Consider the following 54,249-nt stretch of genomic DNA (forward strand, 5'->3'; position numbering starts at 1 on the left):
CGTTCCCGCGCCTGGCTGAGGTTTTTCCCGGCCTGGCAATCGAAGTTGCCCAGCTGTTGGTAGCCGAGGACACACGGCTCGCCCGGACCATCCAGGATCTGCGGTTCTACGGTCGGTGCACCTGCACACCCACCTGTCCGGTCCTGTTGACCGCACCGTTCGGCTCGCCCAGCCCGGGAGTGATTGAGCTGGAACGCGATGGCGAACCTATCGCCTTGCTGAATTTCGACCCCGCAGGGAGATCGGTGACCGGGATCGAGGTGCTCGATGGCCGCGATCTGACCATTCCATCTGCTTGAAACGGGACACAGCCAGCCGAGCCGAGCCCTGCGCTCTGCGGGATAGGTCAGCGCAGCATGCGCGCGTGTTCGGGCTTCCTCGGATGGACACGGGCAGTTGATCTTCCGTCGCGGCGCGCTTGCCGGTTCGGTCAGCGCGGTATGCGGCAGAAGCGGATTTTCTGACGCTACTCGACAGGCATCGAGGACCGATGGTCCTCAATCGCCTCACAATGCCGCTCGGTCCACCGTGTCCACCAATGCCTGAGCCATTCGGGGTGCTGGGCGTGGTCGTAGTCCCGTTCCTGGACTACGCCGTCGGAGTCCGCATGGAAGACGAACGCGACGAATCCATCGACCGCATCCTCGAGTGCCGCTCCATAGTCGTAACCGGCTCCCTCCAAACCTTCACCAGAGACGGCGCAAAGGAAGCAATCCTGATCCGAGGCGGCAAAGCAGCCGGATCCGTCTCGAAAAAACAGCTTTCGTCGTAATCCGCGATTCCCCCGGCTCGAAGGCCGACAAGGCCGAAGAACTCGGCGTCCCCATCCTCGAATGAATCAGGCTTCGTGAAAACTCCTGGAAGGCGGCCCCGAAGCGGTAACGCCCCAGCGGCCGCCGCGCCCACCGCCGAGGAGTGAGGTAGGCACGCAACCCGCCACACCGATGGGTCCGGTTCGATGATCGTCCGCCGGATCGCTGCCGAGAGGTTTGGTGGTCAGCCGAGGCCGGACCGCCCGGTGGCATGAATAGGTATGCGTATCGGTCAGCGCCCCTTGCCGGGGTGTGTGCGTCGAGGGGAGTTCCTAGATTCTTCTGCGGCGTTGCAATGACGCCGAAGAAGAATGGAAGGGACTACCTCTCTTGAAGACCAATCGAATCCGTCGGGTGGGCTCGGCAATGGCCGGATTCGCAATCGCTGCGGCCGGGTGTGCGATCGGTGCGCCCGGCGCGTCCGCAGATATCACGGCGACCACATGGACGCCCGGGGTCGGCGGTGATCCGAACGTGTACACGCTCTCGGCCTCGGTGTCGGACCCGAGCGCGCTGGTCTATTTCTACGACTACCAGTTGGATGGGTCGAACTACTCGTCGTATGTCCTGGTCGGTGGTGGTCCGCAGACTGTCAGCGGCGGCACCGCGCAGGTCACCTACTATCCGGCGACCACGGGCCAGCACTTCATCAATGTCGTGGAGCGGTCGGCGACCGGTGAGTACATCACCCAGGGTGGTGGACCCGCGATTCAGGTTGCGGCCCTGCCGAAAACGGCCGCCCCCGCCGTGTGCGAGCCGACCGGCGGCAGTCTGGCCAATGGTGAGTTCACGATTCAGGGTCAGGTGCACCACCCGGGCACCGCCTACACGGTGACATTCACGCTGCCGGCCGACCAGATGTCGTCGTTCTCCGGGTCCACCGCCTACATCGAAGAGGGCGCGTTCCCGGGCACCATCGTGGGGACGACCACCTTCACCAATGGCGTGGCGACCATTCAGTACACACCCAAGAATCTCGGTGAGGTCGATCTGACCGCCCACGCTGGCTCGGCCGACGGTATCATGGTGGGCCACAAGCAGTTCCGACTTGAGTTCAGCAGCGCCCCCACCGGCCCCAGCGGCTGCAAGACTCCCGGCAGCTCCGGTAGCGGCACCGGCAGCGCGGACTCCATCCCGGTGATCGGCGGCCTGCTGAACGCGCTCGGCCTCTGACCAACCTGTTCGACTGCGGGTACGGACGCCCACAATCTCCGGACCCGCAGTCGGACAACCGCTCTCAGGCCGTCCGATTTCGGCACCTGCCAGATCGCAGATCCTCGGTCAACTCGCTCGTAGCCGAGAAGTTGGCGGTCATCGGCAGTTGCGGACGTTCCGCGGCAGTCGGACCGGTGCGGCCGGTCGATCTTCCGTTACGCCGCGGATCCGAGCAGCCCAATCCCGAAGGACAGCGGTCTCGGCGCCGTCGGTCTGCGCTGGTGTGGCGGATTTCCTCGGAATCGAGGCAAGATCGGAAGCGGCAACGACGGCTCGCTCGTTGAGACCCTGTGGACACTGTCGAAGGAGATCGTGATGGCGGAAGCGTTTGTGCTCGGTGGTGTTCGGACCCCCTTCGCCCGGTACGGTGGTTCGCTGTCGCACGTTCGGGCCGACGACCTGCTGGGGATGACCATGAAGGGTGCGTGCGAACGCGTCGGCGTGGGTCTCGATCAGATCGAGGACATTGTCGCGGGCTGCGTCAATCCGGCCCACGAAGGTATGGGCGATGTCGCGCGGTGGGCGGCGCTGGCGGCGGGATTCCCCGACACGGTGGCCGGGGCGACGATCAACCGGTTCTGCGGGTCGTCGCTGAGTGCAACCATCAATGTCGCGCACGCGATCAAAGCGGGGGACCTGGGCGTCGGGATCGCCTGTGGCGTCGAGTCGATGTCGCGGTCGGGATGGGCGTACATGAAGGGCGACAGCCCGTTCGGCCCCCGTGGCCCGGTCATCCTGCTCGACACCATGTGGGCGGGTGCGGGCGGTCCCGCCAATCCGGCGCTGCTGGCGCGCAATGCTTACATCGGAATGATCGAGACAGCACAGAACGTCGCCGACCGCTACGGGCTGACCAGAGAGGAAATCGACGCGTTCGCGCTGCGGACGCAGCGAAATGCCAAGGCGGCCAGGGATTCCGGGCGGCTGGCCAAGGAGATTATGCCGATAGAGATCGCCGCGACTAGGAAGAGCCCCGCCCGCCTGTTCGAGCACGACGAATTCATCCGCGACGACACCACCGCCGAAAGGCTCGCGGCGCTGCCCCCGCAGCCGGGGACGACGCAGATGACCGCAGCGAACTCGACTCCCCTGACCGACGGAGCCAGCGCACTGGTGCTGGCCTCGGGTGAACGAGCAGGCGAACTCGGCGTCGAACCGCTGGCGCGGGTGGTGTCGTCCGCGGTGTACGGGATCGATCCGCTCTACATGGGTCTGGCTCCGGCGTGGGCTCTGCCTCTGGCGATCCAACGTGCGGGCCTGACACCCGAGCAGATCGACGTGTGGGAAGTACACGAGGCATTCAGCGCCCAAGCCCTGGGCGTGCTGCGTGAACTGCCCAACCAGCTGGACGGTTTCATCATCCCCGACGAGAAGCTGACACCGAACGGCGGCGCGGTGGCAATCGGTCATCCGTTCGGCGCCACCGGCGCCCGCTACGTCCTGACCCTGGCCACCGAACTGCGGGAACGCAATGCCCGCTACGGCGCGATCGGAGTCTGCATCGGATCCGGTCAAGGAGTCGCAATCGTCCTCGAAAACCCGTCCGCCGCCTGAGAAATCTCACCGAAGGAACGACGTACGGGGTTCCCCCGGGAGGTCAGGAGACGACCTCGATGAGCTTGCCGGCGGCGTCGTCGAAGACGAAGCCGCTCGGCCGTTGTCGCTCTCGACGCATGTGTCACTACGGTCATCAGCAGTTGCGGACGTTCCGCCGGCCTCGGATCGGCACAGCCAGTTGATCTTCCGATGCCCCGCGTCGGCCGGTTCGGTCAGCGCCGTCAGCGGCAGTAGTGGATGTTCCTGCACAGTGGTCGGTTCCGTCGACGGCCAGCCCGCATCAGCCGATTATCGCGGTCGCTTGCGCAACCCAACAGATAAGTCTGGTTTATCGGTCGCTCCGAAGATCGATATTGATCCATCAGCCCTGACGGTGGGATCGTCTGGGAAGCAAGATCTTCCAGCATTGCCGAGAGGACATCGAACGCGATGACAGAGTCGTTGCCAGCAACTGCCGTCGTCCGCGTCGGGCGCGTCACCTTCGATCCAAGCCTGTACGACGCGGTCGTCGCTGCGGACAAGAAGACCTCGGAATACCTGATCCCGGCAATCCTGCGACTGCCGGGTCTTCTTCATTGGTACGCGGGCGTCTCCCCTGAAGGCTCGCTCTCCCAGGTGAGCATATGGGACTCCGAAGAGCATGCGGCGCAGATGGACGAGCTGAAGGAGATGCGGGTAAAGGCACGCGACGACTTCCGGGCAGTAGGCGTGACGTTCACGGCAGAGACCGCGACGTACACCAATTACCCGATCACCTGGACCATCTGACCAAAGTGCCGGAGGGAACACCAACCGCAACCAGTCGGTAACACCGGCCACGCACCACCCGCTTCTCGGCATTACTGGATATTCGTCAGCAAAGAGCAGGGGTCACAGGTGTGGAAGCATTTCGGGCTGTGCGAGTCGCTCGAGGGTTTCCGCGAGGCTGTTATCGGTGCGGCCGAAAACGGCGTCGAAGTAGGCCAGTAGGGACGAGCGTTGGAGGTCGATCGAGCGGCTTGGATCGATCGAGCCGATCGCGGCGTTCTTCGCGTCTTCGGGGAGAAGGCCCGCCGCGGCCAGTTCTGCCACGATCACTTGTTCGTCGGTGAAGGACATGTGGCGGGTGCCTGCGATGCGGAGGGGCAGCTTCAGTCCGGTGTTGGTTGTCCAATACGGTTCCCAGCCCGAGTGCCCGAACCACGGCGAGGTGTCGCTGGCGAGGAGCTACGGGCCGGGCGGAGATTGTCGAACAGAGATTGATTCCGAATGAGGCGAGGCCGCCCGAGGCTGCTGTCTACATGGTCGTCGGCGCACTGTCCGCCACCATTCGCTCCGGCAGTGGCGACTGGCGCCCGGTTGCTCACTCTGCTGTCCGACGGGCTGCGGGTTTAACCTGGGTGCGCATCACCGCTCCAGCGACAACCAGCCCGCGTCGATCAACTGCTGTGCCAGGCTGTCTGCCTGGCGAATGCCCGCTTGGAACGCTACCGGCCAGCTCGCGAGCACATCCGGGTCGGTCGCGAACGCGTTGAACACGTCGATCGTGGCCGCGTCGGGGCGGAACCGCACGACGGTATCGGCCGCCCTCGTCGCGAGTTCGGCCCGAACCTGTTCGGGCGGGAACATGTGCGCCAACGGTTCAACGACCAGAACGACGTCCGAGACCGCGGCGAGGTCCGCGTTGGTGGGCGACCAAACGCCGCCATCAATGTAGTAGCGGTCTCCGACAACGACAGGCGGGCGGAGTCCAGGAAAGGACTGGCTCGCGGCGACAGCGGTCGCCAGGGGCACACCGCTGCCGCTGTCCCAGACCTGGCGCTCACCACTGGCCGCGTCCACGACGACGATCCGCAGCCTGCGATCCGGCCAGTCGTTGCCGCCGACCAGCCACTCCATCGGTGCGATATGCGCCGGTTGCGCCGGCTCCTCGGCCATCGCCATTCGACCCACCTTGCGCCGTGCCACATCACGATCCAACGTCCGGTCAAATAGCACCGAGAAGACGGCGGCAACCAACTCGCGCTTCACCGCCGACGGTGGTTCCGTGCTGCCGGGGGGACGTGGATCGTCGGCTCTTGCTTCGGTCCGAGCGTTTGCAACCCCACCTCGCGCGCTGATCAACTGCGCGACAGAATGTCGTCCATGCATTTCCCGGGCCGTCTTCCGTTCCGTGGCCGGATCATCTGGCTCACGCCCGAACAGGGCGGACGCTCGTCGGGCCCACCAACCACACCGGTCGATCAAGACTATGCCTCAACGGCATTCGTACCGCCGCGCACCGTGAGCAATGGGTTGGCATCGTTCGTCCTGCGGGTTGACGATCGTACGGCGTGGAACTCGCCTGCCAACGCAGGATGGTTGATAGTCGAGAACACGGGCGTGTACAGGATCCAGGTCGGCTCGGTCGTTGTCGTCAACGAAGGATCGCGTGCGGTCGGTCACTTTCACGTGGATGAAGTGCTCGACGCTGAAGTCGCGATGGCTGCAGCAGGTGACCTGATCCTGGAACTGGAGCCGCTCACCTACTACTCCTACAACGACGAGGCGGCGTTCTTCGAATGGCTCGATAAGCTTCCCTGCGTCACCTCATATCGAGGTCGAGGTAGGGCACTGTTCATCGCCGTCAACGTCGCCGCGGTCGACGATGAAGCGTTCCGCGACCTACTCGCCCTGTACCAGCGCTACGGATTGAGCCGCGACCCGTTGCGCAGGCTAGCTCCCGAACGCTTCACGGCATTGTTCAAAACGGCAGCTCCGACCGATTAGATGAATCCTGCTGCGATATACGGAATTCGGCAGGATAGTGCGTTCCGTCAGCCTCGAATCGGCACGGCCGGTTGATCTTCCGTCGTGCCGGCGCCGGCCAGTTCGGTCAGCGTGGTCCGCGGAAACAGTGGATACTCCCACAGGCACGAACTACCACGATGACCCTGGTCTGTCTACCTTCGGACGCCTTTGCCCGCAGGATCATTCGCTAGGTGCTGCTTCGCCGCCATCTACCACCTCATGAGCAGTGTCTGGTGCCGAGGGCGGCGCTGGCTTGGCCGTCTCGTCACGATGGGCATCGATCGCGGCAAGAAAACGCTCCACCGATTCTATTGACGTGTCGGCCATCTGGATCCTGGTGCCGTCGGGTAGATCGACGAGAAGACCCTTGATCCGGTAGCGGGCAACCCAATCCCGCAGGATTTCCACCAGCATCTTGACCGCCCCGCCTGCCCCCAGGGTCCCGAGCACCAGCGCGGTGAGTTCCATGACCGGTTCCGGCGGTCCGGTCAGTCCCGTGTCATCATCGATGAACGCGCCATTGCCCAAACGCTTTGTGCGAGTAAGGAGGTCATCCCACAGGATGTCGCTCGTGCTGTCGTCCGCCCAATACCTGATTCGCAATGAATCCTGACGCACGACGAAGCTCACCTCGATAGCGTGCTTGGTCGGTTCTGACTGGGACCCGTTGACACCGTCCGGCATGCTCACCGCCACAGCCTGCCATCGCCGCGTCGATACCGCCCGGCGTCGGCAGGCGCCGAGTGCGCGAACCGGAAGTGACTGAAGCAGACAGCACGCTCATCGGTATTCGGCCGGCCTCGGATGGCCACGGCCAGTTGATCTTTCTGGTGGCCGCGTTGGCCGGTGCGATTGGTGCGTGTCGGGGTTCAGATGGCTGCGGATGCTCGGCGGAGGGCGTCGAGGGTGGTTTCGGGGGAAGTGTTGAAGCAGAATCGAATTCCCGGGGCCGCCTCGGCCAGGACGTTGATGATGCGCTCGAACAGCGGGGTGTGGTCGGGGAGAGCTCGTATCGCACCGCCGATCATGACGAGGTCGAACCGCTGGTGGGCGAGCAGGGTTCGTATTTCGGATTCGGCTTCCTCGGGTGATGCGCCGACAAGGTATGGGGTGATATCGAATTCGGTGTCGCGCAGGGCGTCGTTGGCGGCGTCGACCCTGGCGGTCAGCTGTGCCTCGTCCAGATCGGGGAAGCGGCTGTAGTCCATGGCTCGGGGGTGCAGCCCGATGGTCAGTGCCCTGGGCCGCGCAATCGGTTCGGACATTGGTTCTCCTCTGTGGAGGATGGGACCCGCGTGTTCGCATGGGACGATGGAGGTCCGGTTCGACAAGATTGCTTTGTATGCAAAGATATTTTGGAGAGAAAGGTATGTCAACGGAGCCTGGCCTGTCCTTGGACGACAGCGTTCGCGCCATGGTGCTGCTCATGCCACGGCTGATCGGGCGCGCGAAACGCCTGCCGGTCCCGGCAGCGTTGCGATCATTCGATCTGGCGCCTCGCCATCTGTCGATGCTGACCTATGTGCTGTTCGACGGGCCGCTGACGGTCAACGAGCTGGCGCAGCGGCTGGAGGTGGCGCCCACGACCGTGAGTCTGATGGTCGCGGACCTCAGCCGCCAGGGCGTCGTGGATCGACGGACCGACGACAATGACCGCAGACGAACCCTTGTCACCATCGCCGATTCCCATCGAACGGCGGTCGCGGCGTGGCTCGGTGGCGCGGATCGCGGCTGGCGTACAGCCCTGGGCCCGCTGACGGCCGAGCAGCGCGCCCTCGTGATAGCGACGCTTCGCGCCTACGAGGAAGCCGTCTCCGAACGCTGACAATCCCACTGCCGTGCCGCCAATTAACATGCGAAACACGTCGAAGACCGCCCGCAACTCGGCATATGCATGCACTGCCGACCGACGTAAGGCGCTCAGCCCGTTGATTTCCCGAGGACCGCGGTGAGCACTGTAGGTCAGCGCGGTATGCGGCAGAATTGGGCGTTGTCCGATGGGCGCACCATACCGGCTCGGCCGGAAGAAACGGCGTCAGCGCTCGCCTGACTATTTCAGGCCTTCTCGTTGCTCGTAATCGGCGTAGCCATCCTCGAGTGTCGGCAGCACCAGGTCCACCCGGAAAGACGGCGCCGACCACAGTAGCGAATCGCGCAGTCCTTCCATGAGATCCGACCACGAACGGAGATCGTCGGTGGAGGCCATCAGCACATCCGACGAACTGGCCGACAATGCCTCGGCGTCGAACCAGCGCAACGAGACATCGGCATGCTTCTCGAGCAGCGGCTGCACGTGCTGGCCGATCACCTGATGCCGTTGCTCCCTCGACAGCGCCAGCCACGCGGGCAACGCGGTGAGGTGAACGAAGATCGTGTACCTGGTTGTATTGCTCATGAAACCGGTTCTGCCGCAAGGGGTGCCGGATGCGCGGGGAACGACCTTCGCGCGACGACCCCAGCGAGAAACGGCTGGTACTCCGATCCGACAACGACCTTCGACACCCGTGCCGCGCCTACTCGGAGGAGGCGCGATGCGCCGGATGCTCGAGCCGCCGAGCACTGCACTCGGCAGTTGCGGACGTTCCGTCAGCCCCGGATCGATACGGCCAGTCGATCTTTGCCTGCCCCGCGCGGGCCGGATCGGTCAGCATGGGTAGGGGCATGTCAGGATGTTGAGCGGGGCGAGTATTCGCGCTGAACTTCAAAGTAGCCAGCAAGGAATTGTTCATGACCGACAGATCGGACGGTCTCGTGCGCGATGACCCGGGGCCTCGGAAGGATCTGGTGGAGCATTCTTCACCGTTCCTGCCTGCCGGGAGCGTTCAACAGAATCAGCGAGGTAATAACGACGACGCTAGGAATATCCGCATCCCAGGATGTCACCGACGAAATGGAGTTGCACTGGCTCACCCCGAAGGTCGTCTTTGACCTGGCGGCGTCGGGTTATGTGGTCCATCTAAAGCTCTATGATCCGGATTATTGGCGCTTCGTCGACGAAGTCAAACAACTCGAAGCCGAGGCGTACGAGGAAGATGACGACAATCGGGACGAAGACTGACCGCCCCAGAGGTCCCGGTGAACCGCCCGGGTTTGGCAGAACCGAATGCCACTGAGCCGCAGCAGCTCTCGCCGCTGGCCACCGCGCGCTGGCCGGTTCGGTCAGCGGGTACGCGGCAATACAGGACGTTGCATTCTGCAACGATTATCTTGTTCCGTGGCCGACGCCGGCCTGCGGCCCCGGGGTGATCGAGCGACCGAAACCCAGGACCGATGGCACCGCGCCTCAATCGCCGCCCACGATCTCGGGATAGAAGAGATCCTCATCCTCCTCGGGCCAGCCGAGCCAGGTTTCGTTTCCCGGATTCACAATATCGACGCTGACGCTCGTGTTGCTCACTGTCAGCATTAGAACTGCTGTTGGCAGATCCCATCGCAGTTCCGAGTTTCGGCCTACCTTCGCAGCAGTCGGCTTTCCCATTATTTCGGTCATTCGATGGCCAACCGTGGAGAAAGCGTCGACCAGAAACAGGCTTGCGCTGGGATCGTCCAATACAACGTCGATGACATAGAACGAGATAAGCTGCGGGACAGCCGAGGGATCGGGGGTGTCACCTTCGGAAACATGAACCTGCGCATCGGTGCGGTTGATGTCAGGTCACTGGTCAGAGCAAAATGCGTGCGACCGAGTTCGCTCAGTCGCCACCCAAGTCTGGTGCTGAAGGTTTCGAGGTCGTCGAGTCCCCATGTCCAGTTCAATCCGGCTGCTATCCGTATGACTCGGACAGCACCGTCGAGATCGGCACGCATGATCGAGAACTTACTTCCTGCCGCCGACACCAGCATGTGTACCAGGCACCGATCGTGCTCGCTCATCGGCAGTAGCGGACGTATTGCATCGCATCAGGTTCCGGCCGCCGGCGCCCCGCGCTGGCCGGTTCGGTCAGCGCGGTATGCGGCAATTGAGTGTGTTCGGCATAGGTGTCTAAAGGATCCGTGGACTACGCAGCGGACGACCGGCCAGCAGCGAGGAGCGGTGGTCCGATCGCGGCTGGTCGTTGGGGTCAACTTGTGGACCGTCCACGCGATATTCATCAGGCAGAATCTGGAGCAAGAATCGGCGGTTATTTCATGGTGCACTACCCATCGCCCACATCGCGGTCGCGGGCTCTGGCATCGAGACTGTGACAACGCGACCGTCAGAGTTGCGTGAAGCGCGAGATGGCGGTTACCTGCCATGGGCCTTTCCGGTTGTCATGCACGCGATCATGCCGCGCCCTCGATCCCCATCAGGGGAAGCCCGCGCCAGGGATCAACACCAACACGCGCACCCGCGCCTGTTCCCATATGCATAGTGCCCCACCGAGTGAACTCGGCGGGGCACTATCGTCTTGATATACAGCCGATTTCGGCGGTACGCCGCGAACACCGGGAGCAGCCTCCGCTCAGATGCTCTCGGGGAGAAGGTGGTCGCGGAGCAGGTTCTTCTGGACCTTTCCCGTGGCGGTCGTCGGCAGTGCATCGAGGAAGACGACCCGGGTCGGCGTTTTGAAGCCCGCCAGTCGTTGCCGGGCGAAGGCGATGACCTCGTCGACGGTTACCTTCGCGCCATCGTCCAGCACGATGCACGCGACGGGCGTCTCACCCCATTTCTCGTGGGGCATGCCGACGACCGCCACGTCGCGGATGCCCGGCATCGCGGAGATCGCGAGTTCGACTTCCCTGGAGTAGACATTCTCACCGCCACTGATGAGCATGTCTTTCTTCCGGTCGACGAGCGTGATGAACCCCTCCTGGTCGGCGAAACCCAGGTCGCCGCTGTGGAACCAGCCGTCGCGAAGCGCACGGGCCGAGTCCTCCGGGCGCATCCAGTAGCCGGCGAATACGTTGTCGGCGCGCACGAGCAGCTCACCGACCGTGCCCACCGGAACGTCGCGGTCCGCGTCGTCGACAAGTCTGGTTTCGATGCCGAACAACGGTCGCCCGATCGAACCGGCCTTCTCGCGGACGTGTTCGGAATCGAGCAGTGCCACCGAGGGCGAGCATTCCGTCATCCCGAATCCTTCGCGGAACGGAATACCGCTGCGCGCAAGGAAGTCCAGGACCGGGCGAGGCGCGGGCGCACCGGAGGTGAGAGCGCATGCCAGCGAGGACAGGTCGTAGCGTTCCAGATCGGGCACTTCCATCACGGCCTGCCACATGGTCGGCACCAGCAGCAATTGCGTTGCCCGCTCGGCCTCGACCGCGTCGAGGACCGCCGCCGGATCGAACGACGGCATGAGTACGTTCCGGGCTCCGACGTAGAGGAAGGGCAATGTGTAGAGCCCCAGACCTCCGATATGGAACATCGGGAGTGCCGTCACGGTGACATCACACGACCGTAGGCCGAAGGCCGCGACGACTGCGGCCGCGTTCGCGCGCAGATTCTCGTGCGTGATCATCGCCCCCTTGGGGCGACCTGTGGTCCCGGATGTGTACATGATCACCGCCACGTCGTGACGGTGAGCGATCGGCGTCACCGGCGTCGGATTGGCGGTGGCCAGGAGCGCGGCATACTCGTCGCCGAGGACGACGATCTCACGGACGTATGTGCCCGGTTCCTTCGCCGCGCGCTGGGCCTCGGGGAATGCGGCATGGACGAAGAGCAGATTCGCACCGAGATCGCCTAGCACGTAAGCGATCTCGGGTGCGGTCAGCCTGACGTTGATCGGAGTGAAGATCGCGCCGAGCTTCGCGGTGGCGAACAGGATCTCCAGACACTCGACGGAGGTCGGCACGACCGCGGCGATGCGGTCGCCGCGCCGGATGCCGAAACGATCCCTGAGCTGGTTGGCCAACCGGTTCGTGCGGTCGTCGAACTCGCGGTAGGTCCATGAACGGTCTCCGGACACGAACGCGATCTTGTCGCCACCGAGTTGCGCCCGCCGGGTGGCCCAGTCACCGATTCCCTGCATTCCTCGACTCCTTCGACTTGATTGGTGAGCCGTGCTCGGCGGGCTCAGCCGACCTTCGGGGTGACGCGATCGAGAATCGCCGCGAAATCCACACCGCGAGGCAGGGTTCCGTAGACGCTGCCGCGGTCGCCGTCGAGGCGGGTGGCGATGAACGCGTCCGCTACCGCCTGATTGCCGGACCGAACCAGCAGCGACGCTTGCAGAACCAGCGCCATTCGTTCGATCACCCGGCGCGCGAGGACCTCCGCGTCAGCAAGATCCGCCAACTGGGTCCGGATTTCGTTCACCGCGCGCTCGATACTCGGTTCCGGACCGGCGAGCGCGACTTCAGCGAAGAAGGCGTCGACCGTATGCGGGTTCTTGCCCATCGCGCGCAGCACGTCGAGCGCCGCGACATTGCCGCTGCCCTCCCAGATTCCGTTGAGCGGAGACTCCCGGAACAGGCGCGGCATCTGCGACTCCTCGATGAAGCCGTTGCCGCCGAAACACTCCATTGCCTCGGCCGCGTGTGCGGGCCACCGCTTGCACACCCAGTACTTGCCGATCGCCAGCGCCAGCCGCAGGAAGGTCGATTCCGCCTCGTCCCCGCGCACCGCCCGGTCGTGCGCTCCCGCGAGGCGCATCATCAGCAGCGACGCCGCCTCCGACTCGACCGCCAGGTCCGCCAGGACATTTCGCATCAGAGGCTGATCGATGAGGTAGTTGCCGAACGCCTTCCGGTGCGTCGCGTGGTGTGCCGCCTGGGTGACACCGCGACGCATGCCCGAAGCGGCCCCGATCAGGCAGTCGAGCCGAGTCATGTTGACCATCTTGATGATCGTCGGCACGCCCCGGCCTTCGTCGCCGATCCGCCACGCGACGGCGTTCTCGTATTCGATCTCCGCCGACGGATTCGATCGATTGCCCAGCTTGTCCTTCAAGCGCATCAGGCGAATGTTGTTACGGGTGCCGTCCTCGAGGACCCGCGGCACCAGGAAGCACGTGACGCCCGCGTCCGTCTGCGCCAGGACGAGGAAGAGGTCGGCCATGGTCGCCGATGTGAACCACTTGTGGCCGACGATCCGGTAGGTCCCGTCCGGCTGCGCGGTGGCGCGTGTGGTGTTGGCGCGAATGTCGGAGCCTCCCTGCTTCTCGGTCATCGACATCGTCGCCAGCAGGCCGGACTTGTCGAGCGGAGTACGCAAGCCGCCCTCGTAGCGGGAATTCGACAGCAGCGGTTCGTAGATCGCCGCCAGCTCGGGGGCGTCGCGCAGCGCGGGCACCGCAGCGTAGGTCGCCGAGATCGGGCAGGTGTGACCGGCTTCGACATTGCTCCAGACATAGAACTTCGCCGCCCGGGCCACGTGGCTACCTGCCCGGGGATCGCTCCACGGGGCGCCGTGCAGGCCATTGGCGACCGCCACGGACATCAGTTCGTGCCACGCGGGGTGGAACTCGAGGTCGTCGATCCGGTGACCGAATCGGTCGTACGGCCGCAGGATCGGCGGATTCTCGTTCGCGAGCCGACCCCACTCCTGGACCTGTTCGGTACCGGCGAGCTGCCCCAGCTGCCCGATATCGTCGACCGCCCACTCGGCTCCCTCGCGGACGAGTGCGTCGAGCAGGGTCGCATCGTCTGCGACGTTGTGGCCGTAGAGCGGTACGGACTGGTTGAACACCTCGTGTGTCTGCATGACTGCCTCCTTCGACTGCCCAATTCGGACATTACGTTTTCTGAACAGTCGATGTCAATCGGTAATATTCGATTAGCTCGCGTGCCCCACCTCCGGGATCGACACGAACTCGTCCTGATAGGCGATCCAGACCTCATGCAGGCGGTCAGCCGTCCACTGCACTGGTCGAAGCTGTTGTGGCAGAAGGGGATCAGTGAGAAGGTGGCGGACAATCGCGGTGGCGACAGTGAAGCGATCCACTGTGCTCTCGGCCCGTTCGATCAGCTCGAGCAGCCTTTGCGACTGCGCCTCCCAGGCGGGCAGGTCCCACAGCAGTTCGAGTAGTTCATCGGCGGGACGCCCAGGTCGGCCGACGAAGATCTCCACCGGTGCGTCCCCGAGCTCGAGTGATCGTGTCAGATTGGCGGGACGCAACCACACCCCTTCGCGCAGTTCCGCCAGGCGAAGTCGAGCCAGCCGGGTCCGGAGCGCGGCGCGATCCCCCGGATCACGCCCGGTGCCCGCCACCACGACGACCTCCCAGTCGCCGTCCCATGGGCGTGTCCCCTGCTCGACCTCATGCAACACCTGCTGTCGGCGTTCGAGGAGCGGTTCGCTCAATCGAAATCCCTCGTGCGTGCGCGTCAGGTCGCCGCCGGAAACCATCCGAGTCAACGCAACCCGGGCCGCGGATTCCTTGATACCGAACGCACCCGCCGCCCGCACGACCTGCCCCGGCGTCGGTCGCGTCGGATGATTGCTCACCAGCAGACTGAGAATCACCCCCCGCGCCGTCAGCCGAGGGAGATAAGCCTCCAAATCCAGACGCGCGGAATCGGTCGCGTCAGTCACGTTTCGTGCACTCCTTGCTCTGCGGCAGAGCGCATGGCCGCGACCCTGCACCCTCCAAGTACCCGGAGATTCGGCCCGGTACCGATGTCTCCAACCGTAGACCGGAGCGCGCTGCTCGTGGCTGACGCCCCGACGGCAGGCTACTTACCGGACGTTGTGGCCTCCTGGGCGAACCAACTCCCGATCATCGGCAGTTGCGGATGTTCTGCACCGCACCAGGTTCCGGCCGCCGGGGCCTCGCGCTGGCCGGTTCGGTCAGCGCGGTATGCGGCATTACGGTGCGTTCGGTCGGCCTCGGATGGATACGGCCAGTTGATCTTTCGTCGTCCAGCGCTGGTCACTTCGGTCAGCGGTATGAGCGGAACCTCGCCGGCCGTGTGAGGGGAAGTCAGCTGCGGTGAATCCTTGGCGCGGATTTCGCAGATTTGGGCGGACGACTCCGACGCACCTCCGCGTCAGAGAATTGCGGCCTGGATCCGGGCGAGGTGGGCGGCGAGGATCTCTTCGAAGGCGGCGCGGCGGTCGGCCCCGAGGGGGCGGATCTCGCGGGCGAAGTGGGCCAGGGCGGGGAAGCGGTCTGGGTCGGCGCCCAGGACCGCGACGCGGAACTGTTCGATGCCCTGTTCGTACTCACCGGGGGTGAGGGTGTCGATGCCGGCCTCGGAGGCGATCAGCGCGGCGAGCAGGATCACGATCCGGTGGTAGTGGCGCGGAATCTCCTCATCGGGCAGGCATGAGGCCCGCAAGGCCTGGAGCACCTCCTCCATGACCAGCCGGGAACCGGTGCCGCCGGAGCCGTAGCGTCCCCAGAGCGCGGCGAGTTGGGGGTGCCGGCCGAAGGCCTCTCGCAGGCGCAGGGCTGTGGCGGTGATGCGCTGCTTCCAGTCGCCCTCGGGGTGGTAGCCGTCCATCGCGGCCGCCAGGATCCGGTCGGCGACCGCGCGCAGCAGCTCGGTCTTGTTGCGGAAATGCCGGTAGAGGCTGGACGAGTCGGTCCCGAGCGCCGCGGCGAGCTTGCGCACGCTGAACGACTCGGCGTCGCTCGTGCGCAGCAGCTCCGCCGCCATGTCCAGGATGTCTTCGGTCGACCAACGCCTTCGGCCTGTCATCTCGCCCCTCTCGTCCAGGCTCAGGGTACCCGATGCACTTGCCGGTGCACGCGGTGCGTGCAACACTGTGTGCATTGGCTGGCCGAGCAGTCTGACCGGGAGAAAGTAGAGAGACGGACATGAGCGAGACCACCGCTGTGCAGCGGCCACCCGCGCCGGATTTGTAGGCGATGACACCCGAGAAACTGATCGCCTACCGCGACGCCGAGAATCGCTGGCGGGCCTCCAGCGCTGCGTGGCCGATCATCGGGGAGCCGGACGCCGGGGCCGCGATCGAGTGGCAGGAGTTGGCACTGCCGGGCCGCGACCTTCCGGTCCGGGTGTACCGGCCGGCGTCGACGAGCGACGGCGAGGCCGACACCCGAACCGACCTGCCACTCGTGATCCATGTGCACGGCGGCGGTTACGTGGGCACAGCAGCGCAATGCGACTGGACCAACAGCCACCTCGCCGCCCACCTGCCCGCGCTCGTCGTCTCGGTCGAGCACCGCCTCGTCGGCCCGGACAGCACGCTCGCGCACGCCGCCGACGACGGCTGGGACGTGCTCGAGCACGTGGTGCAGCACGCTGCGCAGTGGGGTGCCGACCCGGCTCGCATGGCTGTCTTCGGCGAGAGCTTCGGCGGGCTGATCAGCGCCCTGACTGCGATCCGAGCTCGGAACGCCGGCGTGCGGCTGGCCGCACAGGTGCTGGTCAACCCCGCGGTCGAGGTGACCGAGACGATGTACGACTATCCCTCCATTGCCGAGTACGCCGACAACCCGAGCCCTGCCGTGCCGGTACTGCGGCTCCTGCGGCGGTTCGCCGTCCCGTCGGGAACCGACGCCCGCGCATTCTCGCCGCTGTACGCGGACGACCTGAGCGGGCTCGCCCCCGCCCTGGTCGTGGTGCCGACCCGGGACGCACTCGCCGATCACGGCCGCCGCTACGCCGAGCGACTGCGGGCGGCTGGGACCTCCGTACGGCTCACCGAGTACCCGGGAGCGCGGCACGCGTTCCTCACCCTGCCGGGCATGGAACCGCAAGCCGAACTCGCTCAGGCGGAGATCCTCGAATTCCTCCGCGCGACCCTGGCAGCGTGACGAAGGAACGATGTACCTGAACACTTTTCCAACACGCTCATCGGCAATGGCGTGCACTGCCGGCGGCTGTATGGCGCTCTGCCCGTTGATCTTCCGATGCCACGCGCTGGCCGGTTCAGTCAGCGCGGTATGCGGCATGAGATTTTGATAGCGATGGCCGCTCGTTCCGGCGGGCCGGTCCGGTCATTGCCCGATGGTCGTCTCGAATCGGTGCCGGGTGGAATACAACTCCCAGGCGGCTTCGGCGAGATCGGCAGGGTCGAGGGGTTCGGGAAGCAGAGCCGGATCCCATTGTCGGGCCGCGTATTCGGCGGATTCACTGCCACCGACCATGCCCGCCACCTGGACCAGACCGGCATACACCCCGGTTCCGGTCAGTGAAACGTGGAGATTGTGCAGATAGGCCCGCGCCGCTGCCGTCGCGACCGCGACGTTGCCCAACTGCGGGACCGGCATGCTCGCCGTGACCGCCAACCCGAACAACACTGCCCCGTCGCCGCGGTCGAGCATGTCCGGCAGCACCGACTCGATCAACACCGTCGGCGTCCGCAGCAGCATGTTCAGGCCGAACTCGAACGACTCGGGATCGCAGGCGCGGATATCGACCTGCCGCTGTATCCATTCGGGCCCCGCCGGCGCGTACTCCAGTACGTCGATGCGGCCGAACCGGTCGGTGATCGCCTCCACCACACCCGCAAGCTGTTGCCGGTCGGCGAGGTCCGCCACGAACCCAGCGGCCTCGACACCGTCGGCGGCCAGTTCGCCGACCATCGCGTCCAACTTCGACCTGGTGCGCGCGACCAGGGCGACCCGGAACCCGTCGCGTCCGAACCGGCGTGCCACCGCACGTCCGAACCCTGGCCCCGCACCGAACACCGCGATCGTCTTGGACATGAACACTCCTCCTCGAAACCCAGAAACTTGACGGCTCCGTCAAGTTGATTCGAGAGACTACCGCATAACATGACGGTGCCGTCAAGTTATAGACTCGGGCAATGCCATCCACCACCCCCACGTCCCGGCCGTTGCGCAGCGACGCCGAACGCAATCGCGCCCGGCTGGTGACCGCGGCACGGGCGATGTTCGCCGAGCACGGAGTCGACGTGGCAATGGCAGACATCGCCCGCCATGCCGGGGTCAGCAACGGCACCCTCTACAACCGATTCCCCACCCGGCAGGACCTGATCGAGGCGGTGTTCATCGACCGCCTCGAAACGCTGACCGCGCTCGCCGAGCAGACAGCCGCAGATCCCGATCCATGGCACGGATTCGTCTCCTACGTCACCGGGATGTGTGAACTACAGGCCGACGACCGCGGGTTCAACGAGGTCGCTGCCCGCGGCCTGAAATCGGCTGCCGCACAACCACTGCGGGACCAGGCCGCGGCAGCGTTGGCGCGCCTGTTCGGCAACGCCAAGGACCGCGGTCTGCTTCGCGTCGACGCCGTCGTCGACGATCTGGCCTTCGTGGTCTGGGGAATCTCGCGCACCGTCGAGATGACCCGTGATCACGCACCCGACGCCTGGCGCCGTCACCTCACCCTGCTCATCGACGGATTCCGCCCCACCGACACACATCCACTCCCCGGACACGGACCCCTGCATCCGGCCGCTCACTGACCCGACAAACGAAGCCGGCGATCGGCGTCGCAATGTCTCATGACCAAGGAGCCGACCCAACTCTCCTGCCGTCCCACGAAGTTGAGGCACTGCAGGCAGGGCCTACGCCCTGCCTCAGCTTCGATCGGACGGGACAACGACCGGCTCAGTCGGCGCGGGAGGTCAGGGGAAGCCTGCTCATCGGCAATAGCGTGCGCTGTCGGCGGTTGGTCAGCCGCCCGGGATGCCCGCGGCCCGTTGATCTTCCGAGGTGCCGCGCTGGCCGGTTCGGGTCTGACGCTGCTGTATCCGCATGCGACATACGTCATCTGGCAGCTCGCCAGCGCGGAACGCACCGACTGGATAGCGCAAGGCTGGTTCTGTGCCTACGCGCAGCATCGTGTGGAGATCTACGAAGACGGCGAGGTACGCACACACATGTATCCACATGGCCCCTCCACCGGGCGCGACATCGCGGCCATCACCAAGGCCGCCGTACGCGCTCACGGCATTACCGACCCGGGACGAGAACTGCGGTTCCGCGCTTGGATGTCACCACAATCACAAGGGCTACAGGCATTTCGGCTTGGTCTCGAGTGGGATGAGCGCGAAGAGCGCGACGGGTAGCACTGGTCTGCTGCCAGCTGTTGTCAAGGGACTGGGAATATCCTCAATTCGGTGTGGGCTCAGGCGGTCATCGCAACACTTCATGGAGTGCTTCTGATGGTGAGCGGAATCCGAGGGCTTGCCGAGGACGGCCGTTGAGTTCGTCAGCGATGGCATCGAGGTCCGCTTGGCTGAAGGTGCGTAGGTCGAGGTGGCGGGGAAGATATTGGCGGAGCACACCATTGATGTTTTCGTTGCCGCCGCTATGCCTCTCGTCAGGCAGGCGTAGACGCCCCGCGATCGTCGAACTCATCGCTCTTGGCGGCATGCTTGGCGCGAAGGGCCTCGAGTTGGGCAGACTTGGCCGCGGCCATGCGTTCGCGGGTGGCGGCGCTACGACGCGGAGCCGGTGCCGGGGCCGGGCGGCGGCGGGGAATGCCCGGGCGACGCGCCGCGGGCCGCCGAGGCCCGGGGGCTTCGGCGGTGCGCACGGCGTCGGCCAGCAAGCTGAACGGGAGGATGAAGACCCAGAAGAAGATTCGGTACTCACCACTGTGGAAGAACACGGCCAGGTAGATGCCGTAGCCGAGGAACGCGGTGCCGATGAGACCGTTGACAACGCGGCGGCCGGGGTGCAGTCCGGAGGCCACCAGCGCCACACCGATCACGACGATTCCGCTGACGAACAGCATCACCACATAGAAGCCGAACACGCATTTCCCCCACCACGAGCAGATAGAACGACGATCAACCTAGATCACCGGCGCCGGGACCTCCAACCCGAACCCGGTCCCGGGCACCGAGGCTGCGGCATCTCGGCGTGCGCGGTGAGCCAATCCTGATCGCATCCGCAATAGCGGGCGTGGTGGCGGCCCCACTTCGAGTGCTGCGCCTCGTACACCAGCCGATCGCCGTAGTGATAGCTATCGCGCGTGAATCCCGACCCCGCGCCAAGTCTTCCGACATGCAACCACCACACGGCCGCCAGCACCCACCGATCCAGCGAATCAACCTCCACAGCAAAGTGTTTCAGTCGCCAACCCTCGCTAACGCCAGTTTCCGGCCAACTCGACCTCACCTGCCGAATCCTCACGGGGCACGCTCATCGGCATGAGCGCGCGCTCCGCCGGCCTCGGATCGGCACGGCCAGTTGATCTTCCGATGCCCCGCGCTGGCCGGTTCGGTCAGCACGGTCAGCGGTAGTTCAGTACGTTCGGCCTGGATCGAACCCGGATCGGACTGCCAGGAACTCGAGGACCAAGCGGCGCAGCTCTGGAGCTTGCGCGCCGTCCAGCTCCGCGATCATCGCATCCGCTCGCCGGGCAATGCCCCGCGCCTTGTCCAACAGCCCGGCCGGGCCTGACCATTGGTCCTGACGGAGCCGGAGCACGGCAAGCAACAGATCTCCCGGATAAAGGTCACCAGCAGCGAGCGGATTCGCCTCCAGCCGGTCAAGTACCCGGGGCAGGATGGCTGCGGTTCCGACTTTCTGCGACAACATGATTCGCAGGTCCTCTGTACTCAGTCCGATCGGAACCTTTCGCAGCCTGTGGACTGTCCGAACCAAGTTGGTTGCCTCCGAAGGGGGTATCGGCCAAACAACGCCCTCGACGCCCTCAACCGATCGCGGGAACTCTCCGCCACCGGATACCTGCTTCACCGCCGTCACTACCTCCATCGCGCTCTGCTCGTTCGCGCACAATAGTTGTCCGCTGTCAGGACTCGCCCGACGGTAGCGTCGCCAGTCTGAACAGCGCGGTATGCGGCAGAAGAGGATGTTCTGGGCCGCAGGCGTTCTCGCTGTCGGTCGCGGCCGCCCTGGCCGATTCGAACCGCGCGGGTTGCGCCATGAGCGGATGTGCTTCGGGTCGTGGGCTGAGGCGTCGGCCGACTCGTCGGCAAGACCGTTTGTTCTCTTTAGCAAGCTTGCCGTCCTATGGAAGAGTGGTGCCCGCTCGTGAATTCGGCTCTGCGGATCCGGGGCTGAGGTTGGTCGAACGATGAAGGGGTGGCTTGATGGAAGCAGCATTCGATGTGGCCGGGCTGATCGGCTATCGCTATCGGGTCGATGACTACTACGAAGTTGGTCGGGAGAAGATCCGCGAATACGCGCGAGCTGTCCAGGACTCCCATCCGGCACACTGGAGGGAGTCCGCTGCCAACGAGCTCGGGTTCGCCGGGCTGGTCGCACCGGTGACGTTCGCTTCGATCGTGGCGATGCGGGCCAATCGGGCTCTGCTCGAGAACGTCCTGGCCGGCTACGACATGTTCGTGCACACCGACCAGGTCTTCGAGATGTACAAGCCCGTCCTGGCCGGTGACCGGTTGATCAGTGATGTCGAACTGGCCTCGGTTCGCCGTGTCGCAGGCAAGGACCTGCTCACCGTCACCAATACGTTCACCGACCAGTCCGGCCAGATCGTGCAGATCATGCACACCACGATCGTCGGCATCACCGGCGATGACGTCGAGGCCGACATCAGCGATGCCATCGGGGGCGTGATCATGAGCGGTTTGGAACCCGCGCCCGCAGCCTCGGCGCCACAAGGCGAGCACCCACTGGCCGATCAGCCTGCACAGACCGCCCCTCGAGCTTCGAACCAATCGCGAACCCGTTTGCCGCACACGGCAATCCGTTTCGAGGACATCGCCGTCGGCGACGAGCTACCGGCCCGGACCGTCCGACTGACGCGGGGCGACCTGGTGAACTATGCGGGAGTCGCCGGTGATGTGAATCCGATCCACTGGAACGAGGAAGTCGCTTCATTGGCCGGCCTTCCCGACGTGATCGCGCACGGCATGCTGACCATGGGCCTGGGGGCGGGGTTTGTCACCGACTGGCTCGGCGACCCCGGTGCCATCATCCGGTACGGAGCCCGGCTGTCGAACTACACCGTCGTCGGAGCTGTCTCGGCCGGGGACGTGGAGTTCACCGGGCGGATCAAATCGATCGACCCAGAAACCAGAACCGCCACAGTCGTTCTCACCGCGAAGTCCGCTGGGCGCAAGATCTTCGGTCTGGCCACCATAGACGTCCGCCTCAAATAGACGGGCGACTCCATGATGGCGCGCTCGGCGATCTGATGTGTACCCATCGCGCTCATCGCAGAAGCGGATGTTCCTGCGCCGCAGTCGGTCTCGCGCCCGACCGGTCTGCGTTGACCGGTTCGGTTAGCGGCAAGGCAGGATTTTGGCGTCGGGATGTCATCGTGAGTTCTCGATGTCGCTGCTGATCAGCATGAACAGAGCTGGAACCATCCCGCGGCAAGAAGGTGCCCGCCACGGCATGATGGGCCCATGACGAAACCGACGCCGTCCCGGGATGGGGTGGATGCACGAAGGTCGGCAAGGCGACTGTTCCTCGGACTGATCGTCGGTTTGGTTGGCGGGGTGGCTATTACGACGGTCGCGGCAGCCGGATTGTTCATGCATCGCACCGATACGGTTCAAACGTATCCGGCATCGTCGGCCGACAACTATGCCGCCGCGGTGAAACGAGTACATAGCCCCATGGATCTCGACCGCTACGAAGTCTGGCTCGGACGATTGGTCGACGGCGGGGTACCGCGCGGTCACGTCGTGACGATACCGCTCGCTTGGAGCACCCAGCCGCGCATCGACTGGAATCAGGACATGGTTGTCCTGCATTTCGAGCCCGGCGGTGAGATCCGTGTTCCGATGACGATGGTGCTGGATACCCGGTAGCCCAGAATTGCCTGGGGGCGTGAGGGTTCGGCGTATATCGGGTGGTTGCGGCCCGGCGGGGTAGTAGTGGCGATGCGTGGCCGGATGTGGCTGTGCACCTTCGAATTTCGCGGTCGTTACCGCCGGCACCCGTCGAGCAGCAGGCCGATGGTGAGATGCACGTCGTAGTTCGGGTCGACCATCTCTGCGCCCGCGCAGATGTCGCCGATGGCGCGCAGCAGTTGATAGGCGGAGACGTCGGCGGTGATCTCGCCGGCGTTGCGGCCGGCGGTGAGGAGACTGTCGAACACCGGCACGAGTCGGTCGAGGAAGAGTGTGTGCAGGGCGGTGAAGCTGTCGGGGTCGCTGCGCATCGCAGCGGCGAGTCCATGCTTGGTCACCAGGAAGTCCACGAACAGATCCACCCATCGACGCAGTGCGGCGAACGGTGAGGACTCCGCCGCGAGCAGGGCGGGTCCGGCCTCGGCGCAGGCGTCGATCTGATGGCGGTAGACGGCCGCGACGAGGTCCGCTCGCGTGGGGAAGTGGCGGTAGATCGTGCCCATGCCGACGCCCGCCGCGGCGGAGATCTGGCGTACCGGTGCGTCCACGCCGTGGGTGACGAACACCGATGCCGCGGCATCGAGCAGGGCCCGCTCGTTCCGTCGCGCGTCGGCGCGTTTGGCCGAACTGGCGGCGGCCGGCATTCGCTCGTCGCGTGCGTCCACGTGACTTCCCTTCTTCACGGCAACGGTTGTCAATCGGAACACTGCTCCGTATATTCGGAACAGTGCTCCGCTTGAGTATATCCGCGGGTTCGCGCGGATTCTCGACCCCGCCACGGCGCAGCGCTCATCGCTATCGAAGGGAAACCTCATGCCCGGACCAGACACTGCCGCCCGCAGCGCTGTACCCGCCCTGACCACCCCGATCATCAGCGTCAAACCGGTCGTCCTGCCCGCGCCCGAACGCGGCGACGACCTGCAGGTGCGCGTATCCGCACCCATCGCCGGCACCGGTCTGCCCATCGTCGTGCTCGCCCATGGCTACGGCGAGTCGATGTCCTCCTATGACCCGCTGGTCGACTTCTGGGCAGGCAACGGTTTCGTGGTCGTGCAGCCCACATTTCTCGATTCACGGACCCTCGGCCTCGCTCCGGCCGATCCGCGTTACCCGGACATCTGGCGCGTTCGAGTCCGCGACGTCACGCAGGTACTCGACCAGCTCGACCGGATCGTTGCCGCGATTCCAGGGCTCGACGACCGCATCGACCGCGACCGTATTGCCGTCGCAGGACATTCCTGGGGCGGACAGACCGTCGGCATGCTGCTCGGCGCACGCGTCATCGGCACGGACGGGCAGCCCGGACCCGATCTGAGCGATGCGCGGGTGAAAGCCGGTGTCCTGCTTGCTACTACCGGCCTCGGCGGCGACACCCTGACCCCGTTCGCCGCCGAGAACTTCTCCTTCATGAACCCTGACTTCGACAACCTGACCACATCGACCCTGGTGGTCGCGGGCGATCACGATCAATCCCATCTCTCGACCCGCGGCCCCGACTGGTTCACCGACGTCTACGCCTACAGCCCTGGCGCCCAAAGCTTGCTCACCGTCTTCGGAGGCGATCATTCGCTGGGTGGAATCCATGGCTACAACGCCAAGGACACCACCGACGAAAGCCCCGACCGCGTCGCGCTGATCCGGAAGGCCGCGTGGGCCTACCTCCGCAGTGCCCTCGGAATCGATGACATGGCATGGAAGCAGGCGCAGACCGATCTCGCGCAGACAGCCGATCCGATCGGCCGCATCGACCACAAGTAGAGGTACCCATCGCAAGGCGGTGACCGGCTTCAGTGTTCTGGTAGCCAGCGGTAAGCTGCTATTGACGTCTTCCTCGGTACCCAATGACGTCTGGTCGGTGCTGCAGCTGTCGGCCCGGCTGAATGGGCGTTCCTGTCGGGACGCATGATGAACTTCATCAAGGAGCGAATCGGGTGTCGCAAAGTCGATTCGGCACGTGACGTACTCGCAGACCCAGTCCGGTAGCTCGGCAGCGCCGCCCAGTACCCGGACGTCTCAAAGCTCGTTGTAAGGAAGCAAAATGTCTACCAAGATCATCAAATCCCTTGCCGCGACTGTTATTGCCGCGCCCCTGCTCGTCCTCGCCGCGCCCGCCGCAACTGCCGATTCGACTGCCACGGCGCCCCCGTCGGCCTCCGCCACTCCGGTCGACGGATCGTTCGGATCAGCTACGTGGTGTATCCCACTCGGCAGTGTCGTCTGGTGCATCTGAGTGAGCGTCCGAGAGCTCCGGTGTGGGTGCGTGACGCTCGAGATTCGAGTGAACTCCTGGCAGAGCGGTGATTGCTGAAATCAATTGCTGTACAAGGAGTTCATTCGTCGTCATTGCGTATTCCCGTGTGTTCGTCGTGCCCGAATGGCATTGCGTGGCCGCATGACCAGCAGATTCGAGCAGTGGCGTCGCGCAGTCTTCAGGGAGCAATCCCGACGACTGCCGCATTACATAATCGGCAGGAGAGGACGTTCTCGGCCGCAGTCGGTTCCGTGTGCCGGCCAAACCGTGCTGGCTGCTCGCATCCGCGCGGTGCTGCCACCCGGGAGGTCGAATGTGGTTGTGCGGCACCGGGCTCAGCGCAGCAGCTGCCGCACCCGGGCTGCCTCGCGGGTGAGGTGGTCGCGCTCGGGCACGGTGGTGGCTGCGCGGGATGCCTCGGCGTAGAGGGTGGCGGCCTGCTCGAGGTTGCCGGCGCGTTCGTGGAGGTAGGCGCGGACTGCGGTGTGGCGGGGGAGTTCTGGGTCCAGTTCGGCAAGCGCGGCCAGGCCGGCCCGGGGGCCGTCGGCCTCGCCGACTGCCACTGCGCGGTTCAGGCGCACTACCGGGCTGTCGGTGAGGAGTAGCAGTTCGTCGTACCACTCCACGATCTGTACCCAGTCCGTTTCGGCGGTGCTCGGGGCATCGGCGTGCAGGGCGGCGATCGCGGCCTGGGCCTGGTATTCGCCCAGCTGGTCGCTGGCCAACGCGGTCTGCAGAATCGTGACCCCCTCGGCGATAAGGCCTGTGTCCCAAAGGGATCGGTCCTGGGCTGCAAGCGGCACGAGGCGACCGCCCGGGCCGGTGCGAGACGCGCGGCGAGCATGATGCAGCAGCATCAGCGCGAGCAGCCCCGCGACCTCGGGCTCGCCGGTCGAGGCGGCGAGCTGGCGGGTGAGGCGGATGGCTTCGGCCGCCAGGTCGACCTCCCCGCCATAGCCCTCGTTGAAGACGAGGTAGAGCACGCGCAGCACCGTCGTGAGGTCGCCGGGCCGGTCGAGTGGCAGTCCCGTGATCCGCCGTTTGGCACGGCTGATCCGTTGCGCCATAGTCGCTTCGGGGACGAGATAGGCCGTCGCTATCTGCCGGGTCGTCAGGCCGCCGACAGCGCGCAAGGTCAATGCGACGGCCGACCCGGGGGACAGGGAGGGGTGCGCGCACAGGAAATACAGCCACAGTGTGTCGTCCGTGGCGGGCACCGGACCTGCCGGAGGCTCGACCTCCATGGCGAGTTCCCGCCCCCGCCGGGATGTTTCGGCGCGGGCGGCATCGAGGAACTTGTGCCAGGCGGCCGCGACGAGCCACGCCTTGGCATCGCGCGGTGGCTCGTCCGGCCACGTTTCCAGTGCCCGGATCAGCGCCTCCTGCACCGCATCCTCGGCCGCGGCGAAGTCGGCTCCGCGGCGGACGAGGACGCCGATCACCGCGGGTACGAGTTCGCGTAGCAGCGACTCGTTCACTCGGTGACCGTGGGTGACGCGGTGAGAAACGGTCGCAGCTCGAGCCACTCCTGGATCGGCTTCCCGTCCGCGCCCGGCGCTGCGGACAGCTCGCCGGCCAGCTCGAGCGCCCGCTCGTAGGTCTCGACGTCGATGATCATCCACCCGGCGATCAGATCCTTGGTCTCCGCGAACGGGCCGTCGGTGACCGGCGGGCGACCCTCGCCGTCGGAGCGGACGAACGTGCCCTTCGGCGAGAGCGCCTGACTGTCGACGTACTCGCCGGTGGTCTCGAGTCGCGCGGCGAAGTCCTCCATGTACTGCACGTGGGCCGAGATCTCCTCCGGCGTCCACTGATCCATCGGCACGTCGTTGACCGAGGCCGGCGCGCCCCGATAGTGCTTGAGCAGCAGGTATTTCGGCATGATGTTCTCCTCGGTTCGTACGGCCCATTCTGGCCGCGTTCGATCGGTTCAGGCGCTCTGACGCTCGGCCCGTTGCCGGACCAGTTCTTCGACCGCGGTCGGGAGGGTGGTTTCGAAGTCGATGAGTTTGACCCACGTCGGGGTGATGACAATCCGGACCATGCCGTCGTACAGCGAGCGAACCTCGGCCTCCCACTCGACCCGCTGCTCCGGGGTCATCTCGTAGCTGTCGTTCATCCGCAGATACTCCTCCGGGATGCCATCCACCACATCCATCTCCGCTCGACCGCGGATGAACAGGATCTTCGGCGGATGCACCTCGGTATCGATCGTCAGCGCGACCTCCGGGTTGCGCCGCAGGGAGGGCAGCTTCGGAGCATTCTTCGTGGTGCAGACGACGATCTCCGAGCCGTTCCAGGTGAATGCGATCGGGATGTTGCGAGGCGTGCCGTCCTTGGCGACATAGGCCATCCGCAGCAGGTCGCGAGCCAGCAGCTCCTGGCTGATCGGGAGGTTCAGGATCGCGGTGATCTCGTTCGCTTGCATGATGTTCGCTCCTTCGTCGGTGTCGTCGAGGCCCGTTCGCCTCCGTACCCTGGGACGGAGCCGCCCGGGCGTTCTCGACATCCACGACTCGAGAATTTCCGGACTTTCACATCCAGGTGGTCGCGAACAAAACGGTCACGGCTGCTGTGAGAAGAAGTGCGATGTTGAGGGCGACTTTCCGATCTCCGCCGGTCAGGTGGACCGGGATCGCACCGAATTGCAGGAGTACGAACCCAACGGCCGCGATCGCAGCGAGCCAGGGCGCGACGCCGGTCAGGGGTGGAAGGATCAGCCCGAGCGCGCCGAGTACTTCGAGCACGCCGATGGCGCGGACGGCGGGTAGGGGTGTGCGGTCCACCCAGGCCATCATGGGCCGGAGTCGATCCCGGCTTCGGGTGATCTTCAGTGCGCCCGCATACAGGTAGAAGAGCGCGAGCAGGCCGGCGGCGATCCAGAATGCGATGTTCACAATTCCTATCCAGTGGTGACATCAGTGACCGTGACGAAAGCGCCTCGGTCCGCTGGGGTTCAGGTGAAGTCGGTGGCCGGTGCGGTGGCGTAGTGGCTCATCACGTCGATGTTCACCTGTGGCGTCAGTTCCCGGCCGTCGGCGATCATGTCCTGTAGGTCGCGGAAATACTGCACATACAGGTCGGGTGTGAAGGTGCTGAGCATGACGGCCGGTTGGCCGGTGATGTTGGCGAAGGTGTGCGGGGCGCCGGGTGGGACCATCACCAGCGTGCCCGCTGTCGCGTCGTAGACGGTGTCGCCGACGGTGAATCGCACCGTGCCGGAGATGATGTAGAAGCCTTCGTCGTGCTGGGCGTGCCGGTGCTGCGGGGGTCCCGGAGTGTAGGGGGCCACGACGGATTCGGCGAGCCCGATACGGTGGCCGGTATTGCTGCCGTCCTCGAGGATACGCATTCGCGTGGCACCCAACATGATCACCTCACCCTCGCCGGGACGCGCTATCGAAACCGTTGTGGCGGAGTTCGTTTCGTCGCTGTGTGCTTCGTCGGTCATATTTCGATTGCACCGCCGGGACACCGGAGGTGTCCAAGACCTGTTCCGCGATCCCGATACCGGACGGGTATCGTGCCAGTGTGGAGCTACGTACGCTGCGTTACTTCGTAGCTGTCGCCGGGGAACGTCACTTCGGTCGCGCCGCCACCCGGCTGCACATGAGCCAACCGCCGCTGAGCCGCGCCATCCGGCAACTGGAGGCGGAAGTCGGTGCCGCCCTGTTCGATCGGTCGCCCACCGGTGTCGATCTCACTCCGGTCGGGGCGGTGCTACTCGACGAGGCCCGTGCTCTGCTCGAGCAGGCCGACCGGGTCAGCGTGCGGGTGGCCGCCGCGGCCGGAAACGCGATCCTCACCGTCGGCATCCTGGGTGACGCCGCCGACCCCGGCATCACCAGACTGGCTGCCGCTTACCGCCACCGGCATCCCGAGGTGGACATCCGTATCCGCGACACCGACCTCACCGACCCCACCTGCGGGCTGAAGGCCGGACTGGTCGACGTCGCCGTGACCCGTGCACCGTTCAACGGCACCGCCCTGACCGTCCGTGAACTACGTGCCGACCCCGTCGAAGCCGTACTACGCGCCGACGACCCGCTGGCTCACCGCGACCACCTGAAACTGACCGACCTGGCCGACCGCCGCTGGTTCCAGTTTCCCGCCGGCACCGACCCCCTCTGGCAGACCTACTGGAACGGTGGCGAACCGCGCGAGGGCCCGGTCGTGCGGGTCGTTCAAGAATGTGTGCAAGCCGTGCTCTGGAACGGCACCGTCGGCATAACTCCGCTCGGGCACACCGTGCCCGAGGGACTGGCCGTGGTCCCGCTGATCGATATGGCGCCGAGCAGAGTGGTGGTGGTCTGGAACGAGGGCGACGCCAACCCCTTGATCCGATCGTTCGTGCAAACAGCAACGGCCGCATACCTCGATCCCCCCTCTCGGCGGTGAATGCGACTCGGTCCACGAATTGACCCAACTCGGCCCCCGAACAGCCAGTATGGCTCGACACGCACTGGAATCGGCTACTCGAGCCTGGTGGTAAGTCCGAGGTACCCGTGCGAATCTCTCTAATCGGCTGCCCGCCAGCGGTTTTGGTGTGGCTTGCGTCCCATCGGGTCCGTGCGGGTGTGGCCGATGGGGTTTGCTCCGGCTCGGTCGGCGGGCTCAGATGCCCCCTGCCCGTTGATCTTTGGGGCCCTTCATCGCCGTTCCACGGCGGGCGGCTCGCGGCAAGAGCTTGCGTTGGTCGCGCCTTATCATGATTCATGATTTTCTGAATACAGATTCTGCTGTACTGTCATGGTGTGGATACCCTGCTGCGTCGCGATGCGCTGGCCCGCTTCGGGCACGCCTTGTCGGACCCGACTCGCACCCAGATCTTGTTGAGCCTGCGCCGGGCGCCGGCGTATCCGTCCGATCTGGCCGAGCAGATCGGGGTGTCGCGTCAGATTCTGTCGAATCACCTTGCGTGCCTGCGGGGTTGCGGGCTGGTGGTGGCGGTGCCGGAAGGGCGGCGCTCGCGATATGAGCTGGCGGACGCTCGGATCGGGCGGGCTCTCGATGATCTGACGGGGCTGGTGCTGGCCGTCGATCCGGCGTGCTGCCCGGACTCGGGCACCGAGGGGTGCTGCTGATGCCGCAGTCGCTGGGAATGCCGTCGCTGCCTGCGGTGGTGGAAGTGGGGCCTGCGTCGCAGCGGCGGGCGTTGCTGGCGCGTCGTATTCGCTGGTTCGTGGCCGCGACGATCACCTACAACGTCGTCGAGGCGATCATCGCGCTGAGTGAAGGCACGCGAGTGTCGTCGACGGCGTTGATCGGGTTCGGGTTGGACTCGGTGATCGAGGTGTCTTCTGCGGCCGCGGTCGCGTGGCAGTTCACCGGCCGCGACCCGGAGAAGCGGGAGAGGGTCGCGCTCCGGGTCATCGCGTTCTCGTTCTTCGCCCTGGCTGCCTACGTCAGCGTCGACGCGATCAGCGGCCTGCTCGGGGTCGGGGAGGCTCACCATTCCGCGATCGGCATCACCCTGGCAGCGGTGAGCCTGGCGGTGATGCCGGTGCTGTCGTGGGCCCAGCGCCGTGCAGGGCGTGAACTCGGATCCGCTTCCGCGGTGGCCGATTCCAAGCAGACGCTGCTGTGCACTTACCTGTCGGCGGTGCTGTTGGTGGGGCTGCTGCTCAACAGCCTGTTCGGCTGGTCGTGGGCCGACCCGATCGCCGCACTCGTCATCGCCGGTATCGCGGTGAAGGAAGGCATCAACGCCTGGCGCGGCGACACCTGCTGCCCGGCACCGGCCGCGTCCACCGCGAACCCCGACACCGCGGCGCACGACTGCGCTTGCTGCGACGACTGAGCCACCCCGCAGGACAACGAGAGGCTGCAAGGTCATACCCCTACGGCAACGATCTCCGGACCCGCGGTGGTGATCGCGAACGCACCCCGCAGCGGATGCCCGGCGCGAGTGTCGCCCCGGTGTAGGCGCCGTCGACGACGCCGGCTCCCGGTACTGGCACCAACAGCTCTACCAGCGCGAAATGCCGGCCGCGAGGTCCGCTTCCCGCCCAGCGATGGACGCACCTGGAACGCGCGCACATCGTCGTGTCGCAGCCGACTGTTGACCAATCCGAGTGCGGGTAAAGGTAATTGTCCCGATCAGCGAGACGACCACGGGTCGGGATGTGGGTTCGGCCGTTACGGTCCGGCAATGACTAGCGAACGGCATGCAGTTATCGCTCTACTCCACAGGTATGCCGATGCGCTCGACCGGCGTGACTGGGCGGGCCTCGACGGCGTGTTCGCGCCCGATGTGAAGGCGGATTACGCGGGGGCCGAAATCGTCGACGGCCGAGACAATCTCGTCACGATGATTCGTGGATACCTCGACAAGTGCGGTCCCACACAGCATTTGATGGGGCACGAGCAAGCGGCTGTCGACGGCGAGCATGCCACGGTGTCGGCGAAGATGCGGGTCCACCATATCGGTGCGAATCGACCGGATCTCGTGTTCGAAGTGTTCGGTTGGTATCACGCCGAGGCTGCCTACACTTCGGACGGGTGGCGGATCGTGGGCTGGCGGCAAGAGGTCACCCACGAGGTCGGGACCCACGAGGTGTTCGGCCGCGCCTAGGCGAGACTCCAGGCAGGTCAGGGCGCGACGGGCTCGAAGCGGAGATGTAGTTCGCGAGGCGCGCCGACGCTGATGCCGACCGACCGGTGCACTTCGGCGCCGGGGGCGAGGCGGAAGCCGGTGAGGCGGTTCAGGAGGCGGGTGATGCCGATGTCGAGCTGCATGCGGGCGAAGTGGCGGCCGACGCAACGATGGATGCCGATGCCGAAGGCCAAGTGCGGGTTGCGGTTACGGTCGAAGTCGAGTTGGCCGGGGTTGTCGAAACGGTCGCTGTCGCGGTTGCCCGAGCGCCAGTGGACTGCGATGCGGTCGCCCTTGGCCATCGGGACGCCGAGCAGGTCGTTGTCCTCCATGACGAGTCTGCCCATGACGCTCACGGTCGAGGTGTAGCGCAGCAGCTCGTCCAGATCGACTGCGGCCCAATCGGGTTCACGCAGGCGCGCTTCGAGGCCGGGTATCTCGGTCAGGAACTCGGCGATGTAGGCGAGTGCGCCGCGGGTGGTGTCGAGCCCGCCCAGCAGTAGCACGGTGACCACGCCGAGCCGTTCCTCCATGGTGAGCGGTCGGCCGCCGGCGACGGTGGCATCGACGATGGACTGCAGCAGATCCGCGCGCGGCGCGGCCTCGCGTTCGGCCATGAGCTCGGCGGCCAATGCCGCGACGGCGGCGAAACTGTCGGGCGTGTTCTGCACCGACACCTGGGTGACGGCATCGACCGCGCGCGCCAGCCGCTCCTGGTTGTCGTCGTCCAGCACGATCTTCGCCAGCGCTCCCGCGGTGAACGGGATCGCGAACTCGCTGACGAACTCGACCTCGCCGCGGCCGGCGAACTGATCGATGAGTTCGTCGGCGAGGTGCTGCACCACCGGCGCGTATCGTTGCAACGCCGACCGTGAGAACGGCCCGTTGAGGAACGCCCGGAAGTCGTGATGCAGTGGCGGATCCACGTCGATGGGCGGCAAAGCGACTGGTACAGAAGTCAATCCGGGCATGGTCGAACTGAAGATGTCCGGGTGCGCGGCCACGGTGACAAGGTCTTCATACCGCGTCACCACATGCATTCCACCACCGAATCCCGAATGCACGACCGGACATTGCCCACGCGCCCAGGTGAGCTGATCGTCCAGCCGCGCGCAATGGCCCTCATCGAACCAGTCGAGATGATCGAAGAACTCCTGATGTCTGTCGGTCACGGCAAGCCCCTTCCCACCCCGAGCAGCAGTGCGCTGATGGTGCGCCCGGCAGCGGCACGGAGTCAACCCGTCCGGCGCGTCGAAATCCGTGCCGAACGCCTGCGCTCAGGATGGATAGATCGGCGGAACTGCTCATGGCTCAACGACATTGCTGCCATGGGATCGGGATATCCGGTCGACGACGGAGTCGCGTACCGGGTATCGGAGGTTCTCTGAGGAAGTTTGCCGCGGGTGACGGGCTGCCGGGACCTGGCGGTACGATTGTGACGCCTCGCGATGCCGTGGAACGCCAACGGTCCGAGGCGATTTCGGGCCGCTGGCGTTCGTGGTGCCGGGATTCGCAGATAGCCTGCGGTGGTCGGCGCTAACGGATCGGCAGCGCGCTGAAGATGGGGTTGTAGGCCCAGTTCAGCAGGCGCTCAGCGTCTTCCTTCGCGGCGCGGCCGCTGCCGGGTGAGCTGTGCAGGACCACGCCGATCAGCGGTATTCCAGCCCGCACCGTCTCGAACAGCAGACAGGCTCCCGCGGCGTCGGTGGATCCTGTCTTGATGCCGATGGTGCCGGGGTACTCGTGCAGCAGCAGATTCGTGGTCTGCCAGTAGTGCTCGCGATTGCCCGGGCCGGCGGGCAGGTGATAGCTCTCCGACCCCGCGATCTCGCGGAACACCGGCAGGCTCATCGCGCGCAGGCCGAGGGCCACCAGGTTCGCCGGTGTGGAGTAGGTGGAGTAGTCGTCGGGGGAGGGTAGTCCGCTGGGGTCGGCGAAATGTGTCCCTGCCAGGCCCATTTGACCCGCGGTGTCGTTCATTCTGGCGATGAAGCCGTCTTGGCCGGGCCCGTATGCCTCGGCCAGGGTATAGGCGGCGTCGCAGCCGGACGGCAGCATCATCGCGTACAGGGCCTGTCGTGTGGTGAACACTTCTCCGGGGACCAGGCCCGCGCTGCTTCCGTCGTGCCTGGTGCAATAGGACATGCTCTCCGGCGGCACGGTGACAGCCCGGTCGAGGTCGCCGGCATCGATCACGACCAGTGCCGTCATGACCTTCGCGATGCTGGCTATCGGGACCGGCGTGTCCGGCTCTCGCGACCACAGCATCGTGCCGGTAATTCCGTCCGCCAGTTCAGCCCCCGGCGCCTGTATTCCGTCCGGCTCGGAGCTCGGCCAGGGCAACAGACCATTCGGGGCACTCGCGGCGGGAGCGGCCGCGACGCCATGACTGACCGCCACAATCAGCGCCCCTGCGACGGCAGTCTGCAACAATCGAGCAAATGTGGGCATGGCGACATTCTGCCTTTCGATCCCGTTGATCCCAGGGATTTCATTGCCGGGATTGTCGCAAAACTCGGGCCGTTCGGGTCGACGCCGATTGCGTATGTCCTGGTTCCATGGATTCCGAGTTTCGCTGTCGCTGATGCCAATTCGTCGGCCAGAGCATCAGATCGATCCGATGCCGGGTGAGCCATGCAGCAGAGCGAATTGCGCTCCGGCGGTATCGGTGCCGGCGAGGAAGCTGTGAGCGTGTCGGTTTCGACATAGCGCAAGTTGCGGCGGAATGCTGCTTAATCGGCTGGCCGCCGGGCTGTGATCTGCAGCCATCGGATTGGCGCGTCGAACTCGCCCGGCCCATATCGCCGGTGTAATTCCGTGGTTGCGATCGCGGTCGCGGATTGGACGTCGAGGGACGAGTGGCGTTCGATTTCGCCACGCAGCGGGGTTCCCTGGCAGAACGCCACCGCACCGGTCTCCGGCGTCGAGTGGCTGGAACCCTCGATGTATTCACCGGTGATCCGGTCGAATCCGGCCGTTTCGAGTTCGCCGCGGATTCGGTCGATGTCGAAGTATCCGTAGGGCGTGCGACGGAAGAACTCGAGCGGCTCGTCGGGTGCTGCCGCGCACAGTGCCCCGGTGATGACAAGAGGTACGGCGTTGTGCTCGATCCGGTCCCAGACGTTGAAGGCGAACATGCCATTCGGGCGCAGCACCCGGAGCGCCTCGGCGTATCCGCGTACCTTGTCGGGCAGGAACATTGCACCGAATTGGCATGCGACCACATCGAAGGAGCGGTCGGGGAACGGCAGGCTCTGGGCGTCCGCCACCTGCCAATGCACCCGCTCGGAAACGAGCCGGGCTGCGGCCGCTGTCACCATGGGTTCGTTCAGATCGGTTGACACGATGTTGTGACCGCCGAGCCGGGCGAGTTCCCTCGTCAGCGCCCCGGTCCCGGCAGCCGTTTCGAGAATGTCGACGGCGTCCGCCGTGGCCACCGATTCCGCAAGTAGCCGAGCCGGTTCCGCGAAGATCATCGGAACCAGCAGGCTGTCGTAAATCTCGGGAATCGACCCGGTGAAGGAGGCGTCCCCGCGTCCGGCCGTGGTCACGAGCCCGGCCTCGGATCGCCACTCACGGCACGTGATGCTACCGCCGGCACCTGGATACGTGAGTCGGACGCGCAGGCTTCGAGTGAACCTCCGGCCGACCTGATACGTAAGAAGAGAGAAGAACAACGCATTCGACGCTTGCATCGGATGGACGAATGTCGCATCCGATGCATCGCCCTCGGCTGGTGTTCCGTAAGACCCCCCCGACCAACGGAACACCAGCACCGAGGCCCTCCGCCGCGACTATCGCTATTGCCGTTGTTATCCGAACATCCATTGACCGCCATTGACGTGGATAACCGCACCGGTGATGGCGGCTGAACGCGGCGAGCACAGGAAGGCGCATGCCCATGCCAGCTCCTCGGGCGTCGGCTGTCGTCGGATGGGGATGGCCGGGAGGAAAGTCTCCGTTCTTTCCGGGGTGACCTCGGGATGGGTCCGCATGTCGCGGGCGGTGTCGATGAATCCGGGAGAGACATCGTTGACGGTGATGCCGTACTGGCCCAGCCCGGAGGCCAGGGACTTGGTCAGGGTGCGCAGGCCGCCTTTACCGACCGAGTGGGGGACCCGGGTCCAGCCGCCCAGCCAGCCATCCTCGCCGTTGATATGCACCACCCTTCCCCAGCCGCGCTCGCGCATGCCGGGCACGAACGCTTTGGCCAGGTACCACGAGGCGGTGAGTTGCTGGTTCAGGTGGTAGTGCCATTCCTCATCGGTGATCTCGAAGAAGTCCTTGTAAAGCCGTCGGGCTGCGTTGCTGACGTAGATATCCACGCCGCCGAATGTCGCCTCGGCCTGGGTCCGCATCCGCTCCACGGTCGCCTTGTCGGCGGCGTCACCTATCACCACCAGGGAGCCGACGCCGAGATCCGCGGCCTCTTTCGCCACCGAGTCGGCCTCAGCCTGATCGCTGCGGGTGTTGACAATGACGTTCGCGCCGCAGCCGGCCAGCTCGAGCACGATCGCCCGCCCGATATTCCGGCCCGAGCCCGTGACCAATGCTGTCTTACCTGCAATTCCGAAGACGTCGCTCATGTCCGCCTGCCTTTGATTCAGAATCTGCGGTGATGGTGGTTCCAACCCGAGATGCCCGGCACCGTCCCGCCGCCGGCATCACGCCACGTTCATTACCCGGCCCAGCACAATCGTCTCGCTCCACTCGCACGAGTCAAGCGCGGCTACACATCCTTCTCCGCGGTGCCGACGGCATCCTTCACATGCCGTGACCGGAAGCGGTGTCGAATCGCGTGGGCATAACGGACCGCCAGTGCAGCCGTTGCGGATATTCGCCTGTGCCACCGGGTGCGGTCGCCGTGACGTATTTTTCCAAGAACACACGGCCGGCCTCGGCATAGCGTCCTCGGCATGAACACGATTCTTTCAGCGATGACCGAGTGTGCCGCTGAGGCTGGGCGGGTGGCTCGGGGAGTTCGACCGGAGCAGTTGTCGGCGCCGACGCCGTGTACCGAATTCGATGTGCGGACGCTGATCAACCACTGGGTGCTCTACTCGTCCTACGGGCTGGAGTGCCGGGCGCGGCGGCGGGCGATCCCCGACGATCTGAGTGGCCGTGATTTCACGGCGACGGCGGATTGGGCCGAAGAGTATGCGGCGCAGCTGGATCGAGCAGTGCAGGCCTGGGCCGAGCCCGCGGTGTGGGAGGGCGAGATCGACCTCGGGTGGTCCTCGGTGCCCGCGTCCGACGTCGCGGGAATGCTGCTCGCCGAGCTCGCTCTGCACGGGTGGGACGTGGCGGCGGCGACCGGACAAGAGTTCCGGATCTCCACGGCGGCCGCCACGACCATCGCAGAGATCATCGACTCCAGTGCGAAGGAATACCGCTCGTACGGCATGTTCGTCGCGGCAGTCGAGGTGGCCGATGACGCAGAGCCGTTCGTGCGGGCGGTGGCCGCATCCGGGCGAAATCCGCAGTGGGCGACCAGTATTCGAGCGTAGGTGGCGAACCCATCTCGCCTGCACACTGGGCGTGTCACATTTCGGCCGTGCGGGTGGTCATGGCGGTATGACTATCGCTCACACCTGGTCCGGATGGGTCGCGACCGGCTTCCTGTGGTTCCTCGCCCTCGAGTTCATGATGGGAGCGGTGACCAAGTTCTGGCCCGGGCCGACGTTTTTCGGGCCTGCGTACTCGATCAAATTCGCGGAGTGGGGGTGGCCCGCCTGGTTCCGGTTCGTGGTCGGCGGGATCGAGGGGGTGTGTGCGCTGCTGTTGGTGATCCCGTTCCACGAGGCACGATTCCTCGGCGCCGCGGTGCTGATACTGGTGCTGACCGGCGCTGTGGTCACGCACATCATCAACCACCACGGGCCGAAGGAGAGTTTCGCGGCACCGGTGCACCTGGCGATCATGGTGATCGTGGCCCTCGCGACATGGCCGACTCACTGGATGGACGTGCTTCGGCCCGGGCAGTGGGCGTAATTGAATGTTGCGGTGGGCGAATGGGATTCGCCCACCGCGACCATCTCGTATGCCCCGTATCTCCGACCGTGAGGCCACGCGCCACTGCACCGGAGAGGGATGCCCTGGACCTGAATTACAGGATGTTCGGTGTTGCAGCGGACCAGATTCCACCGGTCAGGGTTGGGGTTTCCTGGGGCAGGGCAGGTTTCAGTCTGCGCGCGAGAACACCGCCACCAGAAAGTCGGACTGGTCGGTGAATGGGCGTAGGTCCCAGGTCGAGAGCTGCAAATCCACTGTGAGTCCGGCGTTCTCGGCGTCGGTCAGGAACTGCGGGAACTCGTAGCCGCGGTCGGCTCCGAAACCTGTGACCACCCGGCCACCCGGGGCGAGGTTGCGGGCGAAACCGGCCAGCACCGCCCCTCGGGTGGAGGGCGCCAGGAAGGTCATCACGTTCCCCGCGCACACGATGACATCGAAGTCGGCGGTGATGTTGCGGGCCGGCAGGTCCAGTTCGGCGAGATCACCGACAATCCAGGTCGGGCCGGGATGGTCGTGCTCCGCGGCAGCGATCAAGACCGGATCGACATCGACGCCGACCACGATATGACCCGCGTCGTGCAGGTAGCCACCCACACGTCCCGGACCACACCCCGCATCCAGGACCCGGCTACCGCGGTCGAGCATCGCGTCGATCAGCCGCGCCTCCCCGACGATATCCGCGCCTTCGGCCGACAATCTCCGGAACCGCTCCACGTACCACTTCGAATGCGCAGGGTCGGCGGCGGTGAGTTCCTCCCAACGGCTGGGGGTACGTCCGCTCATGGATGGCTCCTCCTCGGTCGGGTCCGTGCCCTGTCCACTGTGCCACCGCCGCGCCGAGGCCAACCGGTCGGTCCCGTTTCCTTCTTCGACCCACGCCGTGTCGCCTCCTTCGACCCGGGCTGCGTCGTCGCGATCGTGGGCCTGTGCCCCGGTGATCAGGCGTTCTCGGCCAGAGCGGCCAGGACCGCCGAGGTGTCGTGATAGTAGGGCCGGAATTCGGTGATCAGACCGTCCTGGAAGCTGATCCATTGCAGCAGCGAGGTTTCCAGTACCCGTCCGGTGTGCCGGGCACGCAGCCGGCCTCGGCTGTAGGCGACGACCCGTTCCCCTTCGCTGAGGAAGTGCTGCTCGTCGAACCACAGGCCGTCCCAGCTGTCTCCCATCGCGGCGAGGAATTCGCGGATGCCGTCGTGCCCGTGCCACTGCCCGCCGTAGGGCAGGCTCGAGGCCTGGTACATCACGACATCCGGCGCCAGATACCGAGCCATCTCCTCGAACCCGGCCCCCTCGGTGAGGTAGGCGGCCTCGGCCGCATAGAAGGCCCGCAGGGTGGTCATCGCATCCGTTGTCATGCTCACGATGGTCATCGACGCTCACCGCCCGCGCTGGCGAGAATCGGCCGCGGTGTCGCGATGCCCGTGGGTGAATTCGCCGCGTGGCTACCGAATCCATCCCCGTACCCGAATCATGGCGGGTCCGATCGGCGGCGGGCCCTACGCCGACTCGTTCGGCGGATCAAGTTCAGGTTTCTCCCATGGCGTGATCTGTCGAGGTGTCGTGATGTTCGCGTGGTTCAGGAAGTCTTGCTCGGCGTCTATTCCCAGGTCGGCGCGCATCAGTGCCCGCAAGGTCCGGTAGGCGATCTGGGCCTCACGCCACGCGGCGGTGAGCTTCTCGAGGTCCGGCTCTCCATCCCGCGTCGGTGATCCGGTGGAGTGGGTCAACCCATGAGCATGTCGCGGTGGGTGTCCACCTGCTCGCGCAGCGCCTCGACGAGGGCGGCGACTTCGGGGCGGCGCAGGGTTTCCGGGCGCGCGACGAGCCAATAGGTCAGGCGCACAGAGATTTCCGGCAGCACGCGGGCCAGATCGGTGTGGCGGTCGGCCATGAAGCAGGGCAGCAGGCCCAGCCCGGCGGCCGCCCGGGTCGCCTCCACGTGCACGAAAACATTGGTGGAGGAGATGGATTCGCGCATGGCGGGCGCGAAGGTGGGGGCCAGGTCGAGGTCGTCGACCTGGAGCATGGAGTCGATGAAGTAGACGAGCGGGTGGCGGGACAGGTCTTCGAGAGCCTCCGGGGCGGGGTGATCGGCGAGATAGCCGTGGGAGGCGTAGAGCCCGAGCGTGTAGTCGCCCAGGGCGATGGCGCGGGCGCGGCGCAGTTGCGGTTTGCCCACCACCACTTCGATATCGAAGCCCGACCGCTGCAACGACGCCAGCCGGGTGGCGGTGACGATCTCGACGGACAGTCCGGGATGGCGGCGCTGCATCCTCGCGACGGCGGGCGCGGCCACGTAGGCGCTGAACCCGTCGGTGGCCGACATGCGCACCACGCCTTCGAGTTCCGGGGTGTCGGAGGTCAGCGAGCGGACCGCGGATTCGATGGCCTCGGCGGCGGTGAGCGCCTCCCGGCCCAGATCGGTGAGCTCCCATCCGCTCGCACCGCGAATCAGCACCCGGCCGCCGAGCGCCTGCTCCAGCGCCGCGATGCGCCGCGAGATGGTCGTGTGGTTGATGCCCAGTTCCTCTGCCGCCGAGACGTAGCGGCCGGTGCGGCCCACCGCGAGCAGCACCAGCAGATCGTCGGGGCTGAGGCGGGTTGTGGTGGAGGTCACGCTCATTTCTGCATTCTTGCAGATTGTGGCTGCGGATCTGGTCATTGCGGGCGCGCCGAATGTGCACGAATACTCCTTGGCATCGAAGTATGTGGGCCGCATCACAGATGAGGGGTGAGGCGGCCCGAGCGTGAAGGAGTTGGCGCGATGAGCCTCCCGGATACCGAACCGGAAGCCCGCGGCGGCCTGGCCGGATTGCGGCGCGTGGTCGCCGCGTCCATGGCGGGGACCGTGGTCGAGTGGTACGAATTCTTCCTCTACGGCACCGCGGCGACGCTGGTGTTCAACAAGGTGTTCTTCGCCAAGGGCACCAGCGACCTGGACGCCATCCTGGCGGCCTTCATCACCTACGCGGTCGGCTTCGCGGCCCGGCCCTTGGGCGGCATCGTCTTCGGGCACTTCGGCGACAGGTACGGGCGCAAGAAGCTGCTGCAGCTGAGCCTGATCCTGGTCGGCGCGGCCACCTTCCTGATGGGCTGCCTGCCGACCTTCGGGCAGGTCGGCTATCTGGCCCCGGTACTGCTGGTGGTGCTGCGGTTCATCCAGGGCTTCGCGGTCGGCGGTGAGTGGGGCGGCGCGGTACTGCTCGTCGCCGAGCACAGTCCGAGCCGCAGCCGCGCGTTCTGGGCGTCGTGGCCGCAGGCGGCGGTGCCGGTGGGCAATATGCTCGCCACCATCGTGCTGCTGGTGCTGACCTCGACACTGTCGGACGCGGCGTTCCTGTCCTGGGGCTGGCGGGTGGCCTTCTGGCTGTCGGCGGTGGTGGTGCTGATCGGCTACTACGTACGCACCAAGATCACCGACGCGCCGATCTTCGTGGCCACGCAACAGCTGGCCGAGCAGGAGAAGGCGAACTCCTTCAGCGCGCTCGAGGTGCTGAAGCGGTACCCGCGAGGTGTGTTCACCGCCATGGGACTTCGGTTCGGTGAGAACGTTTTCTATTATCTCGTAGTCACTTTCAGCATCACGTATCTGAAAGTCCATGTGGGAGCGAACACCAAGGTGATCCTGTGGTGGCTGCTCGCGGCGCACACCGTGCACTTCCTGGTCATCCCGCTGGTCGGACGGCTCAGTGATCGCATCGGGCGGCGGCCGGTCTACCTGGTCGGTGCGCTCGCCGCAGCGACCTGGGGTTTCTTCGCCTTCCCGATGATGGACAGCAAGCACAACGCGGTCATCCTGTGCGCCGTCATCATCGGCCTGGTATTCCACGCCTTCATGTACTCCGCGCAGCCGGCGATCATGGCCGAGATGTTCCCCACCCGCATGCGGTATTCCGGTGTGTCCCTGGGCTATCAGGTGACCTCGCTGGTGGCGGGGTCGCTCGCGCCCATCATCGCGGTGCGGCTGCTGGAGTCCTACAAATCCTCGGTGCCGATCGCCTGGTACCTGGCGGCCTCGGCGGCGGTGACCGTGGTGGCGGTGCTCTTCGCCCGCGAGACCAAGGGCGCCGACCTGGCGGCCATCGACCGGGCCGACGCGGAAAGCCTGGCAGCGCAGCGTAATTCGACGCACGACAGTGCGGAGGTGAAGGTGGCATGACCGAGACGACCGGACCCCTGGGGGAACTGGCGGGACGCAGGGCACTGGTGACGGGCGGGGCGAGCGGGATCGGCGCGGCCTGCGCCCGCGAGCTCGCCGCCCGCGGCGCGCAGGTGACCGTCGCCGATATCGACGGCGAGGGCGCGGAGAAGGTGGCCGCCGAATTCGGCGGGCGGACATGGCAGGTGGATCTGTCGGATGTGACCGCCCTGGAGGACCTCCGGCTGGAGACCGACATCCTGGTGAACAATGCCGGCGTCCAGACCGTCAGCCCGATCACCGACTTCCCGCCGGAACGGTTCCGCAGGATGCTGCGGCTCATGGTCGAGGCCCCGTTCCTGCTCACCCGCGCGGCCCTGCCGCACATGTACGCCCAGGGGTACGGCCGGATCGTCAATCTCTCGTCGGTGCACGGGCTGCGGGCCTCGGCGTTCAAATCGGCCTATGTGACCGCCAAGCACGCGCTGGAAGGGCTGTCGAAGGTGACGGCTCTCGAGGGCGGGCCGCACGGGGTGACCAGCAACTGCGTGAATCCCGGCTACGTGCGAACCCCGCTGGTGGACAAGCAGATCGCCGATCAGGCCGCGGCGCACGGCATCCCCGAGCAGCAGGTGGTGGAGCGGATCATGCTGACCGACAACGCGATCAAGCGGCTGGTGGAGCCGGAGGAGGTGGCCTCGCTGGTCGGCTGGCTCGCATCGGATGCGGCGCGGATGGTGACCGGGGCCTCCTACACCATGGACGGCGGGTGGAGCGCCCGATGACCGAGATCGCAGCGGTGCCGCAGTGGGTGCCGGACGAGGGCGCTATGGCGGCGGCGCGGATCACCGACTTCGGTCGGTTCGTCGAGCGGCGCTACGGGATTCACACCGAGAATTACCCGGAGCTGTGGCGCTGGTCGGTGGGCGACATCGCCGGATTCTGGCGGGCGGTGTGGGAGTACTTCGAGGTCGGCGAGGAGCCCGCCGAGGTGCTGGCTTCCAGTGACATGCCGGGGGCGCGGTGGTTTCCGGGCGCCCGAGTCAACTATGTCGACCAGATCATCCGGCACGCCCGCACCGACCGGCCCGCGATTGTCGCGCTCAGCGAGGACAGCCCGGTGCGGGAACTCTCCTGGGCGGAAATGCTCTCCCGCACCGCGGTTCTGGCTCGCTCACTGCGCGAATTGGGTGTAGGTCGCGGCGACCGGGTGGCGGGCTACCTGCCGAACATTCCCGAAGCCGTGATCGCCTTCCTGGCCACCGCGAGTATCGGCGCCGTCTGGAGCGCCTGCGGACAGGATTACACGGCCGCGGCGGCGCTCGACCGCCTCGGCCAGCTCGAGCCGGTCGTGCTCATCACCGCCGATGGCTACCGCTACGGCGGCAAGGCGCACGACAAGATCGCCGAAATAGCTGCTCTCCGTGACCGTTTACCCTCGTTGCGGGGGACCGTGCTGGAGTCGCGGCTCGGCCGAACGCTGCCCGACGCCCTGGACTGGAGCGACGCCACCCAGGATCTGTTCGCGCCGCAACCACCCGCGCTCGCCACCGAGCCCGTCGATTTCGAGCATCCACTCTGGGTGCTCTACTCCTCCGGCACCACCGGCAAGCCCAAGGGCATCGTGCACGGCCACGGCGGCGTGCTGCTGGAGCATCTGAAAGCCCTTGCCCTGCACTCCGATATCGGGCCGGACGACACCTTCTTCTGGTACACCAGCCCCAGTTGGATGATGTGGAACTTCCAGGTCTCCGGGCTGCTGACCGGCGCGACCATCGTCTGCTACGACGGCAGTCCGGGCCATCCCGCGCCGGATGCGCTGTGGGCGTTGGCCGCCCGCACCCGCGCCACAGTCCTGGGCACCAGCCCCGGGTACATACTGGCCTGTGAGAAGGCGGGCGCCCGTCCGGCGCTCACCCACGATCTGCATGCGCTGCGGCAGATCGGCGTCACCGGTGCGGCCTTCCCGGCGTCCTCGTCGATGTGGTTGCGCGACAACGCCGGTGATATCCCGGTCTCCTCGATCAGCGGTGGCACCGATGTGGTCTCGGCCTTCATGGGCGGCACGCCGACCGTCCCCATCTGGCCCGGCGAGCTCTCCGCCCCGTATCTCGGGGTGGCCCTGGAAGCCTGGGACGAATCCGGTCACTCCGTCCACGATGCGGTGGGCGAGCTGATCGTCACTCAGCCGATGCCCTCCATGCCCGTCGCGTTCTGGAACGACCCCGACGGCGCCCGCTACCGCGACGCCTATTTCGACATGTACCCCGGCGTCTGGCGGCACGGCGACTGGATCACCTGCACACCGCACGGCAGCGTCATCGTGCACGGGCGGTCCGATTCCACCCTGAACCGCAACGGTATTCGGATGGGCAGCGCCGACATCTACGAGGTCGTCGAGGCGCTGCCGGAGATCGCCGAATCCCTGGTGCTGGGCATCGAAGAGCCGGGTGGCGGCTATTGGATGCCCCTGTTCGTGGTGCTCGCTCCGGGACGCGAGCTCACCGACGAGCTGCGGCAGCGGATCGCTGCCACCATCCGGACTGCTTTGTCGCCCCGCCACGTCCCCGACGTGATCATCGCCGCCCCCGGCATCCCGCACACCCGTACCGGCAAGAAACTCGAAGTCCCGCTCAAGCGCCTGCTACAGGGCGCGGACCCCGGTCGCGTCGTCGACCCCGCCGCGGTCGACGACCCCGGCTTGCTGTCCTGGTATCTCGGCCGAGCGCCTGCCTAGCCCGTCACGCACCGCCGGTCGCCGTCGAGTCGTCAGCGCCCACACCCGCGAGGGCCGACCATGATGGTCACCGTCGCGTCGACGGCGACCGCGGTGCCCGCCGCCGGATTCTGGCCGACCACCTCGCCGACCTTCGCGGGATCGGTGACCGTCACTGTGGATTGCTGCACTGTTCCGTGCCAGCCGAGGGGTTGCAGCGTGGTGGTCACGGCCGCGGGCGTGAGAAGTGGATATCGCGCCACGCGCGCGCACCGAAACGTTCCGCGTGTCGGGTGCGGGTGGGCGGCCCTGCGACGATCGGACGGGACCGCGGTAACCTGCGGTTCTTACAGAGTGAACCCGGCATTCCGGTCACGCGAAACGCCGTTGGGGGCGCGCTGGCGGCAATGACCTTGTAGTCTTTCACAATTCGGCCACGCCGCTTGGCTAGTGTCGGGTGAGCCGTGCATCTGTCGATCAACAGCGAAGGGGATTGTCGGACGTGGACGTGGGAGCAGTGGCGGCGGCCGCGCAGTCGGGTCGCAGCAGCGAAGCCATCGTCGCCGACACCGAGAAGCAAGCCATCGATCTGCTGACCAATATCGGTCGCTACTACCAGGCCATGTACAACCTCGGTGACATCCGTTCGCCCGGAGCCGAATTGCGTGCGGCCTGCTCGAAGCTGCTCACGGTCGCGAATTGGCTGGACACCGCCCGTGACGAGCAGCTGACCGACGTGCCGGAGCCCGCCGACTCGGCCGGGCCGTCGCAGGGACGCTCGCTGCCCCGGGTGGTGGCCGATTTCCTCGCCGAACACCCCGAACAGACCTGGACCCCGGCGGAAGTGATCGCGGCGCTCCAGAGTCGCGGCGTGGAGCTGCCGATCAGCGCCCGCCACCACGTCGCGGTCGCGCTGGGGCGAATGGCGCAGCGCGACAACAGCAATGTGCGCAAACTCGATCGCGGGAAGTACCAGTACGCGGTGGACTCCGCGTAATCCGCCCCCGTCGGTTCACGCATGATCGACGGGTGAAAGAAAAACATTTGGTGTACTGCCGGATCGAACGCGCCGGCACGATCCTGCTGATCCGCAGGGCCGCCGGGGTTTTCCTGGCCGGGCGGTGGGAGCTGCCGGGCGGTGGCGTCGAGCCGGGGGAGCGACCCGAGCAGGCCGCGGTACGCGAGGTCGCGGAGGAGACCGGTCTGGCCATCGAGGTCCTCGGTGAGCGCTCGGCACACGAGTGGATGGATGTGGCCGGACGCCCGCTGCGGATTCACGCGCGCGTCTTCGATGTGCGCGAAAACGGCAGTGGTGCGGTGATTCTCAACCCGGACGAGCACGACGACCATGCCTGGGTCACGGCGGAGCAGGCCGCCGGGCTCGATCTCGCCGAGCACTTCCGCGATGCGGTGGCTGGATGAAGCGATAGGAGATGCCGGACGAGCCGCTGCGAGATGCGGGATGGCGCGCTAGGAGATGTAGGCGATGAGTTCGTCGACGTAAGCGCGGAAGAGGGCGGCCATGTCGACCGTGTCGGGATCCACCAGCCATTGCAGCTGCAGGCCGTCCATCATGGCGAAGACCTGGCGGGCTATGGCCGCGGGGTCGATGTCCTTGCGGATGCTGCCGTCGTCGATGCCCGCCTGTAGCGCTCCGGCGAGGTAGTCCTGGAGCAGGCGGTAGCGGTTCAGCGCCCACTCGTGAGCCGGATGGTCGGCGGTGACCGCCTCGCTGGTGAGCACGGTGAACAGCCGGACCAGCCCGGGCACGTGCATATTGTGCTCGACCAGCTGGGCCAGGCGGACGAGGGCGTCCTTGCCGCGCAGCTGCTGGTCGAACCCGAGGCGGTCGTAGTCGAGGCGGTCGCGGTAGTCGAGGACCGCCGACAGCAGCGCGGCCTTGTTCGGGAAGTAGTGCAGCAGCCCGGGCTGGGACAGGCCGCAGCGGTCGGCGATCTCGGCGATGGAGGCACTGCGATAGCCGTTGTCGGCGAAGGCTTTCAGTGCCTCGTCGATGATCTGCTCGCGGCGGTCGTCGCCCCGTCTGCGGCGTCGGGGGTGGGGCGTCATGAGGTGGGACACTAGTCAAGCGGGTTGATCAGGCAAACCTGGACCATGGTTACGAAATGATAACAGTACCTAGTGACTACTCGGTAAACTGGATTTCCACTGGCACACTCGTGCCAGCCGTACAGGGCCGTACGAGGGAAGGGATTGCCGATGAGTCAGGCCCCGATCATCACGCCGATCACGCTGCGCGGAGCGGCCGGGAAGCTGGCCGCATGGGAGGTCGAGCCGCCGGCCGGGGTCGAGCGGCGCGGCACCGCGCTGCTGGTGCCGGGCTTCACCGGCTCCAAGGAGGACTTCGAGGAGATGCTGCCGCTGCTCGCGGCGGCCGGGTACCGGGCGGTCGCCTATGACCAGCGCGGGCAGTGGGAGTCCGAAGGGCCCGAGGAGGTTTCGGGGTACACCCTGGCCGATTTCGTCGGCGATCTGCAGGGCGTGGTCGACCAGATCTCGCCGGCCGAGCCCATCCACCTGGTCGGGCATTCCTTCGGCGGCTACGTCGCCCGCGTCGCGGTGATCGAGCGGCCGCAGCGGTTCCGCAGCTTCACCCTGCTGGCGTCGGGCCCGTCCTCGGTCGCCGACATCAATTTCCCGCCGCCGCTGCTGGTCGCGCAGGCGGTGGAAGCCGGTGGGCAGGTGGTCATCTGGGAGCAGATGAACGCGGTCATGGCCCAGGCCGACCAGCAGCCCGCGCCGCAGCGCCGGGAGTTCCTGCGGGAGCGGATCCTGCGTACCAAGAAGGCCAATATCGTCGGCATCCTGACCTGCATGGCGGAGCCGCCGGTGAAAGATCCGGCGGTGCTGCGGGATTCGGGTGTGCCGCTGCTGGTCGCCTACGGCGACACCAATGACCTCTGGGCGCCCGAGGTGCACGAGCGGTTCGCGAAGCAGCTGAACGCGAAGACCGCCGTCTATCACGGCTCCGGCCATGTGCCGAACGAGGATGTGCCCGCGCAGGTCAGCGCGGACCTGGCGACCTTCTGGAAGGAACAGGAATGACCGACGTCATCGACGACCTCCTCGGGAAGCTGGATCTTCCCGCCAAGATTCGCCTGATCTCGGGCGCGGGCTTCTTCCGCTTCGCGGGCGAACCGGGCATCGGGCTGGTCGAGATGCCGGTCTCCGACGGCCCGTCCGGCGTGCGCGGCGAGCAGTGGGACGAGCGCGACCCCTCGGTCAGCCTGCCCTCGGGCACCGCCCTGGCCGCCACCTGGGATCGCGACCTGCTCACCGGGATCGGCGCGCTCATCGCCGCCGAGGCCCGCCGCAAGGACGTGTACGCGGTGCTCGGGCCGACCATCAACCTGCACCGATCCCCGCTGGGCGGACGGCATTTCGAATGCTTCTCCGAGGACCCGATGCTGACCGCCGAGATTGCCGACGCCTACGTGCGGGCGGTGCAGGCGCACGGGGTGAGCGCGTGCCCGAAGCACTACGTCGGCAATGACTCCGAGACCGAGCGGTTCACCGCGAATGTGGTCGCGGACGAGCGGACGCTGCGGGAGCTGTACCTGTACCCGTTCGAGCGGTCCGTCGAGGCGGGCGCGTGGATGATCATGGCCGCCTACAACTCGGTCAACGGCGCCACCATGACCGAGAGCGACCTGCTCGACGAACCGTTGAAGGGGGAGTGGGGCTTCGACGGCTTGGTGGTGTCGGACTGGACCGCGGTGCGCTCCACCCTCGGCGCGGCCAAGGGCAACGACCTGGCCATGCCCGGTCCCTGGGAGCTGTGGGGCGCGCCGTTGGAAGCGGCCGTCCGCAAGGGCGAGGTGCCCGAGTCCGCGATCGACGAGAAGGTGCGGCGCATCCTGCGATTCGCCGTCCGGGTCGGCGCGTTGAACGGAACGCCCAAGCCCGTTCCGACCTTCAGCGACGAGGCGTCGCAGCGCCTGGTGCGCGAGGCCGCGGCCAAGGCCATGGTGCTCGCCGCCAACGACGGCACCCTGCCGCTCGGTAGGCCCGCGCAGGTGGCGCTGCTCGGATCCGCCGCCGCCGAACCGCGTTTCATGGGCGGCGGCAGTGCGACCGTGATTCCGGCGCACACCACCTCCCCGCTGCAGGGGCTGTCGGAGGTGTTGCCGGTGGTCCACACACCGGGTGTGCACCTGAGCGAGAACATGATTCCGGTTCCGCTGGACCTGGTCACCGACCCCGAGACCGGCGAGCCGGGGTTGTCGCTGCGGTACCTCGACGGCGATGCCGTGCTGGATACCGAGCATCGGCGGGCGGGCAGCCTCATGCTCTTCGGCAACCCGAATGCCCTGCAGGCCAAGGCCATCGAGCTGCGCGGGCGACTGCGAGCCGACGTGGCGGGGGAGTGGCGCATCGGGTTCGCCGGTGTGGGCACGCTGACCCTGACGCTGGACGGCGAGCAGGTGCTCGAGGAGACCGTGGTGCCCGCGGGCGCCGATCCGGTCGAGATGCTGCTGAACCCGCCGCAGCGGTTCGTGACCCGCACCCTCGCCGAGGGGCAGGAGGTCGACGTGCTGGTGCGCATGATGCCGGACAACGGCTTCCCTGCCATGGGCATCACCTGCGCGGTCGGCCGTCCGCGCCGATCGGATGACGAAGAGTTCGCTGCCGCAGTGGAATTGGCGCGGACCTCCGAGGTGGCGGTGGTGGTCGTCGGCACGACCGAGCGGATCGAATCCGAAGGCTTCGACCGCACCACGCTGCGGCTGCCCGGCCGGCAGGACGATCTGGTCGCCGCGGTCGCCGCGGTGAACCCGCGCACCATCGTGGTGGTGAACTCCGGCTCGCCGGTGGAGATGCCGTGGCGCGACGATGTCGCGGCCGTGCTGCTCGCCTGGTTCCCCGGGCAGGAATTCGGCGCGGCGCTCGCCGACGTGCTCACCGGCGCCGCCGAACCCGGCGGCCGCCTGCCCACCACCTGGCCCGAAACAATGGCCGACGTGCCCGTGCTCGACACCAAGCCCGCACCCGACAATGCGCTGCCCTACGGCGAGGGCATTCACATCGGCTACCGCGCCTGGCTGAAATCGGGTGTGGCCCCGGCCTATCCGTTCGGCCACGGTCTCGGCTACACCACCTGGGAGCTCGACGAACTGGCGGTGTCCGGCCGGACCGCGACCGTCACCGTCCGCAATACCGGTGACCGCCGGGGCCGTCAGGTCGTGCAGGCGTATCTGTCGCGCGAGCACAGCGACGTCGACCGGCCGGTGCGCTGGCTGGCCGGATTCGCGGTGGTCGAGGCGAACCCGGGTGAATCCGTCACCGCCACCATCGACGTGCCCAAGCGCTCCTTCGAGCACTGGACCGATCAGGGCTGGGCCATCGAACCCGGGACCTTCACCCTGCACGTCGGCACCTCGGTGACCGCCCTCCCCCTCACCGCCGACATCGGCTGATCGCCTCGACCGCAACGGGTTCCGGCCGCACCACGGCCGGAACCCGTGCTCTTCGCACGCCCTGGACAACCCGTGGCTCATTCCGCTGGCCTTCGCCGCGGTGAACGGACCGGCCCTCGGCTGTTTCATGGCCGTGGACCTGGTCACCATGGTGCTGCCCAAGGCCGAAGATGCCGCCCGCGAGATGGGGTGCTCGATATCGCCAATGCGGGTCCCCAAATCGTCGGGCCTTTCGTGGCGTCGGCAGTGGTGAGCTTCGGCGGGTATCGGCCGCTATTCCTGGTCGGTGGCCTGCTTTCGGTGCTGGGGGCGGCCGCGGTTGTGCCGATTCGGGCGGTGCGCTGACATTCAGTGCCGGAGTTTCGGTGGGGCTAGGGATCCTGCTGCTTGCCTGCCAAGATCAGGTAATATCTGGCCACATTGAAAGGGACTGCACGGCAACCCTTTTGCACTCTTGATCGACAGCTAGGCGGGTAGGGGGTATCCGGGGGCAGAACTCGAGGCTTCAGCGAAGCTGTCGAGGCGCAGGGGCCGCTCGTCGACGCGGTGTGGGTGTCGACGGCGAAATGGCAGGGGGTTGGCTGCGCCACCGATCGTGCACGCGATGGATGACGCCGGCGTAGCCGTCCTCCGCGACGTGGTGACCAGACGATTCCGCAGCATCGTCTGCCGCTCGCATCAAAGGAATCCAGAGTGTCCGAAAATTTCCCGGATCATCCCGCCGCTCTTTCTTCCACTCCCACAGACCTTTCCCTGCTGTTGCGTCCGGCCCCGCCCGGCGCGCCCACCGACATGGTGCGCGTGCAGCCGCGCAACGGCTACCTGCTGTGGGCCGACCTGCCGCCCGTTCTCGTCCTGGGCAGCTCCGGCGGCTCCGGCGCGACCACCACCGCCCTGGGCATCGCGGGCGCGGCCGCCTACGACTACGGCGAACACTCGCCGATCGTCGTCGACGCCACCACCACCGGCGGTGACCTGGCCGCCCGCGGGTGCGACACCATCGACGCCGCGGGGACCGTCCAGTCCTGGCTGAGGATGACCCACCGCAGCCTGCCGTCCACCGTGATCGACAGTTGCGGCGAGAACAGCTCCGGCGTAGGCGTATTGCCCCGCGGTCCCGAGGCGCTGCCCCGCCGCGAGACCTACTCCTCGGTGCATCGCGACCTGGTCGAAGCCGGCTGCCTGCCCGTCTACGACGGCGGCGCGCCCGTCACCAACCGCATGGTCGCCCCGCTGCTGTCGGATTCCCGGATCTCGCTGGTGATCACCCTCGCCGCCCGCCCCGACGCCGTGAATCGGCTCAAACCCGCCCTGATCTGGCTCGACGACAACTACAGCCAGTACCACCTGGCCGAAGCGGTCATCGTCGTCACGCGTCAGTACCCGAAGGACGGGCCGCTGGTCACCGAACACGTCCGCAAATATCTCGGCGACGTGGTCCGGGCGGTCGCCGAGATCCCCTATGACGCCCACCTGGGCTCCGGCGGTCCCATCAGCTGGCGCCGCCTGGCGCCACCCACCCGCGCCGCCTACCGTCAACTCGTGAACCTGCTCCGCTAGTACCCGACATTTCGAAATGCCTGTGCGGCTTGATCCGTCGGCGCGGTTCTTGCTGGCAGGATTACGCCATGAACGCATTCGAGGTGGCGATGATCGTTCGATTGCGGTACAGCCGCTGAGAAGTTCACGGTGTTGGCGTAATTCCCTGTTCGAATGCATCTCACGAGACATGGATTCGAGGGCATATGACGAATGCTCGGCGGTTACAGCGGCAGGTTGATGGTGGGGGAAGTGCGCGTTCGGCAGCGCGAACACGATTGCCGGCGGGAGTGCTGACATATGTCGCATTCCTGCTGACGGCCCTCGGTCTGATACTTATCGGACCGGTAGCCGCAGGTTTCCTGATCGAGGCGAGTGGGGGCGGGGCCACCGGGCCGGGAGCAATCGCGGCGCTGATCGGAATGGCGACCTTCATCGCACTTACGCTGGGGGCCGGATCCTGGATGTTCTGGACAGCCAGGCGCAGCCCGGCCCGGGAATCACACTCGGGTACGTGATCGGCGCAGCAGAACGACTGCCCCGACGACGATGACGATGCCGACCGCGAGGAGGACCGAACCGAACACTGCGAGGAACCAGGCCTGGCCGGAGAACGCGGCAATGGTGCCCGGGAGCGCCAGCCAGATGATGGTGCCGAGGATGGCGGAGAACCATTCCGCGGGGCTGCGGCCGCGTTGCCATCCCATCGTGGCCAGTTCCGATTTGATGGATTCGCCGATCCGGTCGGGATCGCGGTTCCAGTGGTGCGGGGCCTCGCCCTCGCTGTTGGGCCAGTAGTACCGGAAGAACTGTGCGCGGCTGTGCTTTTCATTGAGCCGCAGGAAATAGCTGTAGGGGGTCCGCGTGCGGTCCTTGTCGTAGGGCCGTTCGACCCGCAGGCCGTCGTGGACCGAGCGCACGGTGTAGGGGCTGCCGTCGAGCACCATCCGCAGGCGGCTCTCCAACAGCACCTTCGCCGACGGAATCGGATAACTCACAAGATCATCGTAATCCAACCGAGACCATTTGTGCGGCAATCGAACTGGCGGGCACGAATCCATGGGGTGGCATTTCCGAATGCGATTGTCTCTCGATGCAATGCGGCGAATTATCAGCCTTGGCCGCCGAAGGTGGTGAGGTCGATGGCATCGGCCATGGCCTGATATCCGGCCGCGTTCGGGTGGAGGTTATCGGGGCCCGCATAGCGCGGGGCCAGGACGGAGGGGTCGGCCGGGTCGCGGAGGGCGGCGTCGAAGTCGATGACGCTGTCGGCGAGCTGCTGCCCGCGGATCCAGGAATTCAATTGCCGGCGAACGGGGTCGGCGGCGGGGAAGGTGAGGATGCCGTCGTTGAGGGCGTTGGCGGCAGGCAGGATGGTGCCGAGGTGGACTCGCAGACCGGCGGCGTGCAGTCGGCCGATGAGCTCGGTGTAGCCGCCGACCAGTTGGTTGTAGTCGGCGCCGATCGGGATACCCAGGTCGTTGATGCCCTCCAGGATGATGACGTCGGTGACGCCGGGCTGGTCGAGCACATCGTGCTGGAGCCGGGCGGTGGCGGCGGGACCGAACTGGGGGATGAATCCGTCTCTGGTGACCCGGTTTCCGGAGATGCCGGCATTGACGACGCTGTACGGCAGACCGGCCTGATCGAGCCGCCGCTGTAGGAAGTCGGGGTAGCGCTGGGCATGGTCGACCACCCCGGGGTCCTGCGGAAGGCCCAGGAAGTTCGAGGCGACATAGCCGTCGGTGATCGAATCACCAAGGGCGACAATGGTGCTCACCGTCCCGGGCGCTCGGACGTCGAGACCGGACAGGAACGGCATCGAGGTGGTGTGCAGCGGCAGACTCGCCCCGGCGGGGTCGCCGGCCGTGTCTCCGGCGAACGGGAGACTGTAGAAACTGGTGGCGTTCGCGTCGAAATGCTCGGTGGGCAGGACGTCCGGACCGGCGACGTAGACGCTCACGGCCAGGGACTCGAAAGCGCCGAAGGACAGATCGATCGGATCGCTCACGACCTCACCCCACGCCGCGGCCGTCACGCTCGGGCTGCGGTCGAAGGTCACCTCGCGCATGGAGTCCGGCTGCACCGCAGCACCTTCGGACTGCTTGGCGATGGTGACATGAGCGAACTCGACCGGCGTGGGACGGGTGCGATTGGTGAGGTGGATCCGCACCGTCGCGCCGCCCCGATGCGGGGTCACGATCAGCCGGTAGGTCTGGTCGGACAGGTGCAGCTGCGGCGCCTCGGACGGATCCACGACGCCGAACGAATCCGACGGCGCAGCCATCCAACTGCTCACCCAGTGCCCGCCATCGCCCGTCTCGCCTGCCGATGCCTCGGCCGCGGCCGGAGCGATCCCGTGCCAGGCCATGGCCGCCAGCATCGCCACCGCGCCACCCCTCCTGCCGGCGTTCGCGAGACCGGACGGAGAGGTTGGGCGGCATCGCGGTGTCATGCTGGCCGACCCTAGCAATCCCTGTAATTCCTTACAGAGTTTTCGCCAAGAAGATCAGCTCACCGACAATGCCTCGCGCAGCACCGTATCGAAGCCGATCGGCTCGCGGCCGATCAACTCCGCCAATGTCGGGTCGACCGTGGCGAATTCACCGG

60 protein-coding genes and 3 pseudogenes (2 of these 63 only partly in view) are annotated in these 54,249 nt (G+C 66.2%); 30 read left to right on the top strand and 33 right to left on the bottom strand.

Annotation, left to right across the window (positions count from 1 at the left end; translation table 11 throughout):
- From ACWEQQ_RS06655 to ACWEQQ_RS06675, 5 genes and pseudogenes are all read left to right on the top strand, one after another.
- On the top strand, positions 1 to 299 hold the 3' portion of the coding sequence (locus ACWEQQ_RS06655) for a hypothetical protein (protein ID WP_452347499.1). Its footprint begins 13 nt before the window's first position; 299 of the gene's 312 nt are visible here — the last part of the coding sequence; the start codon falls outside the window, past its left edge; the stop codon is at positions 297 to 299.
- Between the two features lie 293 nt (positions 300 to 592).
- Positions 593 to 962 (top strand): annotated as a pseudogene (locus tag ACWEQQ_RS06660) (BRCT domain-containing protein); the annotation flags it as partial.
- A gap of 216 nt (positions 963 to 1,178) precedes the next feature.
- Entirely contained in the window at positions 1,179 to 1,985 is an 807-nt protein-coding gene (locus ACWEQQ_RS06665) for a hypothetical protein (RefSeq protein ID WP_452347500.1), read from the top strand.
- A 357-nt stretch (positions 1,986 to 2,342) separates the two neighbouring features.
- A complete protein-coding gene (locus ACWEQQ_RS06670) occupies positions 2,343 to 3,581 on the top strand; it encodes a thiolase family protein (protein WP_452347501.1) in 1,239 nt (412 codons plus the stop codon).
- Between the two features lie 432 nt (positions 3,582 to 4,013).
- On the top strand, positions 4,014 to 4,352 hold the full coding sequence (locus ACWEQQ_RS06675) for a hypothetical protein (RefSeq protein WP_452346377.1): 339 nt from the start codon (positions 4,014 to 4,016) through the stop codon (positions 4,350 to 4,352).
- A 102-nt stretch (positions 4,353 to 4,454) separates the two neighbouring features.
- On the opposite strand, the gene ACWEQQ_RS06680 is transcribed toward ACWEQQ_RS06675, so the two are convergent.
- Together ACWEQQ_RS06680 and ACWEQQ_RS06685 are read right to left on the bottom strand one after the other, a co-directional pair.
- The gene (locus tag ACWEQQ_RS06680) at positions 4,455 to 4,682 is read right to left on the bottom strand and encodes a hypothetical protein (protein ID WP_452347502.1); all 228 of its coding nucleotides are present in this window, start codon (positions 4,680 to 4,682) and stop codon (positions 4,455 to 4,457) included.
- 288 nt (positions 4,683 to 4,970) lie between these two features.
- Positions 4,971 to 5,594: a patatin-like phospholipase family protein gene (locus tag ACWEQQ_RS06685; RefSeq protein WP_452347503.1), complete on the bottom strand. Its 624-nt coding sequence runs from the start codon at positions 5,592 to 5,594 to the stop codon at positions 4,971 to 4,973.
- A 114-nt stretch (positions 5,595 to 5,708) separates the two neighbouring features.
- Here ACWEQQ_RS06685 and ACWEQQ_RS06690 point away from each other — a divergent pair, with 114 nt between their 5' ends.
- Positions 5,709 to 6,332, top strand: coding sequence for a hypothetical protein (locus tag ACWEQQ_RS06690; RefSeq protein ID WP_452347504.1), 624 nt, complete (start codon positions 5,709 to 5,711; stop codon positions 6,330 to 6,332).
- Positions 6,333 to 6,533: 201 nt separating this feature from the next.
- Here the strand turns inward: ACWEQQ_RS06690 and ACWEQQ_RS06695 are convergent, their stop codons facing one another.
- A complete protein-coding gene (locus ACWEQQ_RS06695) occupies positions 6,534 to 7,043 on the bottom strand; it encodes a hypothetical protein (protein WP_452347505.1) in 510 nt (169 codons plus the stop codon).
- Between the two features lie 179 nt (positions 7,044 to 7,222).
- Positions 7,223 to 7,618, bottom strand: coding sequence for a hypothetical protein (locus tag ACWEQQ_RS06700; RefSeq protein ID WP_452347506.1), 396 nt, complete (start codon positions 7,616 to 7,618; stop codon positions 7,223 to 7,225).
- Positions 7,619 to 7,722: 104 nt separating this feature from the next.
- Between ACWEQQ_RS06700 and ACWEQQ_RS06705 the strand changes: the two genes are divergently transcribed.
- Positions 7,723 to 8,178 (top strand): MarR family transcriptional regulator, encoded by a 456-nt coding sequence (locus ACWEQQ_RS06705; RefSeq protein ID WP_452347507.1) that lies wholly within the window; start codon positions 7,723 to 7,725, stop codon positions 8,176 to 8,178.
- A 225-nt stretch (positions 8,179 to 8,403) separates the two neighbouring features.
- On the opposite strand, the gene ACWEQQ_RS06710 is transcribed toward ACWEQQ_RS06705, so the two are convergent.
- Positions 8,404 to 8,748: a darcynin family protein gene (locus ACWEQQ_RS06710; RefSeq protein WP_452347508.1), complete on the bottom strand. Its 345-nt coding sequence runs from the start codon at positions 8,746 to 8,748 to the stop codon at positions 8,404 to 8,406.
- Positions 8,749 to 9,111: 363 nt separating this feature from the next.
- On the opposite strand from ACWEQQ_RS06710, the gene ACWEQQ_RS06715 reads away from it, so the two are divergent.
- Complete coding sequence (locus ACWEQQ_RS06715) at positions 9,112 to 9,411, top strand: hypothetical protein (protein WP_452347509.1); 300 nt, start codon at positions 9,112 to 9,114, stop codon at positions 9,409 to 9,411.
- A gap of 360 nt (positions 9,412 to 9,771) precedes the next feature.
- On the opposite strand, the pseudogene ACWEQQ_RS06720 reads toward ACWEQQ_RS06715, so the two are convergent.
- The 5 genes and pseudogenes from ACWEQQ_RS06720 to ACWEQQ_RS06740 all read right to left on the bottom strand — a co-directional run.
- Positions 9,772 to 10,002 (bottom strand): annotated as a pseudogene (locus tag ACWEQQ_RS06720) (DUF6301 family protein); the annotation flags it as partial.
- A gap of 793 nt (positions 10,003 to 10,795) precedes the next feature.
- The gene (locus ACWEQQ_RS06725) at positions 10,796 to 12,304 is read right to left on the bottom strand and encodes an acyl-CoA synthetase (protein ID WP_452347510.1); all 1,509 of its coding nucleotides are present in this window, start codon (positions 12,302 to 12,304) and stop codon (positions 10,796 to 10,798) included.
- 44 nt (positions 12,305 to 12,348) lie between these two features.
- Positions 12,349 to 13,977, bottom strand: a complete 1,629-nt coding sequence (locus tag ACWEQQ_RS06730; protein ID WP_452347511.1) for an acyl-CoA dehydrogenase family protein — start codon at positions 13,975 to 13,977, stop codon at positions 12,349 to 12,351.
- A gap of 72 nt (positions 13,978 to 14,049) precedes the next feature.
- Positions 14,050 to 14,808 carry a PaaX domain-containing protein, C- domain protein gene (locus tag ACWEQQ_RS06735; RefSeq protein WP_452347512.1) on the bottom strand — a complete coding sequence of 253 codons (759 nt, stop codon included), beginning with the start codon at positions 14,806 to 14,808 and terminating at the stop codon, positions 14,050 to 14,052.
- Between the two features lie 455 nt (positions 14,809 to 15,263).
- Positions 15,264 to 15,917 carry a TetR/AcrR family transcriptional regulator gene (locus ACWEQQ_RS06740; RefSeq protein WP_452347513.1) on the bottom strand — a complete coding sequence of 218 codons (654 nt, stop codon included), beginning with the start codon at positions 15,915 to 15,917 and terminating at the stop codon, positions 15,264 to 15,266.
- A gap of 170 nt (positions 15,918 to 16,087) precedes the next feature.
- Between ACWEQQ_RS06740 and ACWEQQ_RS06745 the strand changes: the two genes are divergently transcribed.
- Positions 16,088 to 16,999, top strand: coding sequence for an alpha/beta hydrolase (locus tag ACWEQQ_RS06745; protein WP_452347514.1), 912 nt, complete (start codon positions 16,088 to 16,090; stop codon positions 16,997 to 16,999).
- A gap of 183 nt (positions 17,000 to 17,182) precedes the next feature.
- On the opposite strand, the gene ACWEQQ_RS06750 is transcribed toward ACWEQQ_RS06745, so the two are convergent.
- On the bottom strand, positions 17,183 to 17,893 hold the full coding sequence (locus ACWEQQ_RS06750; RefSeq protein WP_452347515.1) for an SDR family NAD(P)-dependent oxidoreductase: 711 nt from the start codon (positions 17,891 to 17,893) through the stop codon (positions 17,183 to 17,185).
- 101 nt (positions 17,894 to 17,994) lie between these two features.
- Here ACWEQQ_RS06750 and ACWEQQ_RS06755 point away from each other — a divergent pair, with 101 nt between their 5' ends.
- A complete protein-coding gene (locus ACWEQQ_RS06755; protein WP_452347516.1) occupies positions 17,995 to 18,618 on the top strand; it encodes a TetR/AcrR family transcriptional regulator in 624 nt (207 codons plus the stop codon).
- Positions 18,619 to 18,855: 237 nt separating this feature from the next.
- Entirely contained in the window at positions 18,856 to 19,224 is a 369-nt protein-coding gene (locus ACWEQQ_RS06760) for a hypothetical protein (protein ID WP_452347517.1), read from the top strand.
- A gap of 67 nt (positions 19,225 to 19,291) precedes the next feature.
- Here ACWEQQ_RS06760 and ACWEQQ_RS06765 read toward each other — a convergent pair.
- From ACWEQQ_RS06765 to ACWEQQ_RS06775, 3 genes and pseudogenes are all read right to left on the bottom strand, one after another.
- Positions 19,292 to 19,465, bottom strand: a pseudogene (locus tag ACWEQQ_RS06765) (IS30 family transposase); the annotation flags it as partial.
- Positions 19,466 to 19,478: 13 nt separating this feature from the next.
- Entirely contained in the window at positions 19,479 to 19,916 is a 438-nt protein-coding gene (locus ACWEQQ_RS06770) for a hypothetical protein (RefSeq protein ID WP_452347518.1), read from the bottom strand.
- Between the two features lie 491 nt (positions 19,917 to 20,407).
- Positions 20,408 to 21,232, bottom strand: coding sequence for a contact-dependent growth inhibition system immunity protein (locus ACWEQQ_RS06775; RefSeq protein ID WP_452347519.1), 825 nt, complete (start codon positions 21,230 to 21,232; stop codon positions 20,408 to 20,410).
- Between ACWEQQ_RS06775 and ACWEQQ_RS06780 the strand changes: the two genes are divergently transcribed.
- On the top strand, positions 21,220 to 22,251 hold the full coding sequence (locus ACWEQQ_RS06780; RefSeq protein WP_452347520.1) for a fused (3R)-hydroxyacyl-ACP dehydratase subunits HadA/HadB: 1,032 nt from the start codon (positions 21,220 to 21,222) through the stop codon (positions 22,249 to 22,251). The two genes, ACWEQQ_RS06775 and ACWEQQ_RS06780, sit on opposite strands and share 13 nt — an antisense overlap.
- A gap of 249 nt (positions 22,252 to 22,500) precedes the next feature.
- Entirely contained in the window at positions 22,501 to 22,908 is a 408-nt protein-coding gene (locus tag ACWEQQ_RS06785; RefSeq protein WP_452347521.1) for a hypothetical protein, read from the top strand.
- Positions 22,909 to 23,024: 116 nt separating this feature from the next.
- Here ACWEQQ_RS06785 and ACWEQQ_RS06790 read toward each other — a convergent pair whose 3' ends face one another.
- A complete protein-coding gene (locus ACWEQQ_RS06790) occupies positions 23,025 to 23,594 on the bottom strand; it encodes a TetR/AcrR family transcriptional regulator (RefSeq protein ID WP_452339039.1) in 570 nt (189 codons plus the stop codon).
- Positions 23,595 to 23,763: 169 nt separating this feature from the next.
- Between ACWEQQ_RS06790 and ACWEQQ_RS06795 the strand changes: the two genes are divergently transcribed.
- Together ACWEQQ_RS06795 and ACWEQQ_RS06800 are read left to right on the top strand one after the other, a co-directional pair.
- A complete protein-coding gene (locus tag ACWEQQ_RS06795; protein WP_452347522.1) occupies positions 23,764 to 24,708 on the top strand; it encodes an alpha/beta hydrolase family protein in 945 nt (314 codons plus the stop codon).
- Between the two features lie 280 nt (positions 24,709 to 24,988).
- A complete protein-coding gene (locus ACWEQQ_RS06800; protein WP_452347523.1) occupies positions 24,989 to 25,180 on the top strand; it encodes a hypothetical protein in 192 nt (63 codons plus the stop codon).
- A gap of 356 nt (positions 25,181 to 25,536) precedes the next feature.
- Here ACWEQQ_RS06800 and ACWEQQ_RS06805 read toward each other — a convergent pair whose 3' ends face one another.
- The 5 genes from ACWEQQ_RS06805 to ACWEQQ_RS06825 form a co-directional block, all read right to left on the bottom strand.
- On the bottom strand, positions 25,537 to 26,679 hold the full coding sequence (locus ACWEQQ_RS06805; RefSeq protein ID WP_452347524.1) for an RNA polymerase sigma factor: 1,143 nt from the start codon (positions 26,677 to 26,679) through the stop codon (positions 25,537 to 25,539).
- Positions 26,676 to 27,083 carry a YciI family protein gene (locus ACWEQQ_RS06810; RefSeq protein WP_452339006.1) on the bottom strand — a complete coding sequence of 136 codons (408 nt, stop codon included), beginning with the start codon at positions 27,081 to 27,083 and terminating at the stop codon, positions 26,676 to 26,678. Before ACWEQQ_RS06810 ends, ACWEQQ_RS06805 begins: the two co-directional genes overlap by 4 nt.
- Before the next feature lie 48 nt (positions 27,084 to 27,131).
- Positions 27,132 to 27,629, bottom strand: coding sequence for a pyridoxamine 5'-phosphate oxidase family protein (locus tag ACWEQQ_RS06815; protein ID WP_452347525.1), 498 nt, complete (start codon positions 27,627 to 27,629; stop codon positions 27,132 to 27,134).
- A gap of 106 nt (positions 27,630 to 27,735) precedes the next feature.
- Complete coding sequence (locus ACWEQQ_RS06820; RefSeq protein ID WP_452347526.1) at positions 27,736 to 28,098, bottom strand: DoxX family protein; 363 nt, start codon at positions 28,096 to 28,098, stop codon at positions 27,736 to 27,738.
- A gap of 59 nt (positions 28,099 to 28,157) precedes the next feature.
- Positions 28,158 to 28,652, bottom strand: coding sequence for a cupin domain-containing protein (locus tag ACWEQQ_RS06825; protein WP_452347527.1), 495 nt, complete (start codon positions 28,650 to 28,652; stop codon positions 28,158 to 28,160).
- 80 nt (positions 28,653 to 28,732) lie between these two features.
- Between ACWEQQ_RS06825 and ACWEQQ_RS06830 the strand changes: the two genes are divergently transcribed.
- The 4 genes from ACWEQQ_RS06830 (at position 28,733) to ACWEQQ_RS06845 (ending at position 31,775) form a co-directional block, all read left to right on the top strand.
- On the top strand, positions 28,733 to 29,599 hold the full coding sequence (locus ACWEQQ_RS06830; protein WP_452347528.1) for a LysR substrate-binding domain-containing protein: 867 nt from the start codon (positions 28,733 to 28,735) through the stop codon (positions 29,597 to 29,599).
- A gap of 356 nt (positions 29,600 to 29,955) precedes the next feature.
- Positions 29,956 to 30,285: an ArsR/SmtB family transcription factor gene (locus ACWEQQ_RS06835; RefSeq protein ID WP_452339001.1), complete on the top strand. Its 330-nt coding sequence runs from the start codon at positions 29,956 to 29,958 to the stop codon at positions 30,283 to 30,285.
- A complete protein-coding gene (locus tag ACWEQQ_RS06840; protein WP_452347529.1) occupies positions 30,285 to 31,001 on the top strand; it encodes a cation transporter in 717 nt (238 codons plus the stop codon). Before ACWEQQ_RS06835 ends, ACWEQQ_RS06840 begins: the two co-directional genes overlap by 1 nt.
- Before the next feature lie 351 nt (positions 31,002 to 31,352).
- Positions 31,353 to 31,775, top strand: a complete 423-nt coding sequence (locus ACWEQQ_RS06845) for a nuclear transport factor 2 family protein (protein WP_452347530.1) — start codon at positions 31,353 to 31,355, stop codon at positions 31,773 to 31,775.
- Between the two features lie 17 nt (positions 31,776 to 31,792).
- Here the strand turns inward: ACWEQQ_RS06845 and ACWEQQ_RS06850 are convergent, their stop codons facing one another.
- The 4 genes from ACWEQQ_RS06850 to ACWEQQ_RS06865 form a co-directional block, all read right to left on the bottom strand.
- Positions 31,793 to 32,968: a cytochrome P450 gene (locus ACWEQQ_RS06850; protein ID WP_452347531.1), complete on the bottom strand. Its 1,176-nt coding sequence runs from the start codon at positions 32,966 to 32,968 to the stop codon at positions 31,793 to 31,795.
- 364 nt (positions 32,969 to 33,332) lie between these two features.
- Entirely contained in the window at positions 33,333 to 34,247 is a 915-nt protein-coding gene (locus ACWEQQ_RS06855) for a D-alanyl-D-alanine carboxypeptidase family protein (RefSeq protein WP_452347532.1), read from the bottom strand.
- 281 nt (positions 34,248 to 34,528) lie between these two features.
- Positions 34,529 to 35,347, bottom strand: coding sequence for a class I SAM-dependent methyltransferase (locus tag ACWEQQ_RS06860; protein ID WP_452338995.1), 819 nt, complete (start codon positions 35,345 to 35,347; stop codon positions 34,529 to 34,531).
- Positions 35,348 to 35,608: 261 nt separating this feature from the next.
- Entirely contained in the window at positions 35,609 to 36,382 is a 774-nt protein-coding gene (locus tag ACWEQQ_RS06865; protein WP_452347533.1) for an SDR family NAD(P)-dependent oxidoreductase, read from the bottom strand.
- Between the two features lie 351 nt (positions 36,383 to 36,733).
- Here ACWEQQ_RS06865 and ACWEQQ_RS06870 point away from each other — a divergent pair, with 351 nt between their 5' ends.
- Positions 36,734 to 37,303 (top strand): TIGR03086 family metal-binding protein, encoded by a 570-nt coding sequence (locus tag ACWEQQ_RS06870; RefSeq protein ID WP_452347690.1) that lies wholly within the window; start codon positions 36,734 to 36,736, stop codon positions 37,301 to 37,303.
- A 67-nt stretch (positions 37,304 to 37,370) separates the two neighbouring features.
- Positions 37,371 to 37,787 carry a DoxX family protein gene (locus ACWEQQ_RS06875; protein ID WP_452338992.1) on the top strand — a complete coding sequence of 139 codons (417 nt, stop codon included), beginning with the start codon at positions 37,371 to 37,373 and terminating at the stop codon, positions 37,785 to 37,787.
- 189 nt (positions 37,788 to 37,976) lie between these two features.
- Here ACWEQQ_RS06875 and ACWEQQ_RS06880 read toward each other — a convergent pair whose 3' ends face one another.
- The 4 genes from ACWEQQ_RS06880 to ACWEQQ_RS06895 form a co-directional block, all read right to left on the bottom strand.
- Complete coding sequence (locus ACWEQQ_RS06880) at positions 37,977 to 38,591, bottom strand: class I SAM-dependent methyltransferase (RefSeq protein WP_452338991.1); 615 nt, start codon at positions 38,589 to 38,591, stop codon at positions 37,977 to 37,979.
- Between the two features lie 155 nt (positions 38,592 to 38,746).
- A complete protein-coding gene (locus tag ACWEQQ_RS06885) occupies positions 38,747 to 39,163 on the bottom strand; it encodes a nuclear transport factor 2 family protein (protein ID WP_452338990.1) in 417 nt (138 codons plus the stop codon).
- 141 nt (positions 39,164 to 39,304) lie between these two features.
- A complete protein-coding gene (locus ACWEQQ_RS06890; protein ID WP_452338989.1) occupies positions 39,305 to 39,535 on the bottom strand; it encodes a hypothetical protein in 231 nt (76 codons plus the stop codon).
- Entirely contained in the window at positions 39,532 to 40,431 is a 900-nt protein-coding gene (locus ACWEQQ_RS06895; protein ID WP_452347534.1) for a LysR family transcriptional regulator, read from the bottom strand. Before ACWEQQ_RS06895 ends, ACWEQQ_RS06890 begins: the two co-directional genes overlap by 4 nt.
- Positions 40,432 to 40,572: 141 nt before the next feature.
- Here ACWEQQ_RS06895 and ACWEQQ_RS06900 point away from each other — a divergent pair, with 141 nt between their 5' ends.
- From ACWEQQ_RS06900 to ACWEQQ_RS06910, 3 genes are read left to right on the top strand one after another with little or no spacing between them, the layout of a single operon-like run.
- Entirely contained in the window at positions 40,573 to 41,967 is a 1,395-nt protein-coding gene (locus ACWEQQ_RS06900; protein ID WP_452347535.1) for an MFS transporter, read from the top strand.
- A 17-nt stretch (positions 41,968 to 41,984) separates the two neighbouring features.
- Positions 41,985 to 42,731, top strand: a complete 747-nt coding sequence (locus ACWEQQ_RS06905; RefSeq protein ID WP_452347691.1) for a 3-hydroxybutyrate dehydrogenase — start codon at positions 41,985 to 41,987, stop codon at positions 42,729 to 42,731.
- Positions 42,728 to 44,683, top strand: coding sequence for an acetoacetate--CoA ligase (locus ACWEQQ_RS06910; RefSeq protein WP_452347536.1), 1,956 nt, complete (start codon positions 42,728 to 42,730; stop codon positions 44,681 to 44,683). The genes ACWEQQ_RS06905 and ACWEQQ_RS06910 overlap by 4 nt, the downstream gene beginning before the upstream one ends.
- Before the next feature lie 32 nt (positions 44,684 to 44,715).
- On the opposite strand, the gene ACWEQQ_RS06915 is transcribed toward ACWEQQ_RS06910, so the two are convergent.
- Positions 44,716 to 44,925: a PASTA domain-containing protein gene (locus ACWEQQ_RS06915; protein ID WP_452347537.1), complete on the bottom strand. Its 210-nt coding sequence runs from the start codon at positions 44,923 to 44,925 to the stop codon at positions 44,716 to 44,718.
- Positions 44,926 to 45,164: 239 nt separating this feature from the next.
- Here ACWEQQ_RS06915 and ACWEQQ_RS06920 point away from each other — a divergent pair, with 239 nt between their 5' ends.
- Positions 45,165 to 45,659 carry a hypothetical protein gene (locus tag ACWEQQ_RS06920; RefSeq protein WP_452338985.1) on the top strand — a complete coding sequence of 165 codons (495 nt, stop codon included), beginning with the start codon at positions 45,165 to 45,167 and terminating at the stop codon, positions 45,657 to 45,659.
- Between the two features lie 32 nt (positions 45,660 to 45,691).
- On the top strand, positions 45,692 to 46,084 hold the full coding sequence (locus ACWEQQ_RS06925) for an NUDIX domain-containing protein (RefSeq protein WP_379428090.1): 393 nt from the start codon (positions 45,692 to 45,694) through the stop codon (positions 46,082 to 46,084).
- A 48-nt stretch (positions 46,085 to 46,132) separates the two neighbouring features.
- Here ACWEQQ_RS06925 and ACWEQQ_RS06930 read toward each other — a convergent pair whose 3' ends face one another.
- Positions 46,133 to 46,732 carry a TetR/AcrR family transcriptional regulator gene (locus ACWEQQ_RS06930; protein ID WP_452347538.1) on the bottom strand — a complete coding sequence of 200 codons (600 nt, stop codon included), beginning with the start codon at positions 46,730 to 46,732 and terminating at the stop codon, positions 46,133 to 46,135.
- Between the two features lie 150 nt (positions 46,733 to 46,882).
- Between ACWEQQ_RS06930 and ACWEQQ_RS06935 the strand changes: the two genes are divergently transcribed.
- The 4 genes from ACWEQQ_RS06935 (at position 46,883) to ACWEQQ_RS06950 (ending at position 51,660) form a co-directional block, all read left to right on the top strand.
- Positions 46,883 to 47,728 carry an alpha/beta fold hydrolase gene (locus tag ACWEQQ_RS06935; RefSeq protein ID WP_452347539.1) on the top strand — a complete coding sequence of 282 codons (846 nt, stop codon included), beginning with the start codon at positions 46,883 to 46,885 and terminating at the stop codon, positions 47,726 to 47,728.
- Entirely contained in the window at positions 47,725 to 50,100 is a 2,376-nt protein-coding gene (locus ACWEQQ_RS06940) for a beta-glucosidase (RefSeq protein ID WP_452347540.1), read from the top strand. The genes ACWEQQ_RS06935 and ACWEQQ_RS06940 overlap by 4 nt, the downstream gene beginning before the upstream one ends.
- A 189-nt stretch (positions 50,101 to 50,289) precedes the next feature.
- Positions 50,290 to 50,445, top strand: coding sequence for a hypothetical protein (locus tag ACWEQQ_RS06945; protein ID WP_452347541.1), 156 nt, complete (start codon positions 50,290 to 50,292; stop codon positions 50,443 to 50,445).
- A gap of 348 nt (positions 50,446 to 50,793) precedes the next feature.
- Entirely contained in the window at positions 50,794 to 51,660 is an 867-nt protein-coding gene (locus ACWEQQ_RS06950) for a MinD/ParA family ATP-binding protein (RefSeq protein ID WP_452338980.1), read from the top strand.
- Positions 51,661 to 52,139: 479 nt separating this feature from the next.
- Here ACWEQQ_RS06950 and ACWEQQ_RS06955 read toward each other — a convergent pair whose 3' ends face one another.
- The 3 genes from ACWEQQ_RS06955 to ACWEQQ_RS06965 all read right to left on the bottom strand — a co-directional run.
- Positions 52,140 to 52,637 carry a hypothetical protein gene (locus tag ACWEQQ_RS06955; RefSeq protein ID WP_452338979.1) on the bottom strand — a complete coding sequence of 166 codons (498 nt, stop codon included), beginning with the start codon at positions 52,635 to 52,637 and terminating at the stop codon, positions 52,140 to 52,142.
- Between the two features lie 113 nt (positions 52,638 to 52,750).
- Positions 52,751 to 54,022 carry a GDSL-type esterase/lipase family protein gene (locus tag ACWEQQ_RS06960; protein WP_452347692.1) on the bottom strand — a complete coding sequence of 424 codons (1,272 nt, stop codon included), beginning with the start codon at positions 54,020 to 54,022 and terminating at the stop codon, positions 52,751 to 52,753.
- A gap of 126 nt (positions 54,023 to 54,148) precedes the next feature.
- Positions 54,149 to 54,249, bottom strand: partial view of a hypothetical protein gene (locus tag ACWEQQ_RS06965; RefSeq protein ID WP_452338978.1) — the final stretch only. It continues 178 nt past the right edge of the window; 101 of the gene's 279 nt are visible here — the last part of the coding sequence; the start codon falls outside the window, past its right edge; the stop codon is at positions 54,149 to 54,151.

Source organism: Nocardia sp. NPDC004123 (assembly GCF_053603795.1).

Coding starts and splice junctions, on each gene's coding strand:
- ACWEQQ_RS06665 (WP_452347500.1), top strand. CDS start 1,179: ATGGCCGGATTCGCAATCGCTGCGGCCGGGTGTGCGATCGGTGCGCCC.
- ACWEQQ_RS06670 (WP_452347501.1), top strand. CDS start 2,343: ATGGCGGAAGCGTTTGTGCTCGGTGGTGTTCGGACCCCCTTCGCCCGG.
- ACWEQQ_RS06675 (WP_452346377.1), top strand. CDS start 4,014: ATGACAGAGTCGTTGCCAGCAACTGCCGTCGTCCGCGTCGGGCGCGTC.
- ACWEQQ_RS06680 (WP_452347502.1), bottom strand. CDS start 4,682: ATGTCCTTCACCGACGAACAAGTGATCGTGGCAGAACTGGCCGCGGCG.
- ACWEQQ_RS06690 (WP_452347504.1), top strand. CDS start 5,709: ATGCATTTCCCGGGCCGTCTTCCGTTCCGTGGCCGGATCATCTGGCTC.
- ACWEQQ_RS06700 (WP_452347506.1), bottom strand. CDS start 7,618: ATGTCCGAACCGATTGCGCGGCCCAGGGCACTGACCATCGGGCTGCAC.
- ACWEQQ_RS06705 (WP_452347507.1), top strand. CDS start 7,723: ATGTCAACGGAGCCTGGCCTGTCCTTGGACGACAGCGTTCGCGCCATG.
- ACWEQQ_RS06710 (WP_452347508.1), bottom strand. CDS start 8,748: ATGAGCAATACAACCAGGTACACGATCTTCGTTCACCTCACCGCGTTG.
- ACWEQQ_RS06715 (WP_452347509.1), top strand. CDS start 9,112: ATGACCCGGGGCCTCGGAAGGATCTGGTGGAGCATTCTTCACCGTTCC.
- ACWEQQ_RS06725 (WP_452347510.1), bottom strand. CDS start 12,304: ATGCAGGGAATCGGTGACTGGGCCACCCGGCGGGCGCAACTCGGTGGC.
- ACWEQQ_RS06730 (WP_452347511.1), bottom strand. CDS start 13,977: ATGCAGACACACGAGGTGTTCAACCAGTCCGTACCGCTCTACGGCCAC.
- ACWEQQ_RS06740 (WP_452347513.1), bottom strand. CDS start 15,917: ATGACAGGCCGAAGGCGTTGGTCGACCGAAGACATCCTGGACATGGCG.
- ACWEQQ_RS06745 (WP_452347514.1), top strand. CDS start 16,088: ATGACACCCGAGAAACTGATCGCCTACCGCGACGCCGAGAATCGCTGG.
- ACWEQQ_RS06750 (WP_452347515.1), bottom strand. CDS start 17,893: ATGTCCAAGACGATCGCGGTGTTCGGTGCGGGGCCAGGGTTCGGACGT.
- ACWEQQ_RS06755 (WP_452347516.1), top strand. CDS start 17,995: ATGCCATCCACCACCCCCACGTCCCGGCCGTTGCGCAGCGACGCCGAA.
- ACWEQQ_RS06780 (WP_452347520.1), top strand. CDS start 21,220: ATGGAAGCAGCATTCGATGTGGCCGGGCTGATCGGCTATCGCTATCGG.
- ACWEQQ_RS06775 (WP_452347519.1), bottom strand. CDS start 21,232: ATGCTGCTTCCATCAAGCCACCCCTTCATCGTTCGACCAACCTCAGCC.
- ACWEQQ_RS06785 (WP_452347521.1), top strand. CDS start 22,501: ATGACGAAACCGACGCCGTCCCGGGATGGGGTGGATGCACGAAGGTCG.
- ACWEQQ_RS06790 (WP_452339039.1), bottom strand. CDS start 23,594: ATGCCGGCCGCCGCCAGTTCGGCCAAACGCGCCGACGCGCGACGGAAC.
- ACWEQQ_RS06795 (WP_452347522.1), top strand. CDS start 23,764: ATGCCCGGACCAGACACTGCCGCCCGCAGCGCTGTACCCGCCCTGACC.
- ACWEQQ_RS06800 (WP_452347523.1), top strand. CDS start 24,989: ATGTCTACCAAGATCATCAAATCCCTTGCCGCGACTGTTATTGCCGCG.
- ACWEQQ_RS06810 (WP_452339006.1), bottom strand. CDS start 27,083: ATGCCGAAATACCTGCTGCTCAAGCACTATCGGGGCGCGCCGGCCTCG.
- ACWEQQ_RS06815 (WP_452347525.1), bottom strand. CDS start 27,629: ATGCAAGCGAACGAGATCACCGCGATCCTGAACCTCCCGATCAGCCAG.
- ACWEQQ_RS06825 (WP_452347527.1), bottom strand. CDS start 28,652: ATGACCGACGAAGCACACAGCGACGAAACGAACTCCGCCACAACGGTT.
- ACWEQQ_RS06840 (WP_452347529.1), top strand. CDS start 30,285: ATGCCGCAGTCGCTGGGAATGCCGTCGCTGCCTGCGGTGGTGGAAGTG.
- ACWEQQ_RS06845 (WP_452347530.1), top strand. CDS start 31,353: ATGACTAGCGAACGGCATGCAGTTATCGCTCTACTCCACAGGTATGCC.
- ACWEQQ_RS06855 (WP_452347532.1), bottom strand. CDS start 34,247: ATGCCCACATTTGCTCGATTGTTGCAGACTGCCGTCGCAGGGGCGCTG.
- ACWEQQ_RS06865 (WP_452347533.1), bottom strand. CDS start 36,382: ATGAGCGACGTCTTCGGAATTGCAGGTAAGACAGCATTGGTCACGGGC.
- ACWEQQ_RS06870 (WP_452347690.1), top strand. CDS start 36,734: ATGACCGAGTGTGCCGCTGAGGCTGGGCGGGTGGCTCGGGGAGTTCGA.
- ACWEQQ_RS06875 (WP_452338992.1), top strand. CDS start 37,371: ATGACTATCGCTCACACCTGGTCCGGATGGGTCGCGACCGGCTTCCTG.
- ACWEQQ_RS06880 (WP_452338991.1), bottom strand. CDS start 38,591: ATGAGCGGACGTACCCCCAGCCGTTGGGAGGAACTCACCGCCGCCGAC.
- ACWEQQ_RS06885 (WP_452338990.1), bottom strand. CDS start 39,163: ATGACAACGGATGCGATGACCACCCTGCGGGCCTTCTATGCGGCCGAG.
- ACWEQQ_RS06895 (WP_452347534.1), bottom strand. CDS start 40,431: ATGAGCGTGACCTCCACCACAACCCGCCTCAGCCCCGACGATCTGCTG.
- ACWEQQ_RS06900 (WP_452347535.1), top strand. CDS start 40,573: ATGAGCCTCCCGGATACCGAACCGGAAGCCCGCGGCGGCCTGGCCGGA.
- ACWEQQ_RS06910 (WP_452347536.1), top strand. CDS start 42,728: ATGACCGAGATCGCAGCGGTGCCGCAGTGGGTGCCGGACGAGGGCGCT.
- ACWEQQ_RS06930 (WP_452347538.1), bottom strand. CDS start 46,732: ATGACGCCCCACCCCCGACGCCGCAGACGGGGCGACGACCGCCGCGAG.
- ACWEQQ_RS06935 (WP_452347539.1), top strand. CDS start 46,883: ATGAGTCAGGCCCCGATCATCACGCCGATCACGCTGCGCGGAGCGGCC.
- ACWEQQ_RS06940 (WP_452347540.1), top strand. CDS start 47,725: ATGACCGACGTCATCGACGACCTCCTCGGGAAGCTGGATCTTCCCGCC.
- ACWEQQ_RS06960 (WP_452347692.1), bottom strand. CDS start 54,022: ATGCTGGCGGCCATGGCCTGGCACGGGATCGCTCCGGCCGCGGCCGAG.